The organism is Paenochrobactrum gallinarii (assembly GCF_014205685.1).
Lineage (GTDB): Bacteria > Pseudomonadota > Alphaproteobacteria > Rhizobiales > Rhizobiaceae > Paenochrobactrum > Paenochrobactrum gallinarii.
The window spans coordinates 57,672-115,101 of record NZ_JACIIU010000005.1; the positions used below are offsets into that span (position 1 = coordinate 57,672).

General features: G+C 48.7%; 56 protein-coding genes and 4 pseudogenes (2 of these 60 only partly in view). 17 read left to right on the top strand and 43 right to left on the bottom strand.

Features of this window, described 5'->3' with window-relative positions:
* Both FHS77_RS07520 and FHS77_RS07525 read left to right on the top strand, forming a co-directional pair.
* Positions 1-640 carry the 3' portion of an ABC transporter permease gene (locus FHS77_RS07520; protein WP_184221947.1) on the top strand. The gene continues 242 nt to the left of window position 1, outside the view, so only the last 640 of its 882 coding nucleotides appear in the window; its start codon lies off the left edge, out of view; it ends in the stop codon at positions 638-640.
* The gene (locus tag FHS77_RS07525) at positions 637-2,310 is read left to right on the top strand and encodes a dipeptide ABC transporter ATP-binding protein (protein ID WP_184221949.1); all 1,674 of its coding nucleotides are present in this window, start codon (positions 637-639) and stop codon (positions 2,308-2,310) included. Before FHS77_RS07520 ends, FHS77_RS07525 begins: the two co-directional genes overlap by 4 nt.
* A gap of 48 nt (positions 2,311-2,358) precedes the next feature.
* Here the strand turns inward: FHS77_RS07525 and FHS77_RS07530 are convergent, their stop codons facing one another.
* Complete coding sequence (locus FHS77_RS07530) at positions 2,359-2,934, bottom strand: LuxR family transcriptional regulator (RefSeq protein ID WP_184221951.1); 576 nt, start codon at positions 2,932-2,934, stop codon at positions 2,359-2,361.
* Between the two features lie 104 nt (positions 2,935-3,038).
* Here FHS77_RS07530 and FHS77_RS07535 point away from each other — a divergent pair, with 104 nt between their 5' ends.
* From FHS77_RS07535 to FHS77_RS07560, 6 genes are all read left to right on the top strand, one after another.
* Positions 3,039-4,211 carry an acetyl-CoA acetyltransferase gene (locus FHS77_RS07535; RefSeq protein WP_184221953.1) on the top strand — a complete coding sequence of 391 codons (1,173 nt, stop codon included), beginning with the start codon at positions 3,039-3,041 and terminating at the stop codon, positions 4,209-4,211.
* Between the two features lie 11 nt (positions 4,212-4,222).
* Positions 4,223-5,740, top strand: a complete 1,518-nt coding sequence (locus FHS77_RS07540; protein WP_184221955.1) for a class I adenylate-forming enzyme family protein — start codon at positions 4,223-4,225, stop codon at positions 5,738-5,740.
* A 53-nt stretch (positions 5,741-5,793) separates the two neighbouring features.
* Complete coding sequence (dctP, locus tag FHS77_RS07545) at positions 5,794-6,882, top strand: TRAP transporter substrate-binding protein DctP (RefSeq protein WP_184221957.1); 1,089 nt, start codon at positions 5,794-5,796, stop codon at positions 6,880-6,882.
* Positions 6,883-6,948: 66 nt separating this feature from the next.
* On the top strand, positions 6,949-7,476 hold the full coding sequence (locus FHS77_RS07550) for a TRAP transporter small permease (protein ID WP_184221959.1): 528 nt from the start codon (positions 6,949-6,951) through the stop codon (positions 7,474-7,476).
* 61 nt (positions 7,477-7,537) lie between these two features.
* The gene (locus tag FHS77_RS07555; RefSeq protein WP_184221961.1) at positions 7,538-8,848 is read left to right on the top strand and encodes a TRAP transporter large permease; all 1,311 of its coding nucleotides are present in this window, start codon (positions 7,538-7,540) and stop codon (positions 8,846-8,848) included.
* A 1-nt stretch (position 8,849) separates the two neighbouring features.
* The gene (locus FHS77_RS07560) at positions 8,850-9,635 is read left to right on the top strand and encodes an SDR family NAD(P)-dependent oxidoreductase (protein WP_184221963.1); all 786 of its coding nucleotides are present in this window, start codon (positions 8,850-8,852) and stop codon (positions 9,633-9,635) included.
* 55 nt (positions 9,636-9,690) lie between these two features.
* Here the strand turns inward: FHS77_RS07560 and FHS77_RS07565 are convergent, their stop codons facing one another.
* From FHS77_RS07565 to FHS77_RS07610, 10 genes and pseudogenes are all read right to left on the bottom strand, one after another.
* The gene (locus tag FHS77_RS07565) at positions 9,691-11,124 is read right to left on the bottom strand and encodes an NAD-dependent succinate-semialdehyde dehydrogenase (protein ID WP_184221965.1); all 1,434 of its coding nucleotides are present in this window, start codon (positions 11,122-11,124) and stop codon (positions 9,691-9,693) included.
* A 209-nt stretch (positions 11,125-11,333) separates the two neighbouring features.
* Positions 11,334-12,035 carry an ABC transporter ATP-binding protein gene (locus FHS77_RS07570; protein WP_184221967.1) on the bottom strand — a complete coding sequence of 234 codons (702 nt, stop codon included), beginning with the start codon at positions 12,033-12,035 and terminating at the stop codon, positions 11,334-11,336.
* Complete coding sequence (locus FHS77_RS07575; protein ID WP_184221969.1) at positions 12,029-12,787, bottom strand: ABC transporter ATP-binding protein; 759 nt, start codon at positions 12,785-12,787, stop codon at positions 12,029-12,031. The genes FHS77_RS07570 and FHS77_RS07575 overlap by 7 nt, the downstream gene beginning before the upstream one ends.
* Complete coding sequence (locus FHS77_RS07580; RefSeq protein ID WP_184221971.1) at positions 12,784-13,767, bottom strand: branched-chain amino acid ABC transporter permease; 984 nt, start codon at positions 13,765-13,767, stop codon at positions 12,784-12,786. Before FHS77_RS07580 ends, FHS77_RS07575 begins: the two co-directional genes overlap by 4 nt.
* A 13-nt stretch (positions 13,768-13,780) precedes the next feature.
* Positions 13,781-14,696, bottom strand: a pseudogene (locus tag FHS77_RS07585) (branched-chain amino acid ABC transporter permease).
* A gap of 122 nt (positions 14,697-14,818) precedes the next feature.
* Positions 14,819-15,991: an ABC transporter substrate-binding protein gene (locus FHS77_RS07590; RefSeq protein WP_184221973.1), complete on the bottom strand. Its 1,173-nt coding sequence runs from the start codon at positions 15,989-15,991 to the stop codon at positions 14,819-14,821.
* A 44-nt stretch (positions 15,992-16,035) separates the two neighbouring features.
* Positions 16,036-16,977, bottom strand: coding sequence for an MBL fold metallo-hydrolase (locus FHS77_RS07595; RefSeq protein ID WP_184221975.1), 942 nt, complete (start codon positions 16,975-16,977; stop codon positions 16,036-16,038).
* A gap of 7 nt (positions 16,978-16,984) precedes the next feature.
* The gene (locus tag FHS77_RS07600; protein ID WP_184221977.1) at positions 16,985-18,154 is read right to left on the bottom strand and encodes an ABC transporter substrate-binding protein; all 1,170 of its coding nucleotides are present in this window, start codon (positions 18,152-18,154) and stop codon (positions 16,985-16,987) included.
* 107 nt (positions 18,155-18,261) lie between these two features.
* A complete protein-coding gene (locus FHS77_RS07605; protein WP_184221979.1) occupies positions 18,262-19,215 on the bottom strand; it encodes a dihydrodipicolinate synthase family protein in 954 nt (317 codons plus the stop codon).
* 63 nt (positions 19,216-19,278) lie between these two features.
* Positions 19,279-20,178: an alpha/beta hydrolase gene (locus tag FHS77_RS07610; RefSeq protein WP_184221981.1), complete on the bottom strand. Its 900-nt coding sequence runs from the start codon at positions 20,176-20,178 to the stop codon at positions 19,279-19,281.
* 93 nt (positions 20,179-20,271) lie between these two features.
* Here FHS77_RS07610 and FHS77_RS07615 point away from each other — a divergent pair, with 93 nt between their 5' ends.
* Positions 20,272-21,213, top strand: coding sequence for a LysR substrate-binding domain-containing protein (locus FHS77_RS07615; RefSeq protein WP_184221983.1), 942 nt, complete (start codon positions 20,272-20,274; stop codon positions 21,211-21,213).
* A 160-nt stretch (positions 21,214-21,373) separates the two neighbouring features.
* On the top strand, positions 21,374-22,255 hold the full coding sequence (locus tag FHS77_RS07620; RefSeq protein ID WP_184221985.1) for a dihydrodipicolinate synthase family protein: 882 nt from the start codon (positions 21,374-21,376) through the stop codon (positions 22,253-22,255).
* Between the two features lie 285 nt (positions 22,256-22,540).
* Here FHS77_RS07620 and FHS77_RS07625 read toward each other — a convergent pair.
* Positions 22,541-23,598 (bottom strand): annotated as a pseudogene (locus FHS77_RS07625) (IS3 family transposase); the annotation flags it as partial.
* Between the two features lie 68 nt (positions 23,599-23,666).
* On the opposite strand from FHS77_RS07625, the pseudogene FHS77_RS07630 reads away from it, so the two are divergent.
* Positions 23,667-24,220, top strand: a pseudogene (locus tag FHS77_RS07630) (transposase).
* 155 nt (positions 24,221-24,375) lie between these two features.
* Here FHS77_RS07630 and FHS77_RS07635 read toward each other — a convergent pair.
* The 6 genes from FHS77_RS07635 to FHS77_RS07660 form a co-directional block, all read right to left on the bottom strand.
* Positions 24,376-24,720, bottom strand: a complete 345-nt coding sequence (locus FHS77_RS07635; protein WP_184221987.1) for a hypothetical protein — start codon at positions 24,718-24,720, stop codon at positions 24,376-24,378.
* A 455-nt stretch (positions 24,721-25,175) separates the two neighbouring features.
* Positions 25,176-25,442, bottom strand: a complete 267-nt coding sequence (locus FHS77_RS07640; RefSeq protein ID WP_184221989.1) for a YjhX family toxin — start codon at positions 25,440-25,442, stop codon at positions 25,176-25,178.
* 384 nt (positions 25,443-25,826) lie between these two features.
* On the bottom strand, positions 25,827-26,429 hold the full coding sequence (locus FHS77_RS07645) for an ATP-dependent Clp protease proteolytic subunit (RefSeq protein WP_184221991.1): 603 nt from the start codon (positions 26,427-26,429) through the stop codon (positions 25,827-25,829).
* 44 nt (positions 26,430-26,473) lie between these two features.
* Positions 26,474-26,830, bottom strand: coding sequence for an SRPBCC family protein (locus FHS77_RS07650; RefSeq protein ID WP_184221993.1), 357 nt, complete (start codon positions 26,828-26,830; stop codon positions 26,474-26,476).
* On the bottom strand, positions 26,827-27,141 hold the full coding sequence (locus tag FHS77_RS07655) for an ArsR/SmtB family transcription factor (RefSeq protein WP_184221995.1): 315 nt from the start codon (positions 27,139-27,141) through the stop codon (positions 26,827-26,829). Before FHS77_RS07655 ends, FHS77_RS07650 begins: the two co-directional genes overlap by 4 nt.
* A gap of 92 nt (positions 27,142-27,233) precedes the next feature.
* On the bottom strand, positions 27,234-27,920 hold the full coding sequence (locus FHS77_RS07660) for a TetR/AcrR family transcriptional regulator C-terminal domain-containing protein (protein WP_184221997.1): 687 nt from the start codon (positions 27,918-27,920) through the stop codon (positions 27,234-27,236).
* Positions 27,921-28,061: 141 nt separating this feature from the next.
* Here FHS77_RS07660 and FHS77_RS07665 point away from each other — a divergent pair, with 141 nt between their 5' ends.
* Together FHS77_RS07665 and irrA are read left to right on the top strand one after the other, a co-directional pair.
* The gene (locus FHS77_RS07665) at positions 28,062-28,616 is read left to right on the top strand and encodes a GNAT family N-acetyltransferase (RefSeq protein ID WP_184221999.1); all 555 of its coding nucleotides are present in this window, start codon (positions 28,062-28,064) and stop codon (positions 28,614-28,616) included.
* Between the two features lie 133 nt (positions 28,617-28,749).
* A complete protein-coding gene (irrA, locus tag FHS77_RS07670; protein ID WP_184222001.1) occupies positions 28,750-29,217 on the top strand; it encodes an iron response transcriptional regulator IrrA in 468 nt (155 codons plus the stop codon).
* 1 nt (position 29,218) lies between these two features.
* On the opposite strand, the gene msrQ is transcribed toward irrA, so the two are convergent.
* A complete protein-coding gene (gene msrQ / locus FHS77_RS07675) occupies positions 29,219-29,839 on the bottom strand; it encodes a protein-methionine-sulfoxide reductase heme-binding subunit MsrQ (protein WP_184222003.1) in 621 nt (206 codons plus the stop codon).
* Entirely contained in the window at positions 29,839-30,786 is a 948-nt protein-coding gene (msrP, locus tag FHS77_RS07680; RefSeq protein ID WP_184222005.1) for a protein-methionine-sulfoxide reductase catalytic subunit MsrP, read from the bottom strand. The genes msrQ and msrP overlap by 1 nt, the downstream gene beginning before the upstream one ends.
* A gap of 224 nt (positions 30,787-31,010) precedes the next feature.
* Here msrP and FHS77_RS07685 point away from each other — a divergent pair, with 224 nt between their 5' ends.
* On the top strand, positions 31,011-32,468 hold the full coding sequence (locus FHS77_RS07685) for a metal-dependent hydrolase family protein (protein WP_184222007.1): 1,458 nt from the start codon (positions 31,011-31,013) through the stop codon (positions 32,466-32,468).
* A gap of 48 nt (positions 32,469-32,516) precedes the next feature.
* On the opposite strand, the gene FHS77_RS07690 is transcribed toward FHS77_RS07685, so the two are convergent.
* The 17 genes from FHS77_RS07690 to FHS77_RS07770 form a co-directional block, all read right to left on the bottom strand.
* Positions 32,517-33,296 (bottom strand): FadR/GntR family transcriptional regulator, encoded by a 780-nt coding sequence (locus tag FHS77_RS07690; RefSeq protein ID WP_184222009.1) that lies wholly within the window; start codon positions 33,294-33,296, stop codon positions 32,517-32,519.
* 11 nt (positions 33,297-33,307) lie between these two features.
* Positions 33,308-34,792 carry a M81 family metallopeptidase gene (locus tag FHS77_RS07695; protein WP_184222011.1) on the bottom strand — a complete coding sequence of 495 codons (1,485 nt, stop codon included), beginning with the start codon at positions 34,790-34,792 and terminating at the stop codon, positions 33,308-33,310.
* A 9-nt stretch (positions 34,793-34,801) separates the two neighbouring features.
* Entirely contained in the window at positions 34,802-36,058 is a 1,257-nt protein-coding gene (locus FHS77_RS07700) for a Zn-dependent hydrolase (protein ID WP_184222013.1), read from the bottom strand.
* 33 nt (positions 36,059-36,091) lie between these two features.
* Positions 36,092-36,799, bottom strand: coding sequence for an ABC transporter ATP-binding protein (locus FHS77_RS07705; RefSeq protein WP_184222015.1), 708 nt, complete (start codon positions 36,797-36,799; stop codon positions 36,092-36,094).
* Positions 36,796-37,590 (bottom strand): ABC transporter ATP-binding protein, encoded by a 795-nt coding sequence (locus FHS77_RS07710; RefSeq protein ID WP_184222017.1) that lies wholly within the window; start codon positions 37,588-37,590, stop codon positions 36,796-36,798. The genes FHS77_RS07705 and FHS77_RS07710 overlap by 4 nt, the downstream gene beginning before the upstream one ends.
* A 1-nt stretch (position 37,591) precedes the next feature.
* Complete coding sequence (locus tag FHS77_RS07715) at positions 37,592-38,569, bottom strand: branched-chain amino acid ABC transporter permease (protein ID WP_184222019.1); 978 nt, start codon at positions 38,567-38,569, stop codon at positions 37,592-37,594.
* 3 nt (positions 38,570-38,572) lie between these two features.
* On the bottom strand, positions 38,573-39,427 hold the full coding sequence (locus tag FHS77_RS07720; RefSeq protein WP_343060972.1) for a branched-chain amino acid ABC transporter permease: 855 nt from the start codon (positions 39,425-39,427) through the stop codon (positions 38,573-38,575).
* 89 nt (positions 39,428-39,516) lie between these two features.
* Positions 39,517-40,725: an ABC transporter substrate-binding protein gene (locus FHS77_RS07725; RefSeq protein WP_184222021.1), complete on the bottom strand. Its 1,209-nt coding sequence runs from the start codon at positions 40,723-40,725 to the stop codon at positions 39,517-39,519.
* 336 nt (positions 40,726-41,061) lie between these two features.
* Entirely contained in the window at positions 41,062-41,853 is a 792-nt protein-coding gene (locus tag FHS77_RS07730) for a 3-hydroxybutyrate dehydrogenase (RefSeq protein ID WP_184222023.1), read from the bottom strand.
* A gap of 5 nt (positions 41,854-41,858) precedes the next feature.
* Positions 41,859-43,838 carry an acetoacetate--CoA ligase gene (locus FHS77_RS07735; RefSeq protein ID WP_184222025.1) on the bottom strand — a complete coding sequence of 660 codons (1,980 nt, stop codon included), beginning with the start codon at positions 43,836-43,838 and terminating at the stop codon, positions 41,859-41,861.
* Positions 43,831-44,718: a 3-hydroxyisobutyrate dehydrogenase gene (gene mmsB, locus FHS77_RS07740; RefSeq protein ID WP_184222027.1), complete on the bottom strand. Its 888-nt coding sequence runs from the start codon at positions 44,716-44,718 to the stop codon at positions 43,831-43,833. The genes FHS77_RS07735 and mmsB overlap by 8 nt, the downstream gene beginning before the upstream one ends.
* Before the next feature lie 11 nt (positions 44,719-44,729).
* Positions 44,730-46,325: a GMC family oxidoreductase gene (locus tag FHS77_RS07745; protein WP_184222029.1), complete on the bottom strand. Its 1,596-nt coding sequence runs from the start codon at positions 46,323-46,325 to the stop codon at positions 44,730-44,732.
* 75 nt (positions 46,326-46,400) lie between these two features.
* Positions 46,401-47,408, bottom strand: coding sequence for a branched-chain amino acid ABC transporter permease (locus FHS77_RS07750; protein WP_184222031.1), 1,008 nt, complete (start codon positions 47,406-47,408; stop codon positions 46,401-46,403).
* Positions 47,401-48,288 (bottom strand): branched-chain amino acid ABC transporter permease, encoded by an 888-nt coding sequence (locus FHS77_RS07755; RefSeq protein WP_184222033.1) that lies wholly within the window; start codon positions 48,286-48,288, stop codon positions 47,401-47,403. The genes FHS77_RS07750 and FHS77_RS07755 overlap by 8 nt, the downstream gene beginning before the upstream one ends.
* A gap of 1 nt (position 48,289) precedes the next feature.
* The gene (locus FHS77_RS07760) at positions 48,290-48,991 is read right to left on the bottom strand and encodes an ABC transporter ATP-binding protein (protein WP_184222035.1); all 702 of its coding nucleotides are present in this window, start codon (positions 48,989-48,991) and stop codon (positions 48,290-48,292) included.
* A 1-nt stretch (position 48,992) separates the two neighbouring features.
* Positions 48,993-49,775 (bottom strand): ABC transporter ATP-binding protein, encoded by a 783-nt coding sequence (locus FHS77_RS07765; RefSeq protein WP_184222037.1) that lies wholly within the window; start codon positions 49,773-49,775, stop codon positions 48,993-48,995.
* Between the two features lie 14 nt (positions 49,776-49,789).
* On the bottom strand, positions 49,790-50,980 hold the full coding sequence (locus FHS77_RS07770) for an ABC transporter substrate-binding protein (RefSeq protein ID WP_374786223.1): 1,191 nt from the start codon (positions 50,978-50,980) through the stop codon (positions 49,790-49,792).
* A 248-nt stretch (positions 50,981-51,228) separates the two neighbouring features.
* On the opposite strand from FHS77_RS07770, the pseudogene FHS77_RS07775 reads away from it, so the two are divergent.
* The 3 genes and pseudogenes from FHS77_RS07775 to FHS77_RS07785 all read left to right on the top strand — a co-directional run bounded on the left by FHS77_RS07775 (position 51,229) and on the right by FHS77_RS07785 (position 53,177).
* Positions 51,229-52,135: pseudogene (locus FHS77_RS07775) on the top strand (LysR family transcriptional regulator).
* 189 nt (positions 52,136-52,324) lie between these two features.
* Positions 52,325-52,873, top strand: a complete 549-nt coding sequence (locus tag FHS77_RS16375) for a methylated-DNA--[protein]-cysteine S-methyltransferase (protein ID WP_184222041.1) — start codon at positions 52,325-52,327, stop codon at positions 52,871-52,873.
* An 82-nt stretch (positions 52,874-52,955) separates the two neighbouring features.
* Positions 52,956-53,177: a superoxide dismutase gene (locus tag FHS77_RS07785; RefSeq protein WP_343060975.1), complete on the top strand. Its 222-nt coding sequence runs from the start codon at positions 52,956-52,958 to the stop codon at positions 53,175-53,177.
* Positions 53,178-53,277: 100 nt separating this feature from the next.
* On the opposite strand, the gene FHS77_RS07790 is transcribed toward FHS77_RS07785, so the two are convergent.
* The 6 genes in view from FHS77_RS07790 to FHS77_RS07815 are tightly spaced (at most 55 nt apart) and all read right to left on the bottom strand, a layout consistent with a single transcriptional unit that may run on beyond the window.
* The gene (locus FHS77_RS07790; RefSeq protein WP_184222043.1) at positions 53,278-54,192 is read right to left on the bottom strand and encodes a sugar kinase; all 915 of its coding nucleotides are present in this window, start codon (positions 54,190-54,192) and stop codon (positions 53,278-53,280) included.
* 1 nt (position 54,193) lies between these two features.
* Positions 54,194-55,114, bottom strand: coding sequence for a 2-hydroxyacid dehydrogenase (locus FHS77_RS07795; RefSeq protein WP_184222045.1), 921 nt, complete (start codon positions 55,112-55,114; stop codon positions 54,194-54,196).
* Entirely contained in the window at positions 55,111-55,845 is a 735-nt protein-coding gene (locus tag FHS77_RS07800) for an amino acid ABC transporter ATP-binding protein (RefSeq protein ID WP_184222047.1), read from the bottom strand. The genes FHS77_RS07795 and FHS77_RS07800 overlap by 4 nt, the downstream gene beginning before the upstream one ends.
* A 55-nt stretch (positions 55,846-55,900) precedes the next feature.
* The gene (locus FHS77_RS07805; protein WP_184222049.1) at positions 55,901-56,698 is read right to left on the bottom strand and encodes a transporter substrate-binding domain-containing protein; all 798 of its coding nucleotides are present in this window, start codon (positions 56,696-56,698) and stop codon (positions 55,901-55,903) included.
* Positions 56,699-56,733: 35 nt separating this feature from the next.
* Entirely contained in the window at positions 56,734-57,390 is a 657-nt protein-coding gene (locus tag FHS77_RS07810) for an amino acid ABC transporter permease (protein WP_184222051.1), read from the bottom strand.
* A 1-nt stretch (position 57,391) separates the two neighbouring features.
* Positions 57,392-57,430, bottom strand: the end of a protein-coding gene (locus FHS77_RS07815) for an amino acid ABC transporter permease (protein WP_184222053.1). It continues 630 nt past the right edge of the window; 39 of the gene's 669 nt are visible here — the last part of the coding sequence; its start codon lies beyond the right edge, outside the window; it ends in the stop codon at positions 57,392-57,394.

Here is a 57,430-nt window from a genome sequence, read left to right on the forward strand (position 1 = left end):
TCTTTTCTCGGCCATTCTTTATGGTTTGCGCATTTCCTTACAAATGGGGCTGCTGGCGGGCGCTATTGCTTTCACCATCGGTGCGCTTGTTGGCTCAAGTGCTGCCTATATTGGCGGACGATTTGAGAGCTTCATCATGCGTGTCATCGACTTGCAGCTTTCATTTCCGGCAATTTTGTTAGCCTTTGTGGTTGCAGCTTTGCTTGGACAAGGCAAAAGCCAGTTGATTATCGCACTCGTCTTTTCGCAATATGCTTATTTTGTTCGCACCGCCCATGGGGCAGCGGCAGCAGAACGCAATAAAGATTATGTCGAAGCAGCCTTGTCTGTGCCGATGAGCGGTTGGTTTATCGTCACCCGTCACATTTTGCCTAATGCCTTGCCACCATTGATCGTTGTGGCAACAGTTCAGGTGGCATCTGCCATTTCACTGGAAGCAACACTTTCATTCCTGGGCGTTGGCCTGCCACCGACAGAACCATCACTCGGCATGCTCATTTCCAACGGTTTCCAGTACTTATTGTCTGGTCGTTACTGGATTTCGATCTATCCGGGTCTGGCACTCATCGTTCTGATTATGGCGATCAATCTTGTTGGTGATCAAATTCGTGACCAACTGAATCCGAGGTTGAACAAATGACGGCACATCTTCTTGAAGTTACCGATCTGCATACGCATTTCGAAACCCGTGCCGGCACAGTCAAATCTGTCGATGGCGTTTCCTTCTATCTTGAGCGCGGCGAAATCTTAGGTCTGGTGGGTGAATCCGGTTCGGGTAAATCCATCACCGGCTTCTCGCTGATTGGTCTGATTGATAAGCCTGGCCGCATTAAGAAAGGCTCCATTAAGCTGGAAGGCCGTGAGCTTGTCGGTTTAAGCGATAGCGATTTGCGCAAACTTCGCGGTCGTGAAATCTCGATGGTTTTTCAAGACCCGATGATGACGCTTAATCCGGTGCTGACCGTGCTTGATCAGATGACACTGGCACTGCGCGCGCATGAAACAATCTCTGATAAAGATGCACGTATCCGTTGTGTGGAAGCATTGCGCCGTGTGCGCATTGTTGATCCCGAGCATAAGGTGGATTTTTATCCGCACCAGTTTTCTGGCGGCATGCGCCAGCGTGTAGCGATTGCTATCGCGCTGCTGCATAATCCAAAAGTTGTGATTGCAGACGAACCGACAACGGCACTTGATGTTTCTGTACAGGCGGAAATTCTCACCGAAGTAAAAGCACTGGTTGCAGAGCTTGGCATTTCGATGATCTGGATCAGCCATGATCTGGCAACAGTTGCCTCGATTTCGCAGCGCATTGCCGTGATGAAATCAGGAAAAATCATCGAAACCGGCCCTGCTGCCGAGGTTTTGAAAGCTCCGAGCCATCCTTACACACAAGGTTTGCTGGATGCCTTGCCATCACGCTCCAAGCCAGGTCAGATGCTCGGCAAAGTAAGTGATGAAGAGCTGGCAGCGCTTTCTGACACAGCTCCTGTTATCGTTGAAGACCCTGATTTTGTGACCGTTAAAGGTGCCGTTAAACGCTTTGAGCGCAAGCCCGACCTTTGGGGAAAACTGGGGCAGAAAATCGGCCTCATAAAGCCTAAAAAGCCAATCATTGCTGTCAGTGATGTAAATATTTCCATCGCGCGCGGTGAAGCTTTAGGCTTGGTGGGTGAATCCGGCTCCGGCAAATCCACGCTCGGGCGTATGGTATGCGGTATTTATCAGCCGACAGAAGGCGAAATCCGGTTGGCTGGCCAGCCGGTAATGTCGGAAAGCGGCAATAAGCTGACAACGAAAGTGCAGATGATCTTTCAGGATCCGTTTGCTTCACTTGATCCGCGCCGTACTGTCGGACAATCCATCGCTGAAGGCCCGATTGCGCATGGTTTAACCACATCGGCGCAAGCGCGGGACTATGTTGCGCATTGGCTGAAGGCGGTAAGCCTTGATCCGGCTTTTGCAGATCGTTTCCCGCACCAGTTTTCGGGCGGGCAGCGTCAGCGTATTGCCATTGCACGCGCGTTGGCAATGAAACCGGAAGTCATCGTTTGCGATGAACCGGTGGCTTCGCTTGACGTTTCCATTCAGGCGCAAATTCTCAATTTGCTGTTGCGCTTGCGTAAAGAGCTTAACCTGACGCTTCTTTTCATCAGCCATGATCTTTCAGTTGTGCGTCACTTATGTGACCGCATTATCGTTATGCATCACGGTAAAATTGTTGAGGAAGGCATGGCAGAAGACATTTTCGAGGCACCGCAAAAGCCTTATACAAAAATGCTTCTCAACGCGATCCCGAAGCTGGCTTAAAGCCATTTGCTAAATCTAAAAATGCGGCTGAACCATCAGCCGCATTTTTTAATGATCAGCATCGCGCACAAAAATTTTTGAAATCAGCTGAGCTGTATTACTGGCATTTAGTTTACGCATCACAGCTGCGCGATGCACCTCAACTGTGCGGTGTGATATGCCAAGCATAACACCAATATCTTTTGAGGAAGAACCGTTCACAATATGCTGCGCCACTTCACGTTCGCGCGGTGTTAAATCCGATGCAGGGCTTACCTCTGCCGTCAGTCGTTCAAATGTCCAGACCATGAGTTCAAATGGCTTTTCGAGCGTCAATGTACGCCCTCGGGCGCGCGCCCAAAACACTTCCCCACCACGATATTGCATGAAGCGTTCATCGGCATAACGCGGACGACTTTTAAGCCAGCGGAGCCACCGCTCACCCGTTGCATCATAGTCAAATTTTGATGGATAAAGCACCCGAACAGATTGCCCGACCAGCTCATTGACAGGCCAGCCAAACAGCTCAAGAACTTCTTTGTTACAGGCTTTAATTTGGCGATTACTCAATATCAAAACAGCAATCGGCGCCTCCTGAAAAGCAATTTCCATGAGTTGATCAGCGCTTAAGCCACTGTAATTCATGAACTTCTCCCAAAACATGAAATACGTATAGTTCTACGTAGTACTACGAATAGACGAAGCTTGTCTATTCCGCTTTTCTGTTAAAGGGATGAGGAGAAGCAGTCATGAATAAGACTATTTATATCACCGGATCGGGTCACACCAAATTCGGCAAGCTGACAGAAAACTTAGAACAGCTGATCGTGCAAGCCACGCGCGAAGCATTGAGCGAAGCTGCCATTCCGGCCAGCGAAATTGATGCTGTTTTCTTAGGTCATTTCAATTCAGGTCTTGTCAGCGACGGCTTTGCATCCTCTCTCATTCATCAAGCTGATCCTGCATTGCGCTTCACGCCGGCAGCGCGCTGCGAGAATGCCTGCGCCTCCGGTGCAGCAGCTATTCATGCCGGTATTAATGCGATCTTAAGCGGTAAAGCACGTCATGTTCTGGTGGTCGGCGCCGAAAAGATGACCCATCGCACCACAGCCGATGTCACAACGGCTCTGGCTGGTGCAGGTTATCAAAACGATGCAGAAGAAGCAGCTCTCAGCTTTCCTCAGGTTTTTGGCGTAGCCGCCCGTGCTTACACGGAGCGCTATGGTAACCCGCTCACTGCAATGGCGCATATTGCAGCCAAAAATCATCATAATGCAATGAAAAATCCGCTGGCACAGATGCAACGTGATTTGGGCTTTGAAGCCTGCAACACTGTCAGCGATAAAAACCCATTGATTGCCCCTCCCTTGAGGCTCACTGACTGCTCGCTCGTCACCGATGGTGCGGCGGCCATTGTCTTATCTGTTGCTGATGCAGCAACCGACATGAAACGTCGTGTCCGCATTGCTGCGGCCGAGCATGTCAGTGATTTTCTGCCGATGTCGAGCCGTGACTTCCTTAAATTTGAAGGCCCGCAGCGCGCAATGGCACAGGCCTATAAGCAGGCAGGCGTCACTGTATCCGACATCAATTTTGCTGAAGTACACGACTGCTTCACCATCGCGGAACTGCTGACCTATGAAGCAATGGGATTGGCTCCGGCAGGGCGTGGTGAAGAGGCCATCAAAAATGGCACGGTATTTGCAGATGGTTCACTGCCGGTCAATCTTTCCGGTGGTTTGAAGGCAAAAGGCCATCCGGTTGGCGCCACCGGTGTATCCATGCATGCGCTCGGTTTCCGACAGCTGACACAGCAAGCCGGCGACATTCAGCGTCAGGGCGCTGAATGGGGATTATTATTCAATATGGGCGGCGCAGCCGTTGCCAATTACGCCACCATTCTGCATGCAGACCGCGCCTGAGTAGTATAAAAATGAATATCGCATATTGGCTTTACCAAACAGCCCGCTCATGGCCAAACCGTGAAGCGATTTTGTCAGGCAATGAATGCTTTGCCACTTATGACGCGCTTTTGACACGCACCGCTTCGCTGGCGCATTGGTTGCAGCATCATCACGGTATCAATCGTGGTGACAGAGTGGCGCTTTTTGCGCAAAACTGCCCTGAATATCTGGAAATCATGCACGCAATTTGGTGGTTGGGTGCGATTATTGTCCCAATCAACCATAAACTTCATGCCAAAGAAGCGGCATGGATTATCGTAGATTCAGAAGCCAAAATTATTCTCACGGATGCAGATTGCAACTTTGACGATGCGCCATGCCTGCAAACGGTAATCAAGATAGCTGATGCCGCTTATAATCAAGCGGTTTCAGCAGCCCATCAAGATAAACCGGCTGATTGTGATAGCAACGAAATTGCATGGCTATTTTACACATCCGGCACAACCGGCCGCCCTAAAGGCGTGATGCTCAGCCATAATAATCTTATCCATATGAGCCTTTGTTACAGCCTCGATGTTGATCAGGTTTTTGGTAGTGACACGGCTTTGTATGCAGCCCCTATGTCACATGGTGCCGGTCTTTATAACATGATTTTCATGCGTGCCGGCGCGCGCCATCTAATCCCTGCCTCGAAGGGTTTTGATTCAGCCGAAATCATCGATCTGGCAAAAACACAAAAGAATCTGGTGTTTTTCGCAGCGCCTACTATGGTCAAACGCCTGATCGCTCATTCAAAGACAGTCAATTATCAAGGCGAAGGCATCCGCACGATCATTTATGGCGGCGGGCCAATGTATGCCGCCGATATTGATGAAGCACTTGACTATTTCGGTGATCGCTTTGTGCAAATCTATGGTCAGGGCGAAAGCCCGATGACCATCACCGCTCTGTCGCGCGATCTGGTTAAAGATCAAAGCCACGCCAACTGGCGCTCACGCCGCGCATCTGTTGGCACGGCGCAGGCTTGTGTCAAAGTTGAAATTCGCGACGATAATGGCAAGCCTTTGCCGCATGGTTCCACCGGCGAAATTGCTGTGTTTGGCCAAACCGTCATGCAAGGCTATTGGAATAATCCGGATGCAACCGCCAGTACTTTGAACAATGGCTGGCTGATGACAGGCGATCTTGGTCATCTCGATGAAGATGGTTTTTTGCATCTTACCGATCGATCCAAAGATGTGATTATATCCGGCGGCACCAATATTTACCCGCGTGAAGTAGAAGAAACCCTGCTGCAACATCCAGATGTTTTTGAAGTCGCGGTGATTGGTGTTCCCGATCCTGAATGGGGTGAGAATATTGTCGCTTATATTGTCATGCGCGATGAAAAACCGGCTGAGAAAACACTGCTGGATCATTGGTGCCAATCACACATGGCATCGTTCAAAAAACCAAAAAAATATTTCTTTGTCAAAGAGTTACCAAAGAACAGTTATGGTAAGGTTCTGAAAACAGAACTACGTCAACTGTCGATGGAAAAGAGTTGAAAACATTCGGTTGTGGCGGAGGAACCATGGCCGAAATAAAGGGAGGAAATAAAATGGATAGACGTCATTTTCTTAAAATGTCTGCAGCTCTGGCAGGCACAAGCCTGATGCCATCATTTGCAGGCTCGGCATTTGCCAAAACCTCATTGAAATTCGATAGCTACATTTCAGAAACCGCAGGCCCTTCATGGATTGATGAATGGTTTATGAAAGAGCTTGAAACACGCACCAATGGTGAAGTTTCCATCCGCCGTTATTGGGCAGGCAGCCTCAATAAAGTCGGCGAACATCTGGCAGCAGTGCGTGACAAGACATCAGAAATGTCACTGATTTCACCGGGGTATTATCAGGTTGAATTGCCTGTTACCCGTGGCCTGGAATGGTATTTCCGCATGGAGCGCGCTGATAGTTTGCAGCTTGTTTGCCGTGATGTTTACGAGCAATTTGAACCCCTGCGTGATGAGTGGGAAAAACGCCACCGTGCAAAAGTTCTTTATTGGACAAACTGGAACTACGCACCACTTGTGATGCGCGATCCGATCAACTCCATTGATGATATCAAGGGCAAGAAAATCCGTGGTTACGGCATTGCAACCGATGTGATTGAACGCCTTGGTGGCATTGCTGTTCCAATGGCCGCACCGGATGTTTATCAAGCGCTCGAACGCGGCGTACTTGATGGCGTTTACGGTTTCGATTTTGTCACGGCCGTTGCTTACAAGCTGCATGAAGTTGCGCCAAACTTCTACGACATTGGCGACGGCCCCCATGCTCCGGCAACAACTGTTATGAATATCGATGTCTGGAATGGTCTTTCACCTGACGTCCAACAGGTTGCCAAAGAATTAGCTGACGAACTTTACGCGGGTAAATTCACTGAAATTTACGACAAAGTGCTGCTTGACTACGTGAAGAAAGTTACAGCTGAAGGCGGTAAACTTTACACACTGTCTGATGAAGAAAAAGCTCGCGCCAAAGCTTTGGTACAACCGGCTGAAGTGCAGGCCTGGGTGGACACTGTCGCAAAACCAGCCGGTATTGACGGTGCAGCGATGCAAAAACTCATTGACGCAGCAATCGAAAAACACGCGCCACAAGGCAAAATGCTGCGTCCATACGAGATTGCCCAATCTCTGAAATAACAGACTGCTTTATGTCGCCGGTTATAGGTTTCTATATCCGGCGACCGCTTCCGGGAGGGAATGCGGATGATCAAGCTAAATCGCGTTATCAATCGTCTTACCGACTTTACCGGCTGGATAGCGCTTGGCTTTCTGGCCTTTATGATGTTTGGCATCACGCTTGATGTGGTGCTGCGCGCTTTGACAGGTAAACCCGTACCCGGCCTTTTCGAAATGTCGGAAATGTCGATGGTTATGGTTGTGTTCATGGGGCTTGGTTGGGCGCAAAGTGACGATGCCCATATCAGAGTGACCATGCTGACGGATAAATTCAGCCCGACATGGCAACGTCTTGTGACAACACTTGCCTGGCTTTTGGCAGCTCTTGCCCTCCTGATGCTAGCCTATCCGTCAACTTTGGAAGCAATTTATTCGTTTTCGATACGCGAGTTCCGCTGGGGATATTTTCAGGTTCCTATTTGGTGGGCAAAAATCGCTGTAGCAATCGGCCTTTGGCTGGCAGTCGTGCAAACACTTCTTCATGCGCTTTTGGTTTTAACCGGACGTGATCCGCACCGCCAAAAGCCTGTTACTGCTTCCAGTCAGGAATTGTAAAAGCACTGCCCGCAGATTTTAAAGTCGCCTGTTGGCTGACTCATCAAAACGGAATTTATCAATGGATACAACATTAGTCGCAACAATTGCTGTTGCAATGATCTTTGTATTGATGGCAATAGGCACGCCGGTTTTTGCAGCACTTGCACTCTCGGGTGCCTTAGGCATTGTCATGATCGAAGATCTGCCATTTCTGCTCAATCGTCTGAAATCCTTCTCATTTACGCAATCTGCTTCTTACACCCTAACCGTCATTCCGCTCTTTATTCTCATGGGAGCTTTTGCCCATCATGCCAAAGTCGGAAAAAGATTATTTAGCGTCGCCAATAAATGGGTCGGGCATTTGCCGGGTGGTCTGGCGATGGCAGGAATTTTAACCAGTGCCGGCTTTGCCTGCACATCAGGCTCAAGCGTTGCAACGGCTGCCACCGTTGGCTCCGTTGCTATTCCGGAAATGAAAAAGGCCGGTTATGACCCGCGTCTTGCAGCCGGCAGTGTTGCAGCCGGTGGTGTTCTTGGTGTTTTGATACCGCCAAGCGTTTTGCTGATTTTCTATGCTGCCTTGACCGAAGTATCTGCCGGTAAAATGCTGATTGCCGGTTTTGTGCCAGGCATTTTAACAACAGTGGTTTTCATGATTGGTGTCAGCTTTATCGGGCGCACCGGCATGAACCAGACAGCGCGCATTCCCGCTACACCCTGGGGCGAGCGACTCCGCGGAACCATTGAAGCATGGCAAGTGCTGGTGCTGTTTGTCGTTGTGCTCGGCGGCATTTATTTAGGGCTCGTCACCCCAACAGAGGCCGGCGCTATCGGCGCTGTTGCTGCGTTTTTGATGCTGCTGGCACATCGCCCGAAAAATTTGCGCAGCGAATTGGTTGAAAGCTTTCGATCAACCTCAGCCACGACGGTGATGATCTTATTCACCATGATCGGGGCTGGTATTTTCAGTTATTTTCTAACCCTTATTCAACTGCCGCATGCCATTGCCGCTTTTGTTGTTGCCAGCGACATTCCTCCTTATGCAGTCATTGCACTGTTGCTGCTGGTCTACATCCCGCTGGGCATGTTTCTTGATGCTTTCTCGATGATGGTCATCACCTTGCCGATCATGTTCCCGACAGTAGTTCAACTTGGTTTTGATCCGATCTGGTTTGGCATTCTCAGCGTCAAAATGTGTGAAATCGGCCTCATCACACCGCCGGTTGGGCTCAACTGTTTTGTGATTGCAGGGATTGACCGCGAAACTTCGCTTGCTGATGTTTTCAAAGGCTCGTTCTGGTTTGTTTTGATGGAACTCTTCACGATCATTCTGCTGTTTTGCTTCCCGATCATCGTGACATGGCTTCCAGACACAATGATGGGGCGCTAAAATGACTAAAAATGAAATTAATGGTGTTGCACTGGTAACAGGCGGCGGCTCAGGCATTGGTCGGGCTAGCGCCTTACAACTTGCGGCCAAAGGCGCTTCTGTTGTCGTCGCTGATCTCAACCAGCAAGGCATTGACGAAACAGTCGCACTTATTCAGGCGCAAGGACATGAGGCCCTCGGCATTAAGCTCGATGTTTCTGACCCGCAATCGGTGGATAACGCTTTCGCACTAACCAATGACTGGCGCGGCAGTTGCGATATTCTGGTCAATTGCGCCGGTATTCTGGTGGTACAGCCGCTTCTCGACTTTCCGCTTGATGCATGGAACCGCTTAATGGCCATCAACCTGACCGGCACATTTTTATGTTCGCAACGTGCAGCCCGCGACATGGTCAAAAAGCGTTATGGCCGCATCATCAATATGGCATCGATTAGTGGCAGTCGTGCTGGTGTCGGCCGCGTTGCCTATGGCACTTCCAAAGCTGCCATCTCCGGACTCACACGCCAATTAGCGCTGGAACTCGGGGCTTATGGCATCACCGCCAATGCAATTGCACCGGGTGCTATTGTGACGGCCATGACTGAAGCCGCTTATACGGATGTGACGCGGGCAAAACTGCTACCGATGATCCCTGCCGGTCATTTAGGTGAGGCAGACGACATTGCGTCAGCAGTTTGTTATCTCGCCTCTCCGCAAGCTAAATATGTCAACGGCCACACGCTGGCTGTTGATGGCGGTTACCTTGCCACCGGCATGACCCAAACCGGTAACTTAGAGCTGAAATAATAAGTTGAACTTTGGCTAAACAAACAAAAAGGGGGATTAAATCCCCCTTTTTTATTTACCAAATCTGATGTGAAATATTTTTCACAACCGTATAATGCGACAAACCTTCCGTGCCACCTTCACGACCATAACCGCTATCTTTAACACCGCCAAAAGGTGTCTCCGGCAAAGAGGCCTCCAGCGTATTGATTGAAAAATTACCAGCTTCTATGCCTTCACTCAGGTAATAGACGTTTTTTGCGCAATGCGTGAAAGCGTAAGACGCCAAACCAAATGGCAGCGAATTTGCTTTTTCAAGTGCCTCTTCAACAGAAGAAACACAGTTGATCAAAGCTAATGGCCCAAATGGCTCTTCCGATAAAACACGCGCATCATCAGGCACATCGGCCAGCACAGTCACAGGAAAGAAATAACCGCGATTACCAAGCCGCTCGCCACCTGTCAGAACGCGGGCTCCTTTTGCCTTGGCGTCACTCACCAAAGTTTCCAGCGCCTCAATGCGGCGCTCATTGGCCAATGGCCCCATTTCCGTTTCGGAATGCAAACCATTACCAATTTTAATGCTGCGCGCTTTTTCCACAAAAGCATTGGTAAAGGCTTCAAAGCTTTTTTCCATCACAAAAAAACGGGTCGGTGAGGTGCAAACCTGTCCGGCATTGCGCGCTTTACGGATCGCGGACATAGTGCCAGCGGCACCGGCATCATAGTCGTCACAAACAATCACTGGTGCATGGCCGCCAAGCTCCATCAAAGCAGGCTTCATATAGCGCGATGCCATCGTCGTCAGATGTTTGCCAACAGCCGTTGAACCGGTAAATGCAATGGCACGGATGGTCGGATGCGGGATCAGATAATCTGAGATTTCAACCGGAACACCAAAAACCAGATTGAAGACACCCGCCGGCAAACCTGCATCATGAAATGCTCGCGCAATATGATATGCACCGGCTGGTGTTTCTTCTGCCGCTTTCAAGATGATTGAGCAGCCGGAAGCCAAGGCACCTGCAATTTTGCGCGATGGCTGGCTCATCGGGAAATTCCAAGGCGAAAAGGCCGCAATCACGCCAATCGGCTGATGAATAACTGTGTATCGAGTACCCGGTGCACTTGGAATAACCCGTCCATAAGTGCGCAGACCCTCGGCTGCATCCCATTCAAAAAACTCGCACCCACGAATAACTTCAAGCCGTGCCTGTTCAAATGGCTTGCCATGCTCCATGGTGATGGAATGTGCAATCTCATCAGTGCGCTCTCGCATCAACGCACATGCTTTCAGAATAATCTCTGAACGCTTGGCTGGGGCAGTATTTCTCCAAACTTTAAACCCCTGCTCGGCAGCCGCAATCGCATCATCCAGATCCGTTCGTGTTGCAACCGGAACAGCGCCAATGACTGCTTCATCTGCCGGATTAAGCACAGGTAATGTATTTGCAGTTTTTCTCCACGTGCCACCAATATAAAGGCTTAGCTCCGGATATTGTTTCGTCATGGCTCATTCTCCATTGCATCATAATTTTTAAGAGAGATGAGGTTTTCAAAATTTCGGCACGCAGATAGGCATTCACCGAAACGATGCTGAAAAAGTCAGTCATGTCTTTTTTGTTTAATGTGAAAAAACACACTCTCTTTTCGAGAGGTTTTTGGTCGTCTGCCTCTTGTTCAATTTTGCCTCTCCAACGATGGCGAAGAGGCTTTTTGTTAAATTCCTACATATCCGTGAACCAGTTCGGCATTATCCTTCAGATCCTGATTGGTGCCCGACCAAACGGTTTTACCTTTTTCAAGCACATAATGACGGTCTGCCAAACGCTTCAAAACATTGATGTTTTTATCAATCAGCAAGATCGCCTGTCCCTGTTGCTTCAAAGTTTCGATGCAATTCCAGATCTCAGCGCGGATTACCGGTGCCAAGCCTTCGGTTGCCTCATCCAAAATCAGCAATTTCGGGTTGGTCATCAAAGCGCGGCTGATCACCAGCATTTGCTGTTCACCACCAGACAATGTGCCAGCCATCTGGCCTGCGCGCTCCTGAAGGCGTGGAAAAAGCGCGTAAACATGCTCCAATGTCCAAGGGGATGAGCGCTGCAATCGGTTGGCAGCTGTCGCCACCAGATTTTCACGTACCGTCAGAGTGGAGAAGGTTTCACGGCCTTCCGGCACCAAGCCAACACCAAGGCGTGCGACCACTTCCGGTGCGGAACCAAATGTATCGCGTCCGCCAAAGCTGATTTTGCCGGATAATGGCTGCAAAAGCCCCATGATAGAGCGCACAGTGGTCATTTTTCCCATACCATTGCGCCCAAGCAACGTGACGATTTCACCTTCTTTAATTTCGAGTTCCACATCGAAAAGCACCTGACTGGGCCCGTATGCGGATTGCAGTCCTGCAACGCTCAGCATGCTTCATCTCCCTCTCCCAGATAGGCACTGCGTACTTCCGGATGATTACGAATTTCATCTGCACTACCGGTTGCAATAACGCGTCCGTACACTAGTACCGAAATACGGTTTGCAAGCTGGAAAACCGCATCCATATCATGCTCAACCAGCAACATACTGACCTGACTTTTCAAGCCTTGCAGCAATTTTACCATTTGCTGGCTTTCAGTGTGGCCAAGCCCTGCCATCGGCTCATCAAGCAACATCACCCTTGGCTCTGTTGCCATGGCAACCGCCAGTTCCAGCTGCTTTTGCTCACCATGCGAGAGATTGGCAACCAATTCATCGGCGCGGTGTTCCAAACCGATGGGTCTAAGATAATTAAGTGCACTATCACGCAACTGCGTTTCTTTGCGGACATTGCCCCAAAAGCGGAAACTATGTCCCTGACGAATTTGAATAGCGATAGCGACATTGTCCAACACGCTATACTCGGGCAGCAAAGAAGTGATCTGGAAAGTCCGTGCCAGCCCCAGCCCGATACGTTTTGCAGTCGGCAAACGACTGATATCACAGCCTTCAAGTTCAATTTTACCGGCATCGGATTTCAATTCACCGAGTAACTGCGAAATAAGCGTGGTTTTGCCTGCACCATTGGGGCCGATCAGCGCGTGGATTTCACCCGGCCGCACATCCAGCGAAACACTGTCTGTCGCCAGCAAACCACCGAACCTTTTAACAAGACCGCTTACATTAAGAATAGGTTCACTCATGCTGATCTCCCGCCGATACGCTTCAACAGAGCCTGAATGCCGCCATTGGTATAAAGCACCACAACCAACAGGATAAAGCCAAAGGCCAACTGCCAATATTCTGTCCATGAGGCCAGAATGGACTCAAGCACAATGAAAGCACCGGCACCGATCAACGGCCCGTACAATGTGCCCACACCACCAAGTACCACCATGATCATCAGCTCGCCCGACTTTGTCCAATGCACCATATCCGGACTTGCAAAGCGCAGGAAATTAGCCATCAAACAACCGGCAAGCCCTGCCCCCATGCCAGAGATAATGAAAGCGACAAGCTTATAACGATAGGCCGGAAGGCCGAGTGCTGCCATGCGGCGTTGATTTTGGCGAAGACCAACCAGCACATTGCCGAAACGCGAATTGACCATGCGCCACATCAGGAAAAAGAACAGCACGGTGATGGCAAGACAGACATAATAGATCGTCTGCTTATCACGCATATTCAGCCCCGGCAGTTCATTGGTACGGCGAATAATCAAACCGTCATCGCCGCCATAGGTTTTGAGCGACACAAACAGGAAGAACAGCATTTGCGCAAAAGCCAGCGTGATCATAATAAACTGCACGCCGCCGGTGCGCAGTGACAAGCCACCAATAATAGCCGCCATCACACCACTGACCAGCACGGCCAAAGGCAGTGTCACCAGCAACTGGTTTGAACCGGGGATCAGCCCTAAAAACAGATCATCCTGTGTGTAATGCTGGTACAAAATACCAACCACATAGCCGCCAAGGCCGAAAAATGCTGCATGACCAAAACTGACCATGCCGCCATAGCCAAGCACCAGATTAAGGCTTGCCGCAGCGATGCCGTAAATCAAAACACGCGTAGCCAGTGATGTCATTGCCGGATAACCCAAAGCATCCGACACAAACGGCAGTGCTATGAGCAGAACTAACCCGAAGGCTAGCAGAAATGGCTTCTTAAGAGAGTTTTCCATAGGTGCTGCCTTATTAATTATTTGCATAGAACAGCCCTTTAGGGCGAATGAGAAGAACAATGGCCATCAAGAGATAAATACCCATTGAGGAAATACCGGCGCCCAGCGCATCTGCCTCGGCACCTTCCATCACTTGACGCAATAGCGGTGGCAGATAGGCACGCAGCATTGTGTCAACGAGACCCAGCAAAAGGCTTGCAAAAAACGCGCCGCGAATGGAGCCAACGCCACCGATCACCACGACGACAAATGTTGTAATGAGGATTTGCTCGCCCATGCCCACTTGCACAGCCATAATCGGCCCCGCCATAAAGCCCGCAAGGCCGGCCAAAAGAGCACCAAGACCAAACACAGCCGTATAAAGAAGGCGTACATCAACACCAAGCGCACGCACCATGTCGCGGTTTGTTGAACCGGCGCGCACCAACATACCAACACGGGTTTTGTTAATAAGCAGATAGAGCCCGAGCGCCACCATCAGGCCAACAAAAATAATTGCCAGACGATAGACCGGATAAAAAAGACCCGGCAGAATTTCCAATGATCCGTCCAGCAAAGAGGGCATGGAAACAAACAAAGGCTGGCGGCCAAAAAGCAGTGTAATTGTCTGGTTTGCAATCATAATGATGGCAAAAGTAGCAAGCACCTGATCGAGGTGATCGCGCTTATAAAGCCGACGCACCACCAGAAATTCAATGGCAACACCGGCAATAGCGGCCGCTGCCAATGCCGCCGGCACCCCTAAAAAAAACGAATTGGTTTCTGCTGCCACGTAAGTGCCCGCATAGGCACCGATCATGTAAATAGAACCATGAGCCAGATTAATGACGCCCATAATTCCAAAAAATAAGCGTCAAACCTGCTGCCAACAAAAATAGCATCACGCCGAATTGCAGGCCATTCAGCATCTGTTCAAGGAAAAGCATCATCAAAGACCGCCTTGAGAATTAAAATCGAAACACCAATTTGTGCCGAAACACTGCTCAGACGGGGGAGAAAAAATCCCCGTCTGAAATGTTAACTTTGCCTTTTAAGGCATTAAAATCAGTGCTTACATTTTGCAGGAAGCGGCATAGACATCGCCGTGATTTTCCAAAATCTTACCGACGGTTTTCAATGCAGGTAAACCGTTTTCATCTTTTTCAACGCGCAGAGCATACCAGTCCTGCACCGGATGATGGTTCACACCAAACTTGAAGTTACCGCGTACGGCTTCAAAATCGGCTTTACGCATGGCTTCACGGAAAGCGTCTTTATCTTCAACATTGCCATTGGTAGCTTTAAGAGCTGCACCGATTGCAAGGGCAGCCTCATAGCCCTGACTGGAATAATAAGTCGGCGCACGATTATAGGCTTTCATCCATGCTTCCATGAACTTCTTGTTTGCCGCATTATCAAAATCGGAGTTCCAGTGGCTGGAAACATTCAAGCCTAGTGCAATGTCACCAACAGCTTTCAATGTATTGGCATCCAGTGATGGTTCTGCCACCACCATTGGTGTGCTTTTCATCAAACCGGCCTGCTCATATTGGCGCAGGAATGTGATCGCAAGGCCACCTGGATGAAACTGGAAAACCACTTCCGGTTTCTTGGCGCGGATTTGTGCCATTTCAGCAGCAAAATCGGTCTGGTCGAGGCCGGTATAAACTTCGCCGACAATATCGCCTTTAAAATAGCGCTTAAAGCCGGTGATCGCATCTTTACCGGCCTGATAATTGGAAGCCAGAACGAAAGCGGTTTTATAGCCAAGATTGGTTGCAAGCTGTCCTGCACTTTCATGCAGACTGTCATTTTGCCAAGGGACGACAAAATAATTTTCGTTACATTCTTTACCTGCCAAATTAGACGGTGCCGCATTGGTGCTCACATAAAAAGCTTCACCATCCAGAATGTCCGGCACCGTTGCGCCAGCCACGTTGGAGAAAACAATACCGGTAAACAACTGCACTTTATCATTATTTAAAAGGCGTTCGGCAATCTGTTTGCCTTGTCCCGGTTTCTGGCTGTCATCTTCAACAATCAGATCAACAGCAACATCACCAAGCTTACCGCCATCCATTTCCATGGCCAGTTTAAACCCGTCACGAATATCTTGACCTAAATAGCCGGCAGGCCCTGAAAGAGTGGTAATCATACCAATTTTAACTGGCTCTTGCGCCAATGCCGCATATGGCAAAGTGCTGAAAGCCAGAACACTCATTGCAAGTAAACTCTTCTTAATCATGCCCGTTCTCCTCCATATGCAGCGTGTACTGCATCTCGTTTCGTTCAGTCTTTTGTTGTTATTTCTACGTCGAAAGGCACATAGCTATAGATGCCTTCCCCTCCTTCCACCTGCCCGAAAACCGGCAGCGGAAAATGATATGGCGCCATGATCACCCGCTCTTTGGCTGCGTTTTCCAGCAAGCTCATGCGCGTTGCACGCGCTTGATCAGGTGCTTTACAAAAATTGGATACCGCCAATGGCTGCGATAATTGCAGCGGATGATGGATAACATCTGCTGTAAACAAGATATTGAGTTCAGCAGACTTCAAACGCACTACCGCCATGCCTGGTGAATGACCAAAGGCCGGCTCAAATGTCAGGCCGTCGCATATCTGATAATTTGCAGGTACAGCCTGAAAACCAATGGTTTCGATAATCGGCTTGATACTGTCTTCAAACGCACCATGCAGCGTGGTTTTCTCTGCATTTTCTGCGTGAATTTGCGACCAGTAGGTCAGTTCACCTTCCGGCACGATATAAGCTGCATTGGGAAATGCGGCCTGCCATATGTCATCGAGAAAAACAGTATTCCAGCCAACATGATCGGCATGAAGATGCGTATTGATCAAGTAATCAACGTCATGAGGCTGCACACCAAGCGCAGCCAGAATGTCCAGAAATGCAGAATTGCGCTGATGCCATGCGGGGCGATCAGGGCGATTTTTCTGATTGCCCACACCTGCATCAATCAATGCGACATAATCCGGCGTTTCAATAAGATAAATATTGAAATTGAGGCGAATAGTGCCTTTTTCAACATCCATGGAACCTGCAGGCGCTTGCTGTGCAGCCTCTAGCAATTCATCATCCGACAAACTGCCCAGCAATGCTTTTACCGGCCAGTTTGCCTCCATATCCGGAATGCAGATAATGCGCAGATCAGTGCCCTGCAACTGATGCAGGGTGATATCTAATTCCGGAATATGGTGTGCAACAATCTTCATGGCGCTCTCAAAGATCACAATCAGCCGCGAACGGATCACCATGGCTGCTGAGCAGTTTTGAGCGGGTTTTGAGTGTCAAGGCACCATCATCACCACGCACCACCTGCATGGCATACCAATCTTGCACCGGATGCTGGTTTTTACCGAAACTGAACGTGCCGCGCACAGATTTGAAATCGGCTTTTAACATCGCTTCACGGAAAGCATCGCGGTCTTCCACATCGCCTTTTGTCTGGCGTAATGCGGCACCAATGGCATTGGCAGTGTCATAGGCTTGCGCGGCATACATGGTTGGAGTGCGCTTATAGGCTTCTTCAAAAGCGGCCACAAATTCACGATTGGCATCATTGTCCAAATCGGTGTTCCACGAGCCGGAAACATTCAAGCCTTCTGCCGCATCACCGACAGCTTTCAAAATCGCATGATCCATGGACGGCTCGGCAATCACCATCGGTACTGAGCCTAACAATCCGGCTTGCTGATATTGGCGCAGGAAAGCAATACCTAAACCACCAGGCTGAAACTGGAAAACCACATCAGGATTAACCTGACGGATTTGTGCCATTTCGGCAGCAAAATCATTCTGATCTACGCGCGTATAAATCTCACCGGCAATCTCGCCCTTAAAATAGCGCTTGAAACCCTCGATCGCGTCTTTACCGGCCAGAAAGTTAGGCGCCAGCAGAAAAGCACGTTTATAGCCCAGATCAGTCGCATTCTGACCGGCACTGCCCTGCATTGTATCAGTCAGATATGAAATCACGTAATAATTGGCATCGCAGCCTTTGCCGCCAAATTCCGATGGCCCTGCATTTGGGCTGACAAAAATACCGCCGCCATCCAAAATTTCCGGAACAGTCGCTCCAGCCACGTTTGAAAACACAAGACCGGTAAAGAGCGTCACACCTTCATCATTCATGAAGCGGTCAGCAATTTGACGTCCATTGGCAGGCTTCATCGCATCATCTTCAACCAGCACGTTAACCGGCACATCGCCCAGCGTGCCTTTGCCCATCTTAACGGCCAGCTCAAAACCATCGCGCACATCCTGCCCCAAATAACCCGCAGAGCCAGACAAGGTGGTGATGAAGCCAATTTTCACAGGATCAGCGGCATTAACGGCACTAGATGCCAGTAAAGATGCGGCAAGCAATGGAAGAAGACGGGTAAATTTCATGATGCCTCGATTGCACAGGGCTGGGTGGTGATGAACAAAAGCCAATATTATCAGTCGGTTGAAACTGCGCAGTGCCTATTAAAACACCGCACAGTCTTCAGATCGTGTTACGGTTTCAGTCCGCAATTCTCGAAGGCTTCGTGTGTCACTTTCTTTTCGGCGTCTGTCAGCTCAAGCAATGGTGTGCGCACGGTGCCGCCGGTCTGGCCGAGCAGTTCCTGCCAGTATTTCTGGTGGGAATGTGGTTTTTCAGCCGGACGTGTGCCTTTGAGCGCTTTACGCACAGGCTCAAGACTGTCACGAATGCGGCGTGCTTCTTCAAATTTGCCTGCAAAAGCCAGATCCGTATATTCACGCATGCGCAAATCATTTTTGGTCTGGATCAGATATGGCGGGGAAGAGCAAAGATAGAGCTGCCATTTAAGATCGATAATGTTATCCAGCCACTCATCTTCTGATGCGGTGCTGACCAAAATTTTATCACCGGCAAGGCGTTCCAGCTCAATATACATCGGACGCGGCACGCTATATTTAATTGCCACCACATTTTCGATATCAGCCAGCTTGTTGCACAGCTCAGGGCTCATCAGATAACCGCTGTCCGGATGGCTCCAAAGCGCAATACCGATATCTACTTTTTCCGCAATGGTGCGGTAATAATTGAGAAGTGTTTCATCCTGCTCTTTGAAGAAATGCAGGATAGGCGCATGCACAACGATGTAATCCGCACCAATTTTCTGTGCGTGTTGTGCAAGTTCAATCACTACATCCATGTTCTGGTCAGAACAAGACATGATAGTCTGGGCACGTCCGGCACAAGCCTCAACCGCCAGCTCAAAGCTGCGCTTGCGCTCATCCAGCGACATTGAGAAAAACTCGCCCTGCTTACCGGCGACAAAAAAGCCGTCAATCTTCAGGTCTTCAATCCAATGATCGTAGTTACGACGAACCGCATCCTCGTCAATGGCATGATCGGCAGTAAAAGGTGTCAGAGCCGCAGCCCAGATGCCTTTCATATGCTGCCGGGAATAAGCCTTGGCGTCTTTCCTGGTATACTTCATATTATTTCCGTTCATTTAATCTGTTCAGAAGACGAAAAGAGCAGACCCAAAGGCCTGTATTTTTTAAGAAGGATTGTCGGCAATCAAACGCAGCAATGCCTGCCCAAGCAGACTGTCAGGATCGGCAAGATCCAGCACGATATCGAAATGATTGCGGCCTTTGATTTCAAAAATTTCACTTTTGAAACCTGCATCCAGCCATGACTGATGATAGTCGATTGACTGACGCTTAAAGCCTGCCGCTTCACCTTCAGCATATGCCACGATGATCGGGCAGCCTTGAGAGGAAAGGTTTTCAGCGGGGCTTAAAGCTTTCACATCGGCAGAGGTTAAATTCAGCCATTCTTGTGCAAAACAATTGGCGATTGGCGCCAGATGAAACAGACCGCTCAATGGCAAAGCCGCCTTAATGACATTGTCCGGCACGTTAAACTCTGCCTGCCATCCACCGGCAATCACGCATCCGGCTAAATGCCCGCCGGCTGAACTGCCGCCAACATAAAGACGGTTCGGATCAATGCCATGCTCGCGCCCGTGCTGCCATAAATAAGCAATGCTGGCACGTACTTGCCGAACAATTTCACGTAAACTTGCCTGAGGCACCAGCGTATATTCAACGGCTACGCTCGCCACTTGGTGCGCTTGCAGAAAACCGGCCATAAAGCTCGATTCTTCTTTTGAGAGCGCTTTCCAATAGCCACCATGAATAAAGATAAAAGCAGGTCGTAATTCACCTGCTACAGTGCCGGAAATATCCAGTTTCTGCTGCGACAGTTCATCATAAATGACATCTTTAAACGTCGCATAATGTGCCAGCGCTTTTTGAGAAATCGCATTGGCCTGCGCCATAATCTCATCAAAACGATCGACCGTCACTGTGGCGCGGGCATTGTAATCCACGTCCAGTTGGGTACGTGGCAATGCAGCCTCCTCAGCCAATTTATGCACCAGCAAGTCAGTCATTTTTATCTCCTCCATCAACAGTGTTTCAAGTAACTGAAATTCTATCAAGTGAATTCTCTGGACTTATATATGACTATATGGAATATCAGAACAATGAGTACACCACGATCAAGACTACTGACCAACAACCTCACCTTGCGCCATTTGCGCATGGTCGTTGCGATTGTTGAAGAATGTAATCTGGCGCGCGCGGCCAAACGGTTGAATATGACCCAGTCTGCGGTCACCAAAGCATTGCAAGAGGTGGAAGCCTTAACCGCAGTGCGCTTGTTTGACCGCACCAATCGCGGCGTGGTGCCCACTTTATTTGGTGACACGCTGGCGGATCACGCCCGCCTGATGCTGCATCAGCTTAGCAATGCAGAAGAACATCTGGCTGACCTTCGTGATGGCAAGGGTGGCCGTGTAGCAATTGGCACTCTGCTTGCTGCATCGGCCGAATTGCTGCCAAAAGCCATTGCGCAATTGCGGCGTGAACGCCCAAAAATCATCATTAAAGTTGTCGAGGGTACAGATGACATTCTGATCCATGCTTTACGCGCCGGAGAGCTTGATTTTGTGGTTGGTCGCCTGTCTGAGCGCCGCGAAACCGCACAAGTAACCCATGAAATTTTGATGGAAGATTCAGCATGTGTTGTCGCACGGCGTGGCCATCCGCTTACCCGTCACGACAACCTTGATCTCGCGGAACTGATCAAGTGGGAATGGGTATTACCACCCCACGAGACTAATATGCGCCGGCGTATTGATACTGCGTTTCGGGATGAAGGTATTGAGCCTCCAGCCCATGCGGTCGATTCCGTTTCGCTTCTCACCAACCGGCAATTATTGCTTGATACAGATTATTTAGGCGTCTTGCCCGTGCAGGTTGCACGTCAGGAAGCGCTGCTTGGCAGCTTAGTGATTTTACCACTGACATTAGGAGCAACCGCCGGAGTTATTGGCATCACAACACGCAACAATACAAGGCTTTCACCAGCCGCAGATGCCTTTTTGGATGTGCTGCGAAATACAGCCGCTGACTTAAGAACCTAGCAACACAAGCGCACCAGCTATTTCTTTTAGGAATAACTGGCGGCGTAGAATTCTCTTTACCGTTTCCACTCAATTTCCCATGTTTCACAGCAATTTAGCGGCGTTTTCCGTCTCAGATAACGCCTGTTTTTTGGCTCGATACATAGCCGGAGTGAAGAGAATGTCCTTATTTCAAGGCGTCATGCCTTACCTTGTCAGTCCCTTGAAAGAAAATGCACAGGTCAACGAAACCGTACTGGCAAAACTTTGTGAAGACCTTATTGCCAAAGACGTGCATGGCCTGACCCCACTGGGCAGCACCGGCGAATATGCCTACCTGAATGATGCACAAAAACAGCGTGTGATTGAAGTTGTCGTGGAAGCTGCAAACGGGCGCGTACCAGTTATTGCAGGTGTTGCCAGCACCTCAACGGAAGGTGCCATTGCGCAAGCTAAACTCTATAAAAAAATAGGTGTCAGCGGCATTGTCAGTGTGCTGGATTCCTATTTTCCACTCACTGAAGCGGAAATTCAGAACTATTTTTTGACCATTGCCAATCAGGCTGGTCTGCCGATGATTGTTTATACCAATCCAAACTTTCAACGTACTGATCTGACAGTCGATACCATCAGCATCTTATCAAAACATAGCAATATTATCGGCCTGAAAGATGCTTCCAGTAATACCGGTCGTCTGCTGACGATTATGGAGCGTTGTGGCGATAATTTGGATGTTTATGCTGCCTCGTCTCATATTGCGGTAAGTGTTTTGATGATGGGCGGCAAAGGTATTTTTGCAGGCCCCGCATGTGTTCTACCGGAAAAAAGCGTAGCGCTTTATCAGGCTTGTATGGCAGATGACTGGAAAAAAGCAGCAATTTTGCAAAAACAGCTATGGCAGTTCAATGATGTTTTTGCCCGTTATCGCTTGGCTGGCTGCATCAAAACGGCGCTGCACATTCAGGGCTATGATGTTGGCAACCCTGTCTTGCCACAAGCCCCGCTAGATGAAACCGCAAGGGCAACCATTGCCGAAGCATTGCGTAAATCAATGGCAGATTAATGATCACTTTGAGAGAGTGCGATATATACGCACTCTCTCAAAGTTTTGTAGCAATTAGCTGAATCCAACCAATTGCATCAGTATTTCACGCGAATGACCCCATAAAATAGCGCTCCCCGCGTCAACAACCTGATTAAGTTTAGCTGGCGGAAGGCACTCCTTAAGTGTTTTACCAAAGTCAGGCGAATGCAACGGACTTTTATCACTTAAGCGATACCAAAGCCAGAAGTGGCTCGGTTTGCCTGAACAGTTTCGGGCTTTTTGCTAAGTGGATTTCCGCCGCAATTATGCTGCCACCATCATAGGTGTCAGCTCGTTGAAGTAAACCTGATCCGGTGTCTCTCGGTCAAGCGATGAATGTGGCCGTCGGCTGTTGTAGAATTTTAGATATCTGCCGATGCCAGTGCGGGCCTCGGACACGGTCTTGTAGGCGTGAAGATAAACCTCTTCGTATTTGATTGACCGCTAGGGCCGTTCGACGAAGACATTGTCCCGCCACGCACCCTTGCCATCCATTGAGATGGCGATCTCTGCCTTTTTCAGCATGTTGGTGAAGTCAATGGAAGTGAACTGTGCCCCTTGATCCGTGTTAAATATTTCAGGCTTTCCATAGCGGATCAGCGCTTCCTCAACTGCTTCGATGCAGAAGTCAGCCTCCATCGTGATTGACAGTCGCCATGACAGGACCCGGCGGCTGAACCAGTCGACGACAGCGCACAGATAGACAAAACCACGTGCCATCGGAATATAGGTTATGTCCATTGCCCATACCTGATTGGGTCTGGTGACCGCTAGCTTGCGCAGGAGAGAAGGATAGATTTTATGCCCTGGCGCTGGCTTCGAGGTGTTGGGGCGACGGTAAATCGCCTCGATGCTCATCTTCTTCATCAGCGTAGCGACATGCAGCCGCCCAACCTCAAGCGCTTCTCCCTTCAAAAGCCCCTGCAACATCCGACTTTCCGCGAATGGATATTCCAGATGCAATTCATCGATCCGGCGCATTAATGCCAGATCGCCATCCGATACCGGGCGTGGTGAATAGTAAGCACTGCTGCCGCTAAAGCCGAGAAGCTTGGCTTGTCGTGGGTCCGACAACTTGTGTGCGGTCGATCATTTCTTGTCCCCCAGCAACCCCGCCTTGCTGAGCGCACCGGATAAAAAATCTTTTTCCAGAGTTAGCTCGCCGATCTTGGCATGAAGCGTTTTAACATCGCGGTTGGAACTGGAGGTTCAGCTTTTCCCTCGTCGCCGAAAACGCCGGTCGCCCCCTCAAGGAGTTGATCCTTCCATTGCTTTATCTGGCTGGCGTGCACGTCAAACTGCTGGGATAATTCAACTAGGCTCAAGACCTATTAATTGGTTGCGTAGTGTTTAATCTATTGATTCAATGGTACCGCAAGGAGGTGCTGCTATGAGTGATTTGATCTGGTTGTCGGCGGCGCAGATGCGCCGGATCGAGCCTCATTTTCCGTTGTCACATGGTGTGCCGCGAGTTGATGATCGCCGGATTATCAGCGGCATTATCTTCGTGCTCAGGAATGGCTTGCGCTGGCGTGATGCACCGGCTGCCTACGGCCCGCACAAGACGATCTACAACCGCTTCATTCGGTGGAGCCGAATGGGTGTGTTCAACAAGATCTTCGCAAGCCTCGCAGCGTAAGGCGGCAAACCTGACAGGTTGATGATCGATGCGCTGCCTAATGCCAAAACTATGCTTGGAGATCGTGGTTACGATGCCGATTGGTTCAGGGCAGCTCTAAACAAGCACGGCATTGCCCCTGCATCCCATCAAAGGCCAACCGCAAGGTTCTCATTCCACATGACACAATGCTCTACCGTCAGCGACATCGGATCGAAAATATGTTTGGAAAGCTCAAAGACTGGCGACGCATCCATACCCGCTATGATCGATGTGCGCACATCTTCATGTCTGCTATCTGCATTGCAGCAACCGTCATATTCTGACTTGATCAATGAGACCTGAGCCTAGCGTCTGCTCGCCTCTGATCACAGCGAGCGCAACTTTTGCCTTAAAAACTGGGCTATGGTTCAGGCGTGGTCGTCTCGTCATAGTATCCCCTGTTCCCGGCACCTAAGCCGAAATCAGGCAGAATTTCCACTTATCCTAGCTGTGCAGATTTCCCACCACCTATCTGAAGCGGACACCGCACATCTTCCAGACGAAATGGCCAAGGTGCCATCGCAAGAATAGTATCGCGCGCGTACCCTGCTGCACCTGGAGAAAATCCAGCCTCCAAAGCCGCACGATAATGCGGAGCTAAATCACCTCGTGCATAATAGGCACAATCTTGCTCGGCACTCTTGGTTTCTATCATCTGCCAAAGCCAGTCTGCAATTGCAAATTGCGCAATCTGCGCTTCGAGTATTGCCGCGTCAGAACCTGCTAGTTCAACCATCTCCGCAACCTGTTCAGGCAACTGCTTAATAGTTGCCGGATAAGGCAACTCATCCTGTCCTGAAACAATGGCAAGCGCTTCAACAAGATTGGCGGCAGCCAGAGCATAAGCAAAAGCAGCACCTTGCGAAAATCCTAAAGCAAGTGGTGCTTCGGCTTTAACCGTGTGAGCAATTGCTTGATATCACTTGTTCAGCTTACAAAATTTTTCTGCGGGTCTGCAGCTGAACCACCCAAGCCGGCGCGATCTACAGAGATAATTCTTAAATTGAGTTCTTCGGCGTCTTTTTCACCAAAAGTAAATCGGCCAGCCATGCCAGCGCCCAGACAAAAAATGACAACACGCCCGTCAACTGCGCCCCATTCACACCACGCCAATTAACGACCATCTGTCAGTTTCAGAGAATTCATTTTTAAACGACCATGTATCCAAAACTGTCTGCGCTTTTTAGCCAAAGCGCAGACAGTTTTTAACAGAAAAGACGGCAATTAGCGAGATCAAGCTCACTTTTTTACCTGCTGCCTTGATGCTTGCAGGCTGACTATTCCGTCACGCGAGATGTAATAGTCACTGCCTTGTGTTGAGCGGAACAATCTTTTGGCTCGTAAATTAACGAATTGTGCCAAACCGACACCATCCATAAACCAAACCTCACGCGTAATAAAATCAGCGTCGATCACTTTATTACGCTCATCTTTTTCCAGCACAACTCTGCCACCACGCGATAGCATCTCAAGCACTTTGCGCTCTAATTTTGATATATTCATCATATCACCCACGCACCTGTCTTTTGAAAAACTTACAGGTGCCATTAAAAAATGCGGATATGCTGAAACGACCTATGGTTTTTAAAACCGCGCTTCAGCATGTTTTAAAATGTGGGATCGGTGCAAAGAGGCGAAATGTGCCGAAAAGATCATCAGCCTGAAACAGACCATCATTACTTGGTTCAGCTGAACCAAGTAATGGAAAACAAGGCGATGATTGAAGATTTCATAAGAGCATAGCACAAAAGCCGGTGAAGTGACTTCCCGTTTATCAGCCGCTTGACGCGATCCAATTTTTTAGCTTCTGCGCATACATCTCCTAATGAATTAATATCTCTTATTTAGGTGTAGCGCTTCAAAAAGCACTGTATTTTTATATTTCTTGCCTTAAACAGACGCATTTTTCTGCAAAATACTGTCAATTAAGCCCCATTCCAGCGCTTCCTGAGCATCCATAAAGCAGTCCCGATCCAATTTTCGCTCGACCTCTTCATAGGTACGGCCACAATGTCTGGCGTAAAATTCAATCACTTTATGCTTGGTTTTGCGCATCTCTTCGGCCTGAATAAAAATATCCGAAGCCTGCCCCTGAAAGCCACCTAATGGCTGATGCACATGCAGGCTGGCATTAGGCAAAGCAGAGCGATGCCCCGGTTCACCGGCCATTAATAAAAACGATCCCATCGAGCGCGCCGTCCCCATACATAGCGTATGCACCGGAGCATGGATAAACTGCATTGTATCATAAATTGCCAGTCCGCTCGTCATCGAACCACCCAGCGAGTTAATATAGAGATTAATCGGCTTTTTCTGGCTTTCGGCTTCTAAAAGCAACAATTGTGCACAAATAAGCGCTGACATCGTGTCATTAACCTCACCATTTAAAAAAATGATGCGCTCCCGCAACAGGCGGGAATAAATATCAAAAGAACGCTCCCCTTTTTCCGATTGCTCAATAACCATAGGGACGAGTTGCATCGTGTCGCGCATAGGCGATCTCCGTTCTTCAATATTTGATAAGGGGATAAAGGCGCTTAGGCAGCCATCATCATCGGCACATGATTGCTGTTAGCTGCATCTCGCTGTTGCCGGATACGCGCATCTGTCAGCTGATGAATGATCGTCAGCATTGCTGTGCCATCATCATTATCAGCAATGCGAAATGTTACCTGTGTTTCCAGAAAAGGCGGCACTTTCTCACGCATTTTGTACGATATCTGCTTTTCTAGAATCGTGGCCTCTTCTTCAGGCTCGCTCTCGGCAAGATCGGGTAACCATCGGGCGCGAAATTCCCGAATGGTCAATGCGCGCCATAGTTTTTGCGGGCTTACTTCAAGCGTATATTTAAAAACTAGAGCTTCAGGCTTTTCGTCTGGCAATTGAACACTCATTGATCCATATCCTTCAGCAAGAGCTTCAAGTCATCAATCCGCTTAGGCCAATAAGCACGATATTGATTAAGCCATTGTGCAATAAACGCCAATCCATCCGGATTAACCTCATAATTGACATAACGCCCGGCTTTCTCCTCACGGATCAATCCTGCTCCACGCAAAACCGCCAGATGTTGCGACATTGCCGGCTGGCTAATGCCCATACCTTCGCGCAAAGAGCTGGCATTCATATGACCTGTCGCCAGTTTTTCAAAAACAGCGCGCCGTGTTGGATCTGCAAGTGCTTTAAAAATATCGTTCTCTGTCATGCTTAATACATAAGTCATTACTTATGCGATTCGCAAGGGAATATTTGCTTTGAAGAAAATTAAAATGAATGGTTGAGCATTAAGCGATCGCCTTACACTTGGCTCAGCGAGCGAATGATCCAGTTTAAACCTTTGATATAGCTTGCATCCCAATCACTTGAATCATAGGCTATTTGCGATGCGAGCAAAGGATATTTTGCCGTTTGCGCCTGCATGAATTCTTTGATCTGCGGTCGCGCATTATCAGCTCCGCCATTTTGCCATGCAATTTGCGTGACTACCGAACCAATCATAAAATTGGACAATGTATAGCCAGCTTGAATGATATCTGTTGCCTCAAGGCCGGAATGCATCAAAATTCGTCGCAAATATTCAGAGCGCTCCAATGCATTGGGGCCAATAAAAGGGCGAAAACCGATTAATGCGGGCGCCCAATGATGGCGCAATAAAATACGTCGCCACTCATGCATATAAGCAATCAGCGTAACCTGCCAATCGTCACTTTCCAGCGGATAGATAATATCGCTCAATACAGCATCAAGCGCTAACTCCAGCACATCATCACGGGTTTCGACATGCCAATAAAGAGAAGCCGCGCCCGCATTTAAATGCTGGGCAAGCTTGCGCATGGTAAGCCCTACCAATCCCTGCTGATCAAGGATTTCCAATGCAGCATCCAGAATACGCTCTTTTGATAAAGCAGGCATTTCTGGTGCAGGTTTAACTGGCTTCAGCCAAACAGACTGCCCTGTTTTCGTCTTATCTGATTTTTCCGCCATGACCAATCTATCCTCCCACCCAGCACTACCACTTGACTCTTTTCACACCACTATACATATTTATCGAACAGCGTTCGAGTCAAGCAAATGATGTTTGATTACTGAGCATAAAAGCGAAAATTGAAGAGGTAAATGCTTAATATGACATCGTCGCCCCTCAAACCCAGCCTTCTAAAACACCTGCCTGTCAGCAATCCGCAGCTTAGTTTACGTGCGATGAAACAAGCAGATGCGCCTGCCTATGCCGCTGATACTATGGATGCAGATGTCAAACAATTTGGCCATTTGCCGCTTGAACATTACACGCCTGAAATTGTTAGCGAAATGATTGATGGCTCAATCGCGGATGGTTTGCGGAGTGGAGAGTTAGCAGTTCTAACGATTGCCGTCACTGCAAGCGACCGCTTTGCCGGTAGTCTGGTCTTGTTTGATTTCACCGATCATGACGCTGAAATTGGTTATTGGGTCGCGCCTGATTACAGAGGGCAAAATATTGCTTATAAAGCATTGATGCTGGCAGCTGATTATGCGCGCACTTTAGGACTGCGCCAGTTACGCGCCAGAACCGTTACCGATAATTCGGCATCCGTACATGTTTTACATAAAGCCGGTTTTGTGAAAACCGGTTTGCCTGAGGCAGAAACTACGCCTTCCGGTAAAACTGCGTTAATCCTTGAATTTACTCTCCAATTATAATCAGCCTAATAAATGCAGTTGCAAGTCAATTGCAAATAACTTGACCCGGTTTGTTTTTCGCTTATTCTATGGGCAGCTTTGAATTTCACTAATCATATCTGACCGCCACCATGGCAAAATACCGGATCATTACATGCTGTTCATAACTGAGGAAAACCGCAAGCGCTTATTATCATCGAATAAACCGGACAATGTTCGTTTGCAGGAAATATCTGACCGCCTCAAGAAAGTGGGCTTGCGTCCGACAAGACAACGCCTGAATATCGGCAGGTTGCTTTTTGGCGCAACGCATCGTCACATCACAGCCGATGATCTGTTTCAGGAAATTCAAACCACTGGCGAGCAATTATCGCTGGCGACCATATACAATACGCTGCATCATTTTAGTGAAGCAGGTTTATTGCGTCGCATCTGCACTGGCAGCGAGCGGGTTTACTTTGATACTGATACCGGCGATCATCATCATTTCTACGTGCAGGACGAAGATCGCATAGTTGATGCCCCCGCCGGTGATACAATTATAAATCGCCTGCCGGAAGCGCCGGAAGGTTATGAGATAACTAAAGTGGATGTGGTCATTCATCTCAAACCTAAGGTCTAACTCATTTAAGCTTGCGCAGTTTCCTTTTTAAAGCACGGCGACCACGATATAAAAGCATCAGGATAATGAGTGCTATATAAAAATAATGATCAAGGCTCAGCACTTTCGCAGACAATGAAAAGTGCAGCAAAACCAGCACGGCCACACCATAAATAAGCCGGTGAAGCCATATCCATTTTCGGCCCATTTTACGGATGGAAAAATTATTGGATGTCAGAGCAAGCGGCACAAGCAGCCCGAGTGCTGCCATACCAAACATGATAAAGGGACGCTTGGCTACATCATCCCAAAGGGTTGAAAAATCCATTGCCAGATCAAGCAGCAGATAAGCGGCCAGATGCATCAAGACATAATAAAAACTTAGCAGACCAAGCGCACGGCGATAGCGGATAAAATTCCAGCCTAAAATATCACGCAGCGGCGAAATTGCCAGCGTCAACATAAGAAAACGTAGCGCCCAAAGGCCTAGTGCCTGCTCAAAACTTTTAACGGGATCGGCGCCTAACTGATTGGTTGCCCCCAGATAAAAATACCAAATCGCCGGTATAAAGCCGATAATATAGACAGCGACATTGACCATTCCCTGCCAACGTCTGGGTGGAGACAACGAAAAGCCCTGCATCAAAAATGCGCTTTCAAATCCATGCCCGTATAAAGGGCGGCCACTTCATCGGCATAGCCATTAAAGGGCAGAGTTGGCCTGCGATTAGCACCGAAGAAACCGCCCTCCCCAATCCGGCGCTCAGTCGCTTGGCTCCAGCGCGGATGATCAACGGTCGGATTAACATTGGCATAAAAGCCATATTCCTGCGGATTGGCAATTTGCCACGTATTTTTAGGTTCCTGATCGGTGAGCGAAATGCGGGTGATCGATTTGATGCCTTTAAAACCGTATTTCCAAGGTACAACAAGACGAAGCGGCGCGCCATTTTGATTAAGCAATGTCTCACCATAAAGACCAACAGCCAGTAATGTCAGCGGGTTCATCGCTTCATCAAGCCGCAAACCTTCAACATAAGGCCAGTCAAGCGATTGAAAAAAGCCTGATTGACCCGGCATTTCATCCGGCCGGACAATAGTTTCAAAGCGGACATATTTCGCACTGCCCAAAGGTTCAACTTTTTTCAATAATGCGGCCAGCGGAAAACCATCCCATGGAATAACCATCGACCACGCCTCGACACAGCGCATGCGGTAAACACGGCTTTCAATGGTCAATTCTTTGATCAGCTTATCAAGGTCAAATGTGGCTGGCTTGCTGACCATGCCATCAATTGTCACTGTCCAGGGGCTTGACTTAAAATTGCCAGACAATTTAGACGGATCATCTTTGCTCAAGCCGAATTCATAAAAATTATTATAAGTCGTGACATCTTTTTGCGGTGTCAGTTTCTCATCCAGCATATATGCGCTGCTTGAAGAATTAAGTGCCGCTGCACCGGCATATTTCGTTGTCGCAAGTGTTGTGAGCCCGAGCGCTGCAAGCTTTAAAAAAGTACGACGCTGCGTATAAACAGACTGTGGTGTGATTTCAGACGACGGAATTTTAGGTGGGTGATAAACAGCCATTTGCCATGTCCGGTACAGTTGAAAATTGAACGTCTTTGTTAGCACTTAATTTTGTATAAATTAGGTCTGCCAAACCATACAAGCATTGTTATTGAAGAAATATCCAAATGACTATGATGAACGAGAACACAATATAAACATCTGAATTGAATTTCATATTCTCATTAATAGTTCTATGTTAGAGTGCTGGAACCAGTAAAATCTTCAAAAGACAGGGATTTCCTATGATCGTTGGATTAGGTGCGCGTTATCAGAACTATGCCCATGGATTTGGTTGTTTGTGCCACAGTAACATCATAACGGAACTGACCGACCGTGTGAGTAAATCCGTTTCAAGACGCTCTGTTCTGCGCGGTATTATGGCCACGATGGCTGCTGTCGGCGTTGGTAGCGGCAGCGCATTGGCTGCTGAAAACACTGAACGGCCGTTGGTGCTGAAAAATGTCCGCATCTTTAATGGTCAGGATGCCAAACTTATTGAAGGTAAAAGCGTTCTTATCGTCAAAAATCGCATCGAAAATATTATTGGTGCTGATGAGACGGTAGAAAATGCGCAAATCATTGATTGCGGTAATCGCGTTCTCATGCCGGGCATGATTGACGCCCATTGGCACAGTATTCTGGCAGCTATTCCGCAAATGGTCGCGATGACATCAGATGTCGCATATATCCATTTGGTTGCAGCAGAGGAAGCACAAAGAACTTTGATGCGTGGTTTCACCACCATCCGCGATGTGGGCGGCCCTTCTTTCGCGCTCAAACGCGCCATTGATGAAGGTCGGATCGCAGGCCCGCGTATTTATCCCTCCGGAGCAATGATTTCGCAGACATCCGGTCATGGCGATTTCCGTATGCGCACTGATATTCCTCGTCATAGCAGCAATGATATCAGCCTTTCAGAAGCAGCCGGCATTGCGGCTATTGCGGATGGTGAAGCAGAAGTTCTGCGTCGTGTGCGTGAACAATTAATGCTTGGCGCCAGCCAGATTAAAATTTTGGTGGGCGGCGGCGTTGCCTCGACCTATGATCCGTTTGATTCAATCCAATTCACGGAAGCTGAAATTCGTGCAGCTGTTGCTGCGGCCTCGGATTGGGGCACTTATGTTTGCTCCCATGTTTACACATCAGCAGGCATTCAGCGTGCGCTTAAATGTGGTGTAAAATCTATCGAACACGGCCAGCTTGCAGACGAAGAAACAGTCAAACAAATTGCCGATGCCGGTGCATGGTGGAGTTTGCAGCCGTTTTTGGCCGATGAAGATTCCAATGTTTACCCGACCCAGCTTCAGCGCGACCAGCAAAAAATGGTGGCCGAAGGCACAATGCGTGCTTTTGATCTGGGGCAGAAATACAATGTCAAAATGGCATGGGGCACCGACATTCTCTTTAACCCGAAAGGTACACCAACGCAGGGCAAACAACTGGCCAAAATTGCCCGTTGGTTTGACAATGCTGATGTGTTGAAAATGGCAACCCATACCAATGCGCAATTGCTGGCCATGTCAGGCCCGCGCAATCCTTATGCTTTAGCCGTTGGTGTGATTGAAGCCGGTGCCGCAGCCGATATGCTGCTTGTTGACGGCAATCCGCTGGAAGATATCAATCTCATTGCTGATCCGGATAAGAACTTCAAGCTGATTATGAAAGACGGCCGTATCCATAAAAACGAGCTGAATGCTTAATTTGTTCAAGACATTAAAAAAGCCGCGTAAGACGCGGCTTTTTTTGTTTTATCCGGAACTGCGACTGAGCAAATCGCTATTAAAAGCAGCATCAAGACGGCACATAAAATCTTCTGCGCAGCACATATGCTCTTTCATAATATGCACAACAGCATCTTTGTCCTGACGCTTGAAAGCCTCAACCAAGGCAATGTGGCTTTCCACATTATGATCGCCAAATTGTTCATGTTCGGTGAGACTTGGTGAACGGAAACTGACCAGATCACGCAGCAGACTATTGAGGAAACGGCAGATGAAAATCAGCAACGGATTGTCGGAAGCATCACATAAAATATCGTGAAACTCCGTTTCAGCGGTACGCCCGATAGTGCGATTGCCGTCGCGGTTGGCCTCAACGCAAATTTTGATATTCGCTTCCAGCTTACGATAATCTTCATCAGTCAGTTTGCCGACCACACTGAGTGCCAGCGCGACTTCAATGGATTTACGCACTTCATAAACATTTTGGAATGTCAGCGTTTGAAAATGCATATATTGACGTAATTGCTGAATGGCGATTTCAAGGGATGCCGGCTGAATTTCCGGCCCCCCATTGGGGCCGGATTGCATCGCAATCAACCCTTCAACTTCCAAAGCTTTCAGCGCTTCTCTGATAGTGCCTTTGGCGCAACCATAATGCTCCATCAATGCTTTTTCATGGGGCAAACGATCGCCGGGAACCATTTTTTCACGCGCGATTGTGCGTCGTAAATCTTCCGCAATCTGATCAGAAAGTTTAATTCGTTTGAACTTAACTGCCTTATCAATTTTGCCTGACACCTGATCCATATTTTATCCTGTCACTGCCAGACGCCCTCATTATCTAACGGATAAATCGGCCTTGCTAATTTCTTGAACGAAAACAATTGGTAATTGGAACTTGTTACACCACCGCTCGCACATTCAACAACAGCCAGAGCCTGAGGTTCGAATACCGGACGGCAATACATGCGTGACTTTAATATCAGGTAATCACCTTGCAAAGGGTCAATATTGGCGCAGTTAAAAACGCCGAGATCCCATGGCTCATGCGGAAATTCTGTAATGAGAATAGTCGCCTCATCTGTTTTGAAAGCAACAGCACGTCCCATATGGCATAATTGCCCTGTATAGATGGGGCCAGAGACAATATAATCGCCGTCACTGAGAGCCGTTACTGTGCCGGTTATTTCAAGTGGTGCTTGAGGCGCAATAAAATCATTAGCAGCAATTTTGTTGCCAAGCATAATGGTAGCCTTTGCACCGGCACCTGCTTTAAACAGTTCATCAACCACAGCAGGATCACTGAACGGCCCCGCAACAATATTTTTAAGCCCTGCCTGAATGGCGGCCTGTAATACATCCATATTGTCGCAAGTTCCACCCGACATGCAGTTGTCGCCATGATCCAGCATCAAGACATAGCCTGAGCTATGCTTCTGACGTTCTCTTTCAGCTTGCTTCACTGATATCGCTAATGGCGCTTCCGTATATAAAAACTCGTCACGGCGCTGCCATGCAACTTGCGCTACTTCCGCAGCAACAGTTTCAGCCAGAGCATCACTATCCGCCACCACGACAACGGAAAGGCCGGTTTCTTTCAAATCAGCGATCGGAAAGCCGCCAAACACAGAGACAGCATGCACACCGTCGCGTTTTTCAATCTCTTTGGCCAGATTGATAACATCCGTCATCGCGCAATCTTCATTGGTATTCATACGCAATGTAGCGGCCAGCATTGGCGGATGGTTGAAGGCTTGTTTCGGCTGCAAACCATCATCGAGCATCTTGTCGATAATGCGTGTGACATGCTCGCCGGTCGCATACATATCAATATGCGGATAGGTTTTAAAACCAACAATGCAATCGCAATTATCCAAAATATCCTGTGTAATATTGCCATGCAGATCAAGCGCAACACCAAGTGGTGTTGATGGTGCAACAGCCCGTACACGGCGCAGCAATTCGCCCTCACCATCATCAAAAGAGCGTGTGACCATTGCGCCGTGCAGATCAAGCAAAATGAGATCACAGCCTTTTGCGACACCATCGGTAATGGCAGCTGCGAGGCGTTCAAACGCCTCGTCCTCTACCGGTCCGCTTGGATTGGCTGTGGCCGCCAATGGCACAATAATCTCGGCTTTTTTTGCCAATGCATAAGCATAAAATGCTCCCAAAGCCGTATTGGAACCATTGGCAAATTTCGCGGCGTCTTCATCATAATGCGGATTAAAGGATTGTAAATTCGTGACAACAGGTGAGAAACTATTTGTCTCGTGGTTAAGACGAGCAATCAGAATGCGCATTATCAATCCTCAAGCAGCATTTTGCTGTTCTGCAATTTTACGGTCATAATGAAGCACAGCATCAAGCAGCACCTGCACACCGGCAGTGCATTCAGCCGAGCTGGTGGCTTCAGCTTCATTATGACTCAAGCCACCCTCACTCGGCACAAAAATCATGGTTGTCGGCGCAATGGTTGCGGTGTGCGCGGCATCATGTCCGGCACCGGAAATGAGATCCATATTGCTATAGCCGTGCTTCTCAGCCGCCTGACGCACTGCTTCAATGCAATCCGCATCAAAAACAACCGCATCCGTTTTTGAAATACATTCCAGCGAACCGGTCAGGCCGATCTGTTCTTTCTGGGCTTCAAACATTTCAAAAATACGTGCTTCCATCTCGTCCAGCACGGCATCATCCGGATGGCGGATATCAACGGTAAAATGCACTTCACCCGGAATAACATTGGTGGAATTCGGAGTGATTTCCATAAAGCCGATCGTGCCCACCGCATGCGGCGCATGTTTATGTGCTAATTCATCAATATAAGAAATCAAGCGCGAAACACCAAGCAATGCATTTCGGCGCATGCTCATCGGAGTGGAACCGGTATGGGCGGCAGTACCAAACAGGCGGCCTTCATACCAACGCATACCTTGCACGCCCTGAACCACACCGATCAGTTTTTCTTGTGCCTCAAGAATTGGCCCCTGCTCGATGTGAAGTTCAAACATTGCGCCAAAACTTGTTTCTTGTTTGCTTGCTTCACCGCGATAGCCAATATCATCTAAAGCCGTGCCAAATTTCACCCCTTCGACGTCTTCACGATTATCGGCATAATCACGGCTGTAAACACCCGCATAAACGCCGGAACCAAGCATGGCCGGCGAAAATCTGGAGCCTTCTTCATTTGTCCAATTGACCAGCATCAGCGGCGCTTCGGTAACATAGCCGCTCTGATCTAAAGTGCGCAGCACTTCCAGACCACCCAAAACACCCAAAATACCGTCGAATTTACCGCCGGTCGGCTGGGTATCAAGATGACTGCCCATGGCAATGGGAGCAAGATTGTTATTACGCCCTTCGCGCAGCGCAAACATATTGCCAACATCGTCAACTTTAACGCTCATGCCCAGTTTTTCACATTGGGCTGTCAGCCAATCGCGCACATTTTTATCATGCCCGGTCAGCGTTAAACGTGCCACACCACCATTAGGCAAGCCGCCCAGCTTGGCGGTTTCCATCAGACTGTTCCATAAGCGGTTTTCATCGACAATCATATTAGACATAGAAAGTGTGCCTCCTCCGGCAAACACGGTATGTTAATTGGCTTTCACGCCCAAATAGCGGTCTCGTGCATCTGTATCAGCGATAAATTCTTGCGCGGTTCCGTGATAAACAATGCGCCCCAGTTCCAGAATATAATGGCGGTCTGCCAATGCGGTACAAACGGCCAGATTTTGCTCAACCAGCAAAATAGGCACTCCGGCTGCACGGATTTTCTGAATTTGGCTAACAATTTCCTCAACGATAACAGGTGCCAGCCCTTCAACAGGCTCATCCAGCATCAATAGTTTTGGATTGTTGAGCAAAGCACGCGCGATCGAGAGCATTTGCTGCTCACCACCCGACAATTGGCTGCCGCCATTTTTCCGGCGCTCTTCAAGGCGCGGGAAAATCTGATAAATATCAGTCATCGACCAAGGTGAATTTTTACGCTGGGCAATTTGAAGATTTTCTTCAACGCTGAGCAGGCCAAAAATACCACGATCTTCCGGCACCAATGCCAGCCCCTGCTGCGAAACCTTATAGGCTGGCAAGCCTGCCATATTTTTTCCGCCGAGCGTGATTTTGCCTTTGGCCGGTGTCAGCAAACCGCTGATAGATTTCAGTGTTGAGCTTTTACCTGCACCATTGCGGCCAAGCAGCGTGACAATTTCACCTTCATTCACTTCCAGCGAAACGCCCTGAATGATGTGACTTTTGCCATAGTAACTGTGAATATTATCCACCTGAAGAAAAGCACTCATGCGATATCTCCCGTGATCATATTGCCAAGATAAGCACGTTGCACTTCCGGATCTTCGCGCACAAATGCAGGCGCGCCTTCAACCAGTTTACGTCCCGCACGCATCACCGTCACGGTATCGCTGATATTCATCACAATGCCCATATTATGCTCAATAAACAGAACGGTATGATCGCGACCCAAATCTTTGATCAGGCGCTTCATATCCTCAATGTCATCAATACCCATGCCCGATGTCGGCTCGTCCATCAGGATAACAAGCGGTTTGGAAGCCATGGCCATGCCAACTTCCAAACGTCTTTGCTGGCCGTGGGACAGTTCACCTGCCGCGCGTGAACGCACATGAGTAAGGTTCAAACGCTCCATCACATATTCTGCGGTTTGGCGTGTTTCCACATTACTATCGGCACTGCGCCATGGCGCCAGCGCTGCCCAGGGCGTTTTACCCTGCGCTGCAAGACGCAAGTTTTCATTGACATCCAGCGTCGGGAAAAGACTGGTCACCTGAAAAGAGCGGGCAACACCAAGCTGCACGCGTTCTTCAGCCGAAGCTGGGGTGATGTCTTTGCCATAAAGATGGATCGAACCGGATGATGCCTTCACGCGACCGGTGAGCGCATGAAACAAAGTGGTTTTACCTGCACCATTGGGCCCGATGATTGAATGCACACTATTGGCTTTGATCGACAAATCGACATCCGCAAGAGCTACGAATTTGCCGTAAGTGATGCCAATACCTTTGGTTTCAAGCGCCACTGATCCGGCGGAGTTTGGTTGATGCAATGCACTCATGTCACTTCTCCTCCGTTGTGTCTTGGGTTTTCGCGTCTTCTTGTTTTGAGGTGAGCGCCGCCACCAATTTTTCCAAAAGACCCCAGAGACCTTTTTGAGCAAAGAGCGAAACAACGATCAGTGCCAAACCTAAGAGCAACAACCAACGCGGCCAGATGACAGATAACCAATCAGCCAAGAGCAGATAGCTTGCCGCACCGATAACGGATGCAATCAAACTGGTGCTGCCGCCAATGATGGTCATGATCAGGATCATTTCACTGGTGTGGTGTTCAATGCTGGTCAGCGGTGCAACACCAATCAGCATTGCATGCAATGCACCTGCTAGTGCAGTCACTGCACCGGAGATGGCAAAAGCTGTCACTTTAAACGCCTTGATCGGGAAACCAACCGCTATGGCGCGCTCTTCGTTTTCACGGATAGCAATCAATGTGCGGCCAAACGTGGACTGGATTGCGCGCAAAAGAAGGGCAAAAACCACGAGGAAGATAATCGCGACATAGGTGTAATATGACCAAGTCGACGACAGAACTGTTCCGCCAAAGCTTGGACGCGGCACATCCAGCAGACCGTTATCACCACCGGTAATATCGCTGAAAGTATAAGCAAGGAAGAAGAACAGCTGCGAGAAAGCAAGCGTCAGCATGACAAAGTAAACACCTTGTCTGCGGATGGCAAACCAGCCGACCAAAGTGGCAAGTGCCGCACCGCTTACAATTGCTACCGGCAGCATCACGCCGACAGGCAGACCGGTACGGGTGAGCATGATGCCGGCAATATAGCTGCCGGAGCCGAAGAAGATGCCCTGCCCGAATGATAGAAGTCCGGTATAGCCAAGCAGCAGGTTACATGCGGTTACAGCAAGCGCAAAAATCAGGATTTCCGTTGCGAGAATACCGGATTTCATAAAGACCGGCATAATCAGAACAGCAGCAACGGCCAGCAAAAACTGGAAGTAAGGATTGTTCAGGGTTTTCATGATTTATGCTCTCCCGAACAGGCCGCGCGGCATTGAAATAATAACCAGTGCCATGCCGACATAAATGATCAGACGCGCACCTTCCGGCCAAATCGTGGCCATCATACTTTGCAGCACGCCAACCAGAATACCTGCAACCAAAGCACCGGTATAACTGCCCATGCCACCGATAACGACCACCACGAAGGCGATGCCGAGGGCATCAATCCCCATGAAAGGTTCAACACCGCGGATAGGTGCTACAAGCGCACCGGCAAGACCGGCAAGACCGGCACCAAGAGCAAAAATAGCTGTGTTAATGCGCAGCGTATTATAGCCAAGCAGTGCCATATTATCGGAGGATTCCGAGCCCGCACGCACAATCGCGCCAAGGCGTGTACCCTCAAGCAACCACCACAACAGGGCTGCGAGAATAGCCGTAAAGACAATGACGAAAATTCGATATTGCGGATAGATGAAGTCGCCCCAGATGAAGACGCCGCTCAATGCAGCAGGCGCAGAAACACTTCCACCCAGCGGACCCCAAATGATGATGACAAATTCCTGAATGGCGAGCGCCATTCCCACAGTCACCAAAATATGGAATGTATGCGGGAGTTTATAAATACGACGCAGCAATAATGCTTCCGTCACCGCTGCCAGAGCTGCCACAATCACTGTTGCAACGGGCATTGCTACCCAGAAGCTGAAACCGCGCTCAACCAGATCATAAGCCAGATAGGCACCCAACAGATAAAAAGCGCCGTGGGCAAAGTTTACAAACTGCAATAGTCCGAAAATAACGCTAAGTCCGACGGCGAGCAGGAAGTAAAGCATCCCCAGCCCGATGCCGTTCAGCATCTGGAATAAATAAATCACCAGAGTTCTCCTGAGAGTAAGAAGTCAGGCGCGGGCATAAAATGCCCGCACGAGTGAGTTGTATCGGGTAATTTTAAGCCTTGGCGGCTTTAGCCCATTTTACAACCGGCAGCTTCCGGATCGAGGAATGACTTACCAGCTGATACAACATCAGCATAATCGACTTTGTCTTTCATCTCGGACTTGGCCTTACCCTTCAGGAGATAGTAATCTTTGATAACCTGATGGTCGCCGCCACGGATAAGCTCTTCTCCGGTAAGACCGGCATATTTCATGTCATTCAACACTTTAGCTACAGCTTCACCATCGGTGCTGCCAGCCTGTACGGCTGCATCAATCAGCAGCTTGGTCATCAGATATGAACCAGCCAGCGAATAGTTCGGGCTTTCGCCATATTTAGCCTGCGTCAGTACTGCCAATTCATTATTGGTTGGCGCATCCACACCATGCCAATATTGCGCGCCAAAATAAACATCTTCGCTCAAATCCGCACCAAGACCTTCAAATTGCTCAAGGCCGGACGCCCATGCAACCACAATTTTCATGCGTTCTTTAAGGCCGAAACTGATGGCCTGACGCAATGTGTCAGAAGACTGCGCACCAAAGTTCAGGATCAGCAATGCATCCGGCTTTGCTGCAATCGCATTGGTCAGATAACCACTGAATTCTTTTTCGGTCAGCGAGTGATAGCTGTTACCGACATGCTCGGCGCCTTTTTCTTTGAAGACGTTTTTAGCAGCATTGAGCAAGCCGTCACCAAACACATATTGGGGCGTGATGGTGTACCAACGCTTAACTTCCGGCATCTGTTCGATGATCGGGCGAACCGTCTGTTCGATCGCACCAAATGTCGGCACACTCCAGCGATAAGTACCGGCATTGCAATCCACGCCTGTCAGTTCATCCGCACCGGCTGTGGTAAAGAAAGTTGCCTTGGCTTTGGTCGCTTCTTTGCCCATGGCGAGCGATTCAGAAGACAAAATTCCACCAGCAAAGAGCTTGATACCATTTTGCTCGATCGCATCCTGCATTTTACGAACAGCAGTGGCTGGCTTGCCTTCTGTGTCCATATCGAAGGTTTTAACTTTGATACCGTGCTTCTTTTCCGCCTCTTCTGCTGCGATGATAGCGCCCATCGAGGCATATTTTCCGTTGGCCGCAAATGCACCGGAAATAGGCACAGGAATACCGATATTTAATGTATCCGTTGCTGCCCATGCGCTGCGAATAAGACCTGGCATTGCCAGTGTGGTACCAGCCAAAGCAGAATAGGTCAAGAATTGACGTCTTGATATCATACCTAATTGTTCCCTTTTATAACATCTCTTTTAGTAGAGATCGTTATAACTATACGCATAGATTATCTGAACTGTCTACGGGTAAAAATCAGGTAGATAACATTCAATATAAGTCATTGAATATATTGTATTTATAACAACTAAATGGCCGTTTACCGGCAATTAAATTTGATAAGATTTTTGCGAGTATTGCAGGATATTGAATTAGATTCTTCTATATTTCAAATTCTGCTAAAATACATGCGGCGCGACACTATAAACATAAGTCATATCTAAATTACTGGGTTTTTAATGCATCGCGCCGCAATCAATCTACTATGATTTTGCGATATTATCTTATTTAGCAGTCCAACCGCCATCAATGGAAATAGTGGTGCCGGTGATGGAACGTGCCCAATCCCCGCACAGATAAAAAGCCATTTCGGCAATTTCATCCAGTCCGACAAATTGCTTGGTTGGCTGGCCTGCCAAAATCACATTTCTGATGGCTTCATCCTCGCTCATGCCATGCGCCTTTGCCTGATCACGCACTTGCTTTTCAACCAATGGCGTCAACACAAAACCGGGACAAATTGCATTACATGTGATGCCATATTCTGCGCTTTCCAGCGCCACACCTTTGGTCAAACCAACCACGGCATGTTTGGTTGCAACATAAGGCGCTTTATTGACAGAGGCACGCAAACCATGTGCAGAAGCAATATTGATGATGCGTCCCCAGCCAGCTTTTTTCATCAAAGGCAAAGCTGCATGGATGGTATGATAGCTGCTATCAAGCGAGATCTGTACAATCCGGTTGAAATCGGCATATTCAAACTGGTCAATCGGCTGCACTTTTTGAATGCCCGCATTATTAACCAGAATATCAATACGTCCAAACTGTTGAATAACAGCGGGTGCAAGGCCGGCACTTTGCGCATTATCGCTCAAATCTGCCTGAAAATAGACAGGTGCGTGTTTGGCTTCTTTTCCAGCAATTGCAAGTGCTTGCGCTGCCTCATCCGCGGCCTCCACCCCATGCATTGCAACTTGAAAACCCGCCTCACAATATCGTTTGGCAATTGCCAGCCCGATACCGCTGGTCGAGCCGGTAATAAGAGCAATTTTGGGTTCCTGATGATCTGCCATAGGGTTCAGTCTTTCAGTTCAGCAATATTTTGATAAAGCGCAAGCGCTTCAGGGTTCATCAACGCATCCAGATTTTTAACCGTACGCCCGTGGATCGTATCTCGTACGGCAATTTCGGAAATTTTCCCCGAACGCGTACGCGGTATGGCTGAAATCGCTATAATTTTAGCCGGTACGTGACGCGGGCTGGCACCTGAGCGGATGCGACTACGAATGGTCTGACGCAGTTCATCAGTTAAAACTTCGTGGGCTTTAAGCTTCACAAACAGCACAATGCGCTGATCGCCATGAATATCCTGACCAACTGTCACCGCTTCTTCAACGGCATCAATCGTTTCCACCTGCCGATAAATTTCAGATGTTCCGATCCGTACACCACCCGGATTTAAGGTCGTGTCGGAGCGACCATGAATAATATAGCCACCGGAAAATCGCTTTTCAGCAAAATCGCCATGTGCCCAGAGACCGGTAAAGCGCTCAAAATAAGCTGCATGATAACGGGAGCCGTCATCATCACCCCAGAATTTCACCGGCATGGATAAATGCGCATTACGGCATACAAGTTCACCGGATTGTCCGTTTTCACTTGGCACTTCGGGACGTGGTAAAGGCTGCGCTGCATCATCCAGCACATCCAAATCCATGCCCAGCATTGCGCCTTGCAACTCACCGCGCCAAACAGCTTGCAAAGGATTACCACCTAAAAAGCAGGCGCAAATATCCGTACCTCCAGATATGGAAGCCAAATGCACATCATTTTTCCACTTTTGATAAATATAATCAAAAGCAGACGGAATAAGCGCTGAGCCTGTAGATAAAATAGTTCTCAAGGATGAAAGATCATGGCTTTCAATGGGGCTAAGACCTGCATTATTACAAGCATCAATAAATTTGGCCGAGGTGCCAAATGTTGCAATCTGCTCCGCATCAATCAGATCAATGAGCCGTGACTGAGCCGGATAAGCAGGATTGCCGTCATAGGTGATAAGTGTTGCCCCCAAAGCCAAGGCTGACACCTGCCAGTTCCACATCATCCAACCGCAAGTGGTGAAATAGAAAAAGCGCTCATTGGCCTGAATATCACTTTGCAGTTTCAGTTCTTTGAGATGCTGCAACAGCAAGCCACCGGCAGAATGCGTGATACATTTCGGCACGCCAGTGGTGCCGGAAGAATAAAGGATTGCCAAAGGCGCATTAAATGGCATTGGCACAAAATCAATTTTACGCGGAGAATATTGCTGCAACAGAGCATCAAATTGATGGGTGGCAACGCCATCAACAGCTTCAAGGCGTTGCTCACTGATTAAAATAAGCTGTTCCGGCTTAGCGGTTGCGCAAACTTCTCGAATTGTCGGCAACACATCAATTTTTTTACCGGCATATTGATAAGTAGCAACTGCAATCAGCACTTTTGGAGCAATTTGGCTTAAGCGATCAGAGGCGCTGGCAGGGCCAAAATCCGGTGAACAAGACGACCAGATTGCACCCAAACTGCTGGTCGCCAGATAGCCGATGATGGCTTCAATATCATGGGTTACAATAGCGCCGACACGGTCACCTTTGCTAACACCCATTGCCTGCAAAGCCTGCGCCAGACTTGACACTTTATCATAAAGTTCTTTGCGGGTAATTGTGCGCCTTGTGCCGTCATCGCGATGCGCAATGATAGCCAGCCTCTTATCTGGTTCGCGCAACATGTTTTCGGCATAATTTAAACGGCTATCAGGAAAAAAACGCACATCTCTGATATTATCGGATGTAGCGACAGCGCGTTCGCCCTTTTCACCGATAATATCTAACTCATCCCAGAGCGCACTATAAAATGCTTCAGGCGCGGACACAGACCAATTGAGCAAACCCTGATAATCATCCGGCTCACAGCCATGCTGAGTGCGTGTTTTTTCTGCAAATTTAAAAAGCGCCGAAGCCTCAATTCTCGCTCTCGAAGGATGCCAAATAATCCGGTTCTCAATGGCTTCATTCATCAGCATGACCTCGCAGCATTTTAATGATGCCTGAAAAATCTTTTGCGCCATTACCGTCATTTGTAAAGCGCTGATAAAGTTCAGTCGCATTGGCACCAAGAGGGGTAGACGCGCCAGCCTGATGAGCGGCCTCTTGCGAAAGCAGCAAATCTTTGAGCATTAATCCAGCTGCAAAACCGGGAATATAATCATTGTTGGCAGGTGACGTTGGCACGGGGCCTGGAACCGGACAATAAGATGTCAATGCCCAGCACTGACCGGATGAGGTTGACGCGACATCAAACAAGGCCTGATGTGATAGTCCCAGCTTTTCCCCCAGAGCAAAAGCTTCAGAAACCGCAATCATCGAGATACCGAGGATCATATTATTACAGATTTTTGCCGCCTGCCCCGCGCCATTTTCACCGCAATGAACAATCTTTTTGCCCATCGCTTTTAAAATTGGCTCTGCCAATGCAAAAGCTTTTTCAGTGCCGCCGCACATGAAGGTCAAAGTGCCTTGCTGTGCACCGCCTGTGCCGCCTGAAACCGGTGCATCAACAGACAAATGATTATCCAATGCCGCCAATGCGTGTGCCTTGTTGGCGCTTTCCACATCAATCGTTGAGCAATCAATTAATAAGCTATTGGCTGGTAAAGATGACTTGACCAACTGATAAACCGATAAAACATGCTCCCCTTTCGGCAACATAGTGATGACGACATCAGCCGACATCACAGCCTGCTCAGCCGTTCCTGCAATTTTAATGCCAAGCTTTTCAGCTTCTTTGCAGCTTGCGTCAGAAAGATCAAAACCAACCACTTCATGATTTGCTTTGGTCAGATTGAGTGCCATTGGCAATCCCATATTACCGAGGCCGATAAAAGCAATTTTAGACATTTTGAATTCCTTTAACGGTTATCAGCGAGGATCATGTCGGCGGCTTTTTCCGCAATCATGATGGTCGGAGAGTTGGTATTTCCAGACGTGATGCGCGGCATGACGGAGGCATCCACCACACGCAAACCTTTGAGTTTTCGGAAACGCAAACGCGCATCCACAACACTTTCCTCATCATTGCCCATGCGCAATGTGCCGACCGGATGGAAAATCGTCGTGCCGATATCACCTGCCGACTTGACCAGTTCTTCATCCGTTTGCGCCGCAGTTCCGGGCAGATATTCTTCCGGCCTGAACTTTGCAAAAGACGGTTGCTTTACGATTTCGCGTGTCAATTTAATGGCGTTGACCGCGACTTTCCGGTCTTCATCGGTCGATAGATAATTAGGGCGAATATCCGGCTGCACTTTATAATCAGGGCTGCTGATATGCACCGAACCACGGCTTTCAGGGCGCAAGTTACAAACACTTGCTGTAATGGCCGGAAATGTGTGAACGGGATCGCCGAATTTATCGAGCGACACCGGCTGCACATGATATTCCAGATCAGCGGTTTGTTTCTCAGCAGATGATTTGGTGAAAACACCAAGCTGACTAGGTGCCATCGACATCGGCCCCGAACGCTTCAAAGCATATTCCAAACCGATCTTGGCTTTGCCCATCAGCGAAGAGGCTTTTTCATTAAGTGTCTGCACACCGGAAACTTTATAAACCATGCGCAACTGCAAATGATCTTGCAGATTTTCGCCGACATTTTTGACTTCAACTTTGGTTTCAACGCCAGCTTTTTGCAGGACAGCACCATTGCCAATGCCGGAAAGTTCAAGAATTTGCGGCGAACCGATAGCGCCGGCTGAAAGAATAGTCTCTTTACGCGCCGTTGCTGTTTTCAGTCCGCCTTGGTGATGAAATTCGACACCCGCCACGGCTCCATCTTTCAGTAGCAAACGTTTGACTTGCGCTTTGGTTAAAATGGTCAGGTTCTTGCGGTTTTTCGCAGGACGCAAAAAGGCTTTTGCCGTGTTCCAGCGCCAGCCGGAACGCTGATTAACGTCAAAATAGCCAGCGCCCTCATTATCACCGCGGTTAAAATCATCCGTTGCCGGAACACCAATTTCACCCGCTGCTTTTTGGAAGGCATCCAGCACATCCCAACGCACACGCGCTTTCTCAACGCGCCATTCGCCGCCGGAACCGTGATGGCTGCTTTTACCGCGATAATGATCTTCCGATTTCATAAAATAAGGCAGTACATCGTCCCATGCCCAGCCTTCGCAGCCAAGCTGGCGCCAGATATCATAATCCATCGCCTGCCCGCGCATATAGATCATGCCATTGATGGATGAGCAGCCACCCAAAACTTTACCGCGCGGATAGAGCAGCGAGCGACCATTCAGGTTTGGTTCAGCAACCGTTTTAAAGCACCAGTCTGTGCGCGGATTGTTGATGCAATAGAGATAACCGACCGGAATATGCACCCAGTGATAATTATCATTGCCACCGGCTTCTAACAGCAAAACGCGATTTTCCGGTCTTTCGGACAGGCGGTTGGCAAGAACGCAGCCCGCGCTACCCGCTCCGATGACGATATAGTCATATTCGCCCATAATTTTCTCCACACCTCCCCTGTCCCGCGTCAGCCAAGACGCGGGCGGAGATATTTCATTTCAGCAATTTAAAACTTACTTGCGGTGTTCGAAGCCGAGCATCCGGCCAAACCTGGAGGCGTAGAACTCCCCAACCAGACCACGACGGAACACCAGCACACAGGCCATAAACACAACGCCCGTGATAATCGTTACCGGTATATCGGATGTCGCCAGATAGTTCTGCAATGTCACAACAAGTCCGGCTCCAAAAATCGGTCCTGTCATGGTGCCGATGCCACCAAGCAAGGTCATCAGGATCACTTCACCCGACATTTGCCATGTCACATCGGTAAGAGTTGCAAACTGGAACACCAATGCTTTCAGCCCGCCCGCAAGACCTGCCAGTGTGGCCGACATCACAAAGGCGCCAAGCTTATACATCTGCACATTATAGCCGAGTGAAATAGCGCGCTGTTCATTCTCACGGATGGATTTCAAAATCATACCAAACGGCGAATTGATAAAGCGCCAGATCACAAAAACAGCCAGAATGAAGATCGCCAAAACGGTGTAATACATGTTGAGCTGAACATTGAGATCAAGCAAACCAAACAGAAAACCGCGCGGCACCCCCTGCAAGCCGTCTTCACCACGGGTGAAGGGCGCCTGCAAACAGAAGAAGTAAAACATCTGCGACAGAGCCAGTGTGATCATCGCAAAGTAAATACCCTGACGACGAATGGCGAAAAAGCCGATCACCAGTCCGAGCACTGCCGCCCCCGCCATGCCGACGATGAGGCCGAGTTCAGGGGTAATGCCCCATTCTTTCACCGCATAGCCGGTGAAATAAGCAGCGCCCCCAAAGAAAGCCGCATGGCCGAAAGATAGAAGCCCCGTGTAACCAAGCAGCAGATTGAAAGCGCAGGCAAACATTGCGAAGGTTAAAAGCTTCATTAAAAAGATCGGATAGACAAACATTGGCGCTATAAGAAATAGTCCCAGACCAATGAGGATCAATGCAGTTTTTACCGGACTGAAAGATGCCTGTTTTGCATGTTGCTGCACGGATGTTGCATCAAGAGTATTCGACATATCAGGCATCCTTTCCGAACAGTCCCGCAGGGCGGATAAGAAGAACGATCGCCATAATCACGAAGATCACAATATTGGATGCCTCGGGATAGAAAACCTTCGTCAAACCTTCTGCGACACCCAGCATAAAGCCGGTGACAATCGCACCCATAATGGAGCCCATACCGCCGACAACAACGACCGCAAACACCACGATAATCAGGTTGGTGCCCATCAATGGCGACACCTGATAAATCGGTGCGGCCAGCACACCGGTAAAGCCTGCAAGACCAGCACCCAGTGCATAGGTCAGCGTCAGCAATACCGGGACGTTAATACCGAAAACCTGAACAAGTGTCGGGTTCTCTGTGGCTGCACGCAAATAAGAGCCAAGGCGCGTTTTCTCGATCAATGCCCATGTGGCGACACAAACGACAAGCGATGCCACCACCACAAAAGCACGGTAATTAGGCAGGAACATAAAGCCTAAATTTGTACCGCCTGCGAGTTGCGGTGGCACGGAATAAGGTTGCCCTGCCGCACCATAAAGCCAGCGGAAAGTACCTTCCACGGCAAGCGCCAAGCCGAAAGTAAACAGCAAGCCATAAAGATGATCGAGATCATAAAGGCGCGAGAGCATAAAGCGCTCAACAAACGCGCCAAACAAACCAACGATGAGAGGTGTTACGAACAGTGCCACCCAAAAATTCATGCCGAAATATTGCAAGCCTAAATAGGCTACAAATGCGCCCAGCATGTATTGTGCGCCATGCGCAAAATTGATCACCCGCAGCAGGCCGAAAATGACCGCCAGACCAAGTGACAAAAGAGCATAAAAAGAACCATTGATAAGGCCAACGAGTAATTGCCCTAGCAATGCCTGAATTGGTATGCCGAAGATCATTGTCATATCAAACCCCCAGCACTTTATTGAGTTCGTCCATACGATCAGACAACTCATGAACCGGAAAATCACTGACCATCTGGCCGTGATCCATTAAATAAAAGCGGTCGGCTATTTTGCGTGCAAAGCGGAAATTCTGCTCCACCAGCACGACCGTCATGCCGCGCTCTTTGAGTTTCAAAAGCACTTCACCAATGCGCTGTACAATCACCGGCGCAAGCCCTTCTGTCGGCTCATCCAGCAGCAAAACTTTCACGCCGGTGCGCAAGATGCGCGCCATCGCCAGCATCTGTTGTTCGCCACCCGACAATTTGGTGCCAGGACTATTACGACGCTCCAGAAGGTTCGGAAACAGCTCGTAAATTTCATCCAGGCTCATGCCACCACTGGCAACAACAGGGGGAAGTTTTAAGTTTTCTTCAACCGTCAGCGTTGCAAAAATTCCGCGTTCTTCAGGTACAAATCCCATGCCGTAACGGGCGGTGCGATGCAGCGGCACGGACATCAAATCCTTGCCACCCAGTTTAATCGTGCCCTTACGCTTGCGGATAATGCCCATAATGGTGCGCAATGTGGTGGTTTTACCCACGCCGTTACGACCCAAAATTGTAATCATTTCACCTTCATTGACATGGAGATCAACGCCATAAAGCGCCTGACTTTCGCCATACCATGCCTCAAGGCCGGAAACTTCGAGGAGTGCCGCCATCTTAGTCTTCCTCCGTCCCCATATAGGCTGTGCGAACACGGGGGTCTGCTGACACTTCAGCGTAATTGCCCTCAGCCAAAATTTCGCCGCGCTGTAACACGGTAATATTATGCCCGATATCAGCCACAACTTTCAAATTATGCTCCACCATCAAAACCGCGCGGGTCTTGGCCACTTCGCGGATGAGGTTTGCAACATGCTCCACATCCTCGCCGCCCATCCCGGCCATCGGCTCATCCAGCAGCAGCACTTTGGGATCAAGCGCCAAGGTCGTGGCAATTTCCAGAACGCGTTTGCGCCCATAAGAAAGATCTGCCGCCAATGTATTGGTTTCATTGGTCAAACCTACCAAGGCCAAAAGCTCTTCTGCGCGTTGGTTGAGGCTGTTAAGCGAGGATAATGGCCGCCAAAATTGCGTTGCCAATTTGTTAGGGCGCTGCAAAGCAACGCGTACATTTTCCAGCAATGTCAAATGTGGAAAAACGGCTGAAATCTGGAATGAACGGACGAGCCCCATACGCGCGACCTTATCAGGTCGCGCATTGGTAATATCTGTGCCATCAAACACAATGGTTCCGCTGCTGGGCTGAAGAAACTTCGTCAGCAGATTGAAAACCGTGGTTTTTCCGGCACCATTGGGTCCGATCAATGCATGCACGCGGGCATGTTCCACATTAAGATCAACATTCTTGACCGCCGCAAAGTCACCAAAGGTTTTGCTCAAACCTTTGGCTGAAAGCACAATACGGGGGCTTTCATGTTTATCCAAAGCTGCATTCATCATAAAAGCGACCTCTCTTACTGTGCAACCAGAGAGCAACCGCTTTTTGCAGGATCGAGATAGGCTTCCTCACCAGGGATTGTTGCCAGAACATTATAATAGTCCCATGGCTCTTTGCTATCAGCAGGCTTTTTCACTTCCAGCAAATAAAGATCACTGATCATACGACCATTTTCTGCAACGCGGCCATTCTTAGCAAAAACGTCATTAACCGGCAGTTCTTTCAAAGCTTTTGCAACTGCATCGCCTTCATCTGTACCGGCTTTATCAATTGCTTTCAGGTAGCTGAGAACGGCTGAATAGGTTCCGGCATGAACCATGTTTGGCATCGCACCGGTGCGTTCCATGAAACGTTTGCCAAACTCACGGGATTCATCATCACGATCCCAATAGAAGCTCTCGGTCAGGGTCAGACCCTGTGCGGCTTCAAGGCCAAGGCCATGAACTTCAGCGATGGTGAAAAGCAAACCGGCAAGGCGCTGGCCACCGGCAGTGATGCCAAATTCGGCTGCCTGTTTAATCGCGTTAGATGTATCAAGGCCAGCATTGGCAAGGCCGATAACTTTAGCGCCAGAAGACTGTGCCTGCAGGAGGAAGGAAGAATAATCAGCGGTTGAAAGCGGGTGACGAACCGCACCTAAAACAGTACCACCTTTTTCTTTGACAAATTCAGAGGTGCTTTTTTCCAAAGAATAACCAAAAGCATAGTCAGCGGTGAGGAAGAACCAGCTGTCACCGCCCTGCTGCACCAATGCACCGCCGGTACCATAGGCCAGCGAGTTAGTATCAAATGCCCAATGGAAACCATAAGGGCTGCACTGTGCGCCGGTCAGTTCATTGGTCGCGGCGGCGGTGTTGATAGTGATTTTCTTCTTATCTTTACTCAGCGCCTGAACGGCCAAGCCAACCGATGAAGAGGTCAGTTCCATGATAGAATCCACACCTTCGGTATCATACCATTGGCGGGCAATATTGGAGGCAACGTCGGTTTTGTTTTGGTGATCAGCCGTCACCACTTCAATCGGCGCACCAAGCACTGTGCCACCAAAATCTTCCGCAGCCATTTTGGCTGCCTCATAAGAGTATTTACCGCCGAAACTGGCATAAACACCCGACTGGTCATTCAAAATACCAATCTTAACTTTTCCATCTGAAATATCAGCCGCATAAGCACTGGTGCTTGCAGCCAAAGCCATCATGGCTGACATGAAAATTTTTGCTGTACGCATGTTTTCTCCTCCCAGAGATAAAATGGCAGCTGGCCTCAAATCGTTTTCTTAAAAGCAAGGCAGAGCTTATGCTTTCGAAAATTTTAGTGTGACCACTCCCGTTTTGTGGTGCCAGACGACTTAAGTTTCAGCAAACGGAGCGTTGACACAAGAGCCATCTCTTAGCAGAATGCGAACAGGTTCTGTTTATTTTTGTACAGAACTCTGTAAAAGCGGAGGGGCAAAACGTGTCGACTGCATTTTCCTGGAATGATTTGCAATATTTTTTAGCTGTCGCAAGGACCGGGCAATTATCAGCCGCAGCGCGCAATCTGCGTACTACTCATGTGACTGTTTCACGCCGCATTGAACAGCTGGAATTTGCACTCAAAGCTAAATTATTTGAACGCAATCCGCGCGGTTACGAGTTAACGACAATTGGGCGAAGGCTGGTCGATACAGCCGAAATTATCGAAGCAGAAGCGGAGCGTTTACAGGCACAAATTTCCGACAGTGTCAGCCAGTTACGTGGTCTTGTGCGCCTGAGTGCACCGGAAGGAATTTCAAATTTTTTCTTCGTTGAGAAACTCACACAGTTTGCTGAAATTCACCCCCCATATCAACGTAGAATTGCTTACAATTCAACAGATTATGGCACTTTCGCGTAAGGAGGCAGATGTAGCTATAACGCTTGATCCGCCTAAGGCCGGCCCATATATTAATAAGAAAATTATCGACTATACTCTGCATATTTATGCAACCCGCGACTATTTAAGAAAACACCCGCCAATCACGCAAAAAAAGCAATTATTACAGCATTTTTTCATCGGATATGTGCAGGATCTGGTCTTCTCTCCCGGCCTTGATTATATGCGCGATGTGCTGCCCGGTTTGCGCCCTAATTTTCAGTCAACAAGCATTAGTGCCCAGCTTAAAGCTACTCTATGCAGCCGTGGTTTATGTGTACTTCCATATTTTATTGCACAAGGTTTTCCTCAGCTTCAAATAGTGCTGCCGGATGAAGTAGAGCTTAAACGGGGCTACTGGCTAACGTGCCATAATGATGTCGCCAATGCGCAACGTGTTGGCTCTCTGATGACCTACATTCTGGAAACTTTACGTGCCAATAAAGACTTCTTCAATCGGCATCATTGATGTTTATCTGTACAGTTTTGATCGTCTCATATTATACTTATTGATAAGAAATCCATAAATTTTAGTGGGTGATTATTTACTCGTGAATGCAATCATACCTTTAATCTCAGTGGCAATTTGTCAGAATCACAAGACAGATTTCGCATTAAGTTCTATGCTGCATCACAGGACACAGGGCTTTAAAAGCATATGACGGCTGAACTTATATTGCATCATCTTCATACAGGCACGGTGCTTGATCCGCTCTATTATGTGACGCGTAACGACATTCTGATCGGGCTTGATTTCGGCCCCGCTGAAGGACGACTGACAACATTATTAAAACGTCGTTTTGCGGATGATTTTACTATCAGAGTGACACAACACAGGCATCCCGTTGATGTTGTTATCGAGAATTATTTAAACGGTGACCTGCATGCAGGCGAGGATTTAGTCGTTGATTGTGGCGGAACACAGTTTCAGCAGCGAGTATGGGCCGCTCTTCGCACCATACCGGTTGGTAAAACATGGAGTTATGGTGAACTGGCGACAAAACTTGGCACGCCGAGTGCTGCGCGAGCTGTCGGCCTTGCCAACGGGCTTAACCCTGTGAGCCTTTTTGTACCTTGCCACCGCGTGATTGGTAGCAACGGCACTTTAACCGGCTATGCCGGTGGCTTAGCACGTAAAAAATGGCTGCTGAAACATGAGAAGGCGTTGGTGGACAACGAAACACCTTCACTGTTCTCCTTTCTGTAAATGAATTTCTTCTCTATGCGCACAAACAAAAAGCCGGTTATAGTTTTCTCTTTAACTGACTTTCATAATCGCAAATACTAAGATCAGCAGCGATAGTTCTGGCTGGGCTTGGCTGGTATTTGACGGTGAAAAATCAAGAATTACCAAAACCGGTAATGCTGATATGCCATTAACAGATGGTCATCACGCTTTGCTGACCTGCGATGTCTGGGAGCAGACTTATTATATCGATTACCGCAATATACGCCCGAAATATGTCGATGCTTTTTTAAGCCATCTGGTCAATTGGGAAATTGGTTACTGAGCACTTTGTAACGGCAATAGCATAAATTATAAATAAGCCGAATAAGACGAGTGAAACATCAAATCACTGGTTTTATTCGGCGAAATGATCGTTCAATATATTAAGCAGGCATTGCAGCCGTTGGAATGATAGCACCCGGATGCAGCACAACAATTGCAGCTAATTTTGCTGCTTGCTGAATAGCTGTTTTTGCATCCAGTCCATCGCCGCGCGCTGCCAGAAAAGCAGCATTAAAGCTATCACCCGCGCCTGTGGTATCAATCGCTGTGACAGCCTCTGGCAGCTCATATTGCTCGACTTCACCGGAAGCGGCGCTACGATAAAATACGTTGCCGCCACCTGTCGTTAAAATAATCTCGGCGTCACTAAGCGATATGAGTTTCTGCATCGCTACAACAGGTGAATAAATGCCAAAACAGGCTTCAATATCATCCAGCGAAGGTAATAAAACAGTTGCTAATTTTGCTGCCTTAGTGATCAATTCGCATGCTATTTCTACATTTTCCCATAACACCGGCCGGTAATTCGTATCAAATATAATCTGCGTGCCTTGTTGTTTTAACACAGCAAGTTTTTTGAAAAAATGGGCTCTGCCTTCCGGCTTTAAAACTGCTAATATGATTGCTGAAAAAATAAGCACCGGAGCCTTTTCAAGATCAGCAAGATGCGCAGCATTGTCGAAATAAGTACGGAATGGTGACTGATCCCGCCAATAGGAAAAGCTGCGTTCGCCCTTCGCGTCGGTTGAAATAAAACTCAAGCTGGCACGGGCATTTTCATCAACTGCTAAGGCCGAAACATCAACGCCCTCAGCAGCGATTGTCTCACTTAGCCAGCGACTATGCAGATCATTGCCAACGCGTGACAAATAGCCAACAGAGCCTGCCTTTGTCAGTCTCGCAAGATAGATTGCTGTATTAAGCGTATCGCCACCGGCACGGCGATCAAATGTCGAAGGCTCATCACGGCGTGATGTAAATTCAACTAAAGGATCGCCAATCGCCAGATAACGCATGTTACACCTCGTAAGGGGTCAGTAAAGGTTTGCCAGCCACATAAGCTGCCAGATTATCAAGCACCAATTGTGCCATGGCACGGCGGGCTTCACTGGTGGCAGAACCCACATGCGGGGTGAGCACGCAATTAGGCGCTTTCATCAAGGCTTCCGGCACATGAGGTTCATCATCGAAAACATCCAGCGCAGCACCTGCAATCATGCCGCTCGTAAGGGCTAGTGCTAAGGCTTCAGCATCGACCAACGGGCCACGTGCAACATTGATGACTATGCCGTTTGTACCCAAAGCCGATAAGGTTTCGCGCCCGACCAAACCATTATTATCTGCATTTGCCGATGCGGTTACAAATAAGAGTTCGCACTCGTGCGCCAGGGAAATGACATCTGCGCAATAAGTGTCAGGCGTATCTGATTTGCGGCTACGTGCCGTATAGAAAACTTCAAGGCCTAACCCGCGCAGCAGATCGGCAAGTTTGCGTCCGATGCGTCCATAACCCAAAATACCAGCTCGGCGCCCAAGAACTGAGCTTCCAAGGGGCAACTTACCATCAGTTGCCCATTTACCGTCACGAATAAAACGATCACCTTCAGCAATACGACGCGCCGATGCAAAGGCCAGCCCCAATGCCATTTCTGCAACAGCAGATGAAAGCACATCCGGCGTTGTCGTAACCTGAATGTCGCGCTTCTTCGCTTCACTCAAATCAACCGCATCAACACCCACACCATTGACCGCAATCAGACGCAGATTTGGCATTTTAGCCATTTGCTCTGCGGATAAACCAACGCTTCCTGATGTCAGCACCATTTCCACATCGGCCGCGTCGTTAATATCGCGCACTACATCATAGTTTTTAGCCAATTGCTCAGCCATTTCTTGCGGCTTAAGTTCTGCCAAAACCAAAATGCGTGGGCAACTCATGCAATTTGCCCCAAGAAATTGCGCAAGCGCTCATTTTTCGGGTTTTTGAAGAATTCGTCTGGCGTATTTTCTTCAACAATCACGCCCTTATCCATGAAGATAACGCGATCTGCCACCGCACGGGCAAAATCCATCTCATGGGTCACACAAAGCATTGTCATCCCGTCGCGGGCAAGATCTACCATTGTGTCCAGCACCTCTTTGACCATTTCAGGATCAAGTGCACTGGTCGGCTCATCAAACAACATGATACGTGGCTTCATGCAAAGCGCGCGGGCAATAGCAACGCGCTGCTGCTGGCCACCGGAAAGCTGCGCCGGATATTTATTGGCCTGCTCCGGAATTTTCACACGTTCCAAATATGCACGCGCTGTTTCTTCTGCTTCCGCACGCGAAATTTTGCGTGTTTTCATTGGCGCGAGAATACAATTCTCCAACACGGTCATATGCGGAAAAAGATTAAAAGATTGAAAGACCATGCCGATATCACGACGGATCAGCGCTGCATTACTGCCACCGGCAGTTAGTTCCACACCGTCAACGGTGATGCTGCCAGACTCGATCGCTTCAAGCTGATTGATCGTACGGATCAGTGTTGACTTTCCTGAGCCCGAAGGGCCGCAGATAACAATCTTTTCACCGCGGCCAACAGTCAGATTAATATCATTCAAAGCATGAAAGGCCTGATAATATTTATTAACGCCGCGCATTGTGATGATTGGTTCAGCCATGATCTCTCTTCTCCTCAAAATGCCCGACCGTCGCCGGTCGGGCACTTAGTCATTTTTATTGAGCTGCTTTAACAAAATCCGGCAATGGTTCAGACAACCACTTATTATGGATTGTGTCCAAAGTGCCGTCAGTTGTTGCCTGCGTTACAAAAGCATTGATCTTTTCAAGCAAAGCATCAGAGCCCGGCGAAACGGCAATGCCTTGCACCTGACTGGACATGTCAAACTTCTTATTAAAACGATCACCTGTTGCTTTAACAATTTCAGCCATCACAACATTTGAAAGGCCGATCAGCTTAACCTGACCGGAAAGCAACGCCTGAGCAGCAGTCGCATCATCATCAAAACGACGGATATCAGCATCGGCTGGTGCAACTTTAGTCACACCAATATCCTGCGTTGAGGCACGGGCAACGGCAACAGACTTGCCTGACAGCTCTTCAGGTTTGGTCAGTTCCAAAGTTTTATCGCCATAAACAGCAGTGCTGATACCGGCATAGGCTTTGGAAAAATCAACTTTCTGCGCACGTTCTTCAGTCACACCGAGAGAGGCAACCAGCACGTCAACCTGACCTGACAACAGATAAGGAATGCGGTTTGGACCAGTAACCGGTACAATCTGTGCCTTTACGCCTAAATAGTCACCCAATGCTTTGGCAACATCGGCATCATAGCCATCAGGTGTGCCCGACGCATCCAGAATACCAAAAGGCGGGAAATCAACCAGCATACCGATTTTAACGGTTCCGGCCTTTTCAATCGCTGCCAGATCAGCAGCTGCTGCTGGCAAAGCCAAGCCAAGCGCAACAGTCGCGGCAGCAACATATGAGAATAAACGAGTGGAAAATTTCATAGACTTCTCCTCCTTAAACGATGATTATTGAGTATTTAACGGGTAATTGCGAGACGCATACGTGCTTCCAGCCTGCGCGAGAGGACAGAAAGCGGCCAGCACAAAATGAAATAAAGAGCGGCAACAATACCGAACACCAAAAATGGCTGGAAAGTCGCATTATTGACGATTTGGCCAGCGCGGGTCAGCTCTGCAAAACCAATGATGGATGCCAATGATGTGCCTTTAATCAGCTGCACCAAAAATCCGACCGTTGGCGCCACTGACAGACGCATCGCCTGTGGCAGCACAACATAGCGCATACGGTTAAAATAGGAGAGCGACAAGGCAAAAGACGCTTCGCTCTGACCAGAAGGCACTGCATCAATTGAGCCGCGCCAAATCTCGCCCAAATAGGCACTTGCATGCAGCGTCAAAGCAATTGCTGCCGCAATCAGCGGGTTAATCGGAAAGCCCATTACCGCAAGGCCAAAATAGACCAAAAACAACTGCATCAACAGCGGCGTGCCCTGAAACAGACGAATGAATCCTGCTGAAAAGCCACGCAGCCATACATTGCCGGATGTACGCGCCAATGCAATGATCAAGCCACCAATAGCGCCACCTGCAAATGCAATAGCAGACAAAATCAATGTCCAGCGTACAGCCATAACAATGAATAAGACATCAGCGGAAGAAAACTCACGGATCATGTCAGCGCCCCAACGGATATGTGAACAAAAAGCGGCGGAT

Coding starts and splice junctions, on each gene's coding strand:
- FHS77_RS07730 (WP_184222023.1), bottom strand. CDS start 41,853: ATGGCAGATCATCAGGAACCCAAAATTGCTCTTATTACCGGCTCGACC.
- FHS77_RS07690 (WP_184222009.1), bottom strand. CDS start 33,296: ATGGATCAGGTGTCAGGCAAAATTGATAAGGCAGTTAAGTTCAAACGA.
- FHS77_RS07615 (WP_184221983.1), top strand. CDS start 20,272: ATGAGTACACCACGATCAAGACTACTGACCAACAACCTCACCTTGCGC.
- FHS77_RS07710 (WP_184222017.1), bottom strand. CDS start 37,590: ATGAGTGCATTGCATCAACCAAACTCCGCCGGATCAGTGGCGCTTGAA.
- FHS77_RS07665 (WP_184221999.1), top strand. CDS start 28,062: ATGACATCGTCGCCCCTCAAACCCAGCCTTCTAAAACACCTGCCTGTC.
- FHS77_RS07755 (WP_184222033.1), bottom strand. CDS start 48,288: ATGACAATGATCTTCGGCATACCAATTCAGGCATTGCTAGGGCAATTA.
- FHS77_RS07805 (WP_184222049.1), bottom strand. CDS start 56,698: ATGAAATTTTCCACTCGTTTATTCTCATATGTTGCTGCCGCGACTGTT.
- FHS77_RS07550 (WP_184221959.1), top strand. CDS start 6,949: ATGATCAAGCTAAATCGCGTTATCAATCGTCTTACCGACTTTACCGGC.
- FHS77_RS07660 (WP_184221997.1), bottom strand. CDS start 27,920: ATGGCGGAAAAATCAGATAAGACGAAAACAGGGCAGTCTGTTTGGCTG.
- FHS77_RS07685 (WP_184222007.1), top strand. CDS start 31,011: ATGATCGTTGGATTAGGTGCGCGTTATCAGAACTATGCCCATGGATTT.
- FHS77_RS07745 (WP_184222029.1), bottom strand. CDS start 46,325: ATGGGCGAATATGACTATATCGTCATCGGAGCGGGTAGCGCGGGCTGC.
- FHS77_RS07640 (WP_184221989.1), bottom strand. CDS start 25,442: ATGATGAATATATCAAAATTAGAGCGCAAAGTGCTTGAGATGCTATCG.
- FHS77_RS07790 (WP_184222043.1), bottom strand. CDS start 54,192: ATGCGTTATCTGGCGATTGGCGATCCTTTAGTTGAATTTACATCACGC.
- FHS77_RS07535 (WP_184221953.1), top strand. CDS start 3,039: ATGAATAAGACTATTTATATCACCGGATCGGGTCACACCAAATTCGGC.
- FHS77_RS07700 (WP_184222013.1), bottom strand. CDS start 36,058: ATGTCTAATATGATTGTCGATGAAAACCGCTTATGGAACAGTCTGATG.
- FHS77_RS07620 (WP_184221985.1), top strand. CDS start 21,374: ATGTCCTTATTTCAAGGCGTCATGCCTTACCTTGTCAGTCCCTTGAAA.
- FHS77_RS07705 (WP_184222015.1), bottom strand. CDS start 36,799: ATGAGTGCTTTTCTTCAGGTGGATAATATTCACAGTTACTATGGCAAA.
- FHS77_RS07650 (WP_184221993.1), bottom strand. CDS start 26,830: ATGAGTGTTCAATTGCCAGACGAAAAGCCTGAAGCTCTAGTTTTTAAA.
- FHS77_RS07695 (WP_184222011.1), bottom strand. CDS start 34,792: ATGCGCATTCTGATTGCTCGTCTTAACCACGAGACAAATAGTTTCTCA.
- FHS77_RS07715 (WP_184222019.1), bottom strand. CDS start 38,569: ATGAAAACCCTGAACAATCCTTACTTCCAGTTTTTGCTGGCCGTTGCT.
- FHS77_RS07580 (WP_184221971.1), bottom strand. CDS start 13,767: ATGGAAAACTCTCTTAAGAAGCCATTTCTGCTAGCCTTCGGGTTAGTT.
- FHS77_RS07560 (WP_184221963.1), top strand. CDS start 8,850: ATGACTAAAAATGAAATTAATGGTGTTGCACTGGTAACAGGCGGCGGC.
- irrA (WP_184222001.1), top strand. CDS start 28,750: ATGCTGTTCATAACTGAGGAAAACCGCAAGCGCTTATTATCATCGAAT.
- FHS77_RS16375 (WP_184222041.1), top strand. CDS start 52,325: ATGACGGCTGAACTTATATTGCATCATCTTCATACAGGCACGGTGCTT.
- FHS77_RS07595 (WP_184221975.1), bottom strand. CDS start 16,977: ATGAAGATTGTTGCACACCATATTCCGGAATTAGATATCACCCTGCAT.
- FHS77_RS07575 (WP_184221969.1), bottom strand. CDS start 12,787: ATGAGTGAACCTATTCTTAATGTAAGCGGTCTTGTTAAAAGGTTCGGT.
- FHS77_RS07530 (WP_184221951.1), bottom strand. CDS start 2,934: ATGAATTACAGTGGCTTAAGCGCTGATCAACTCATGGAAATTGCTTTT.
- FHS77_RS07800 (WP_184222047.1), bottom strand. CDS start 55,845: ATGGCTGAACCAATCATCACAATGCGCGGCGTTAATAAATATTATCAG.
- FHS77_RS07750 (WP_184222031.1), bottom strand. CDS start 47,408: ATGCCTGATATGTCGAATACTCTTGATGCAACATCCGTGCAGCAACAT.
- FHS77_RS07810 (WP_184222051.1), bottom strand. CDS start 57,390: ATGATCCGTGAGTTTTCTTCCGCTGATGTCTTATTCATTGTTATGGCT.
- FHS77_RS07795 (WP_184222045.1), bottom strand. CDS start 55,114: ATGAGTTGCCCACGCATTTTGGTTTTGGCAGAACTTAAGCCGCAAGAA.
- FHS77_RS07765 (WP_184222037.1), bottom strand. CDS start 49,775: ATGATGAATGCAGCTTTGGATAAACATGAAAGCCCCCGTATTGTGCTT.
- msrP (WP_184222005.1), bottom strand. CDS start 30,786: ATGGCTGTTTATCACCCACCTAAAATTCCGTCGTCTGAAATCACACCA.
- FHS77_RS07725 (WP_184222021.1), bottom strand. CDS start 40,725: ATGATATCAAGACGTCAATTCTTGACCTATTCTGCTTTGGCTGGTACC.
- FHS77_RS07645 (WP_184221991.1), bottom strand. CDS start 26,429: ATGCGCGACACGATGCAACTCGTCCCTATGGTTATTGAGCAATCGGAA.
- dctP (WP_184221957.1), top strand. CDS start 5,794: ATGGATAGACGTCATTTTCTTAAAATGTCTGCAGCTCTGGCAGGCACA.
- FHS77_RS07735 (WP_184222025.1), bottom strand. CDS start 43,838: ATGAATGAAGCCATTGAGAACCGGATTATTTGGCATCCTTCGAGAGCG.
- FHS77_RS07555 (WP_184221961.1), top strand. CDS start 7,538: ATGGATACAACATTAGTCGCAACAATTGCTGTTGCAATGATCTTTGTA.
- FHS77_RS07540 (WP_184221955.1), top strand. CDS start 4,223: ATGAATATCGCATATTGGCTTTACCAAACAGCCCGCTCATGGCCAAAC.
- FHS77_RS07525 (WP_184221949.1), top strand. CDS start 637: ATGACGGCACATCTTCTTGAAGTTACCGATCTGCATACGCATTTCGAA.
- FHS77_RS07760 (WP_184222035.1), bottom strand. CDS start 48,991: ATGGCGGCACTCCTCGAAGTTTCCGGCCTTGAGGCATGGTATGGCGAA.
- FHS77_RS07565 (WP_184221965.1), bottom strand. CDS start 11,124: ATGACGAAACAATATCCGGAGCTAAGCCTTTATATTGGTGGCACGTGG.
- FHS77_RS07590 (WP_184221973.1), bottom strand. CDS start 15,991: ATGATTAAGAAGAGTTTACTTGCAATGAGTGTTCTGGCTTTCAGCACT.
- FHS77_RS07655 (WP_184221995.1), bottom strand. CDS start 27,141: ATGACAGAGAACGATATTTTTAAAGCACTTGCAGATCCAACACGGCGC.
- mmsB (WP_184222027.1), bottom strand. CDS start 44,718: ATGTCTAAAATTGCTTTTATCGGCCTCGGTAATATGGGATTGCCAATG.
- msrQ (WP_184222003.1), bottom strand. CDS start 29,839: ATGCAGGGCTTTTCGTTGTCTCCACCCAGACGTTGGCAGGGAATGGTC.
- FHS77_RS07610 (WP_184221981.1), bottom strand. CDS start 20,178: ATGACTGACTTGCTGGTGCATAAATTGGCTGAGGAGGCTGCATTGCCA.
- FHS77_RS07605 (WP_184221979.1), bottom strand. CDS start 19,215: ATGAAGTATACCAGGAAAGACGCCAAGGCTTATTCCCGGCAGCATATG.
- FHS77_RS07600 (WP_184221977.1), bottom strand. CDS start 18,154: ATGAAATTTACCCGTCTTCTTCCATTGCTTGCCGCATCTTTACTGGCA.
- FHS77_RS07570 (WP_184221967.1), bottom strand. CDS start 12,035: ATGCTGAGCGTTGCAGGACTGCAATCCGCATACGGGCCCAGTCAGGTG.
- FHS77_RS07770 (WP_374786223.1), bottom strand. CDS start 50,980: ATGTCAGCCATGATGGCTTTGGCTGCAAGCACCAGTGCTTATGCGGCT.